This is a genomic window from Paenibacillus sp. FSL H8-0548 (assembly GCF_038630985.1).
Lineage (GTDB): Bacteria > Bacillota > Bacilli > Paenibacillales > Paenibacillaceae > Pristimantibacillus.
This window is the reverse complement of record NZ_CP152049.1, coordinates 2,024,646-2,082,316: the sequence shown is the minus strand read 5'-3', so window position 1 is coordinate 2,082,316 and position 57,671 is coordinate 2,024,646. Positions and strand designations below refer to the sequence as shown.

Here is a 57,671-nt window from a genome sequence, read left to right as displayed (position 1 = left end):
GCAAGTTTAAGAGGGCGATATTTAAAATAAAAAAAAGATGCTCAGCAATTATTTCGTTACTGAAGCATCCTCTCTATATGGCTATCAACGCTAAAGAATCTGCATCGTCTCGATATGCCGCTTTGTCGTTTCCGTGCCGTGCTCATACAGCTTTTTGTACACCAGCTGAATCAACTCGTCAGAGCCCACATTCATCTGGCTGTCGCTAGCCCCGCCAAACGGATGCTTGGAGAAATGGAACATCTCTGCTTCATCCATGCTCGACAGCTCGTCAAACAGCTCCCGCAGCTTAATATGCTCCTCCTCATTTAAGCTTACTTCCAGCTCATAGGCGGCCGCCTCGGGATCCTCTAATATTTGTCCAGCTTGAACGGATACATAATATGACTTGCGTTCCTCGCCTGCTTCCATTTCGCTCATTAAATGCATGCTCCTTTCCTGCGTGCTTAACTTTTTACAGCCTTCCTTATCATCCCCTATTGGACAGACATTTTATCCCTTTTTCCGCATATAACTGATATTATCGCTACTTTGAGACCAGCAAAAGAGAGGAATGAGATCGATGTGTGGAATTACCGGCTGGATCGATTGGAACCGTGATCTGACTAAGCATAGTGAAAGCTTAGAGATGATGACAGACACCCTTGCACCGCGCGGTCCCGACGCTTCCGGCACGTGGATATCAGCGCATTGCGCTTTAGGCCATCGGCGTTTATCCGTTATTGATCCGGAGAACGGGGCTCAACCGATGATTCGCCATTCTGGCGATGACAAATTTATCATCGTATATAACGGGGAATTGTATAATGCACCCCAGCTTCGCAAGGAATTAGAGAGCAGAGGTCGAGCCTTTACGACAAGCTGCGACACGGAAGTACTGCTAGTCGCTTTTATGGAGTGGGGAAAATCATGTGTTGAGCGATTTAATGGCATATTTGCTTTTGCAATATGGGATGTTGCAGAGCAAGAGCTGTTCCTCGCACGTGATCGATTAGGTGTAAAGCCGCTTTTCTTCAGCACGCAGGACGGTTTATTTATTTTTGGATCGGAGCAAAAAGCTATTCTCGCCCATCCCGCAGTAAAGCCTGAGGTAGGCGCGGAGGGACTTGCCGAGGTATTCATTCTTGGACCTGCTCGCACACCTGGCCATGGTGTTTACAAACAAATTTCCGAGCTGAAACCCGGTCGCTGTATAACCGTCAATCGTTCAGGCGTAAAAACAATTACGTATTGGGAGCTTAAGAGTACCCCCCATGAGCAAAATATCGAAGAAACCGCTGAGCATGTGCGGGATCTGCTGAAGGATACAGTCGAGCGGCAGCTCGTCTCCGACGTTCCCGTATGCACCTTGTTGTCTGGCGGTCTTGATTCCAGTGCCTTAACGACGCTTGCAGTCCAATACTACAACGATAATGGGCAAGGAAATGTTCATACGTATTCCGTGGATTACACGGATAATGACAAGCATTTCAAGGCACATGCCTTCCAGCCGAACAGTGATGCCCCATGGATTGAGAGAATGACCACCCATCTCGGCACCATTCATCATCCGATCCAATTCGATACACCTGAGCTCGCTGGCGCATTAGATGCTGCAACTCTCGCCAGAGATTTGCCTGGCATGGCTGATGTCGATGCCTCCTTGCTGCTTTTCTGCCATGAAATTAAGAAGAATGCCACCGTAGCGATATCCGGAGAGGCCGCTGATGAAATTTTTGGCGGCTATCCTTGGTTTCATCGTGAAGAGGCGCTGAATGCAAACACCTTCCCTTGGTCACTCGCATCCGCTATGCGTGCTGAGCTGCTTGCTCCCGATGTTGCGGCATGGATAAAACCTTTGGATTACATCGGTGACCGCTACGCCGAGGCCATTAGCGAGGTTCCTCATCTTGATGGCGAAAATGAGCAGCTTCGAAAGATGCGACAAATGTCATATTTGAACATTACCCGTTTCATGCCCACACTGCTGGATCGCAAGGACCGAATGAGTATGGCTGCAGGACTTGAGGTGCGCGTTCCTTTCTGTGACCATCGCTTAGTCGAGTATGTATGGAACATCCCTTGGGAAATCAAAACGTCAGGCGATCGTGAAAAAGGTATTTTGCGTAAAGCACTGCGCGGCGTACTCCCTGAAGACGTTTTGACTCGAAAAAAAAGCCCCTACCCCAAAACGCATAATCCGAACTATTTGGCCGCAGTCAAAGGACTGCTGTTAGATGTGCTGAACGACCCCAGCTCTCCCCTGCTTCCATTAATTAATGTGCAGAAGGTTCGGGAGCTTGCCGAGTCCGATTCTGCGAAGTCCAACATTCCTTGGTTTGGCCAGCTTATGTCGGGACCGCAGCTGTTTGCTTATTTGTATCAAGTCAATCTATGGCTTAAACAGTACAAGGTCGTTATCAGCTAATAAAAAAAATAGCACCCCCATCTACGGCAGCCAGCTCGCTTTGGCTGACCGCAGATGGGGGTGCTTATTAATTACGCCTGCTCGAGCAGAGGAAGCAGACGTTTCAATGCCTCGCCGCGATGACTGATCTGCTGCTTCTCTTCCTTCGTCATCTCCGCCATGCCGCGGTTAAGCTCTGGAAGCCAGAACAAAGGATCATAACCAAAGCCCCCAGTACCATGAGGTATATCCGTAATGACACCGTCTACCGTACCTTCTGCTTCTACAAACAAGCCTGTTGATGGATCATACAATGCCAACGCACAAACAAATTGGGCTTTGCTCAGTAGCTGCGAGCCATCTGGAAGCTCGCCTAGATCAGCAATCTCATGATTTCCTTGCATACGTCTAAGCTCACGTATCAGCTTTTCGTTATTATCACTGTCTGCTGCGTGCTCTCCCGCATAGCGCGCAGAATAAACACCAGGCTCATCGTTCAGCGCCGAGACACGCAAGCCCGAATCATCAGCTAGCACAGGGACGCCGAGCGCATCTCCTGTCGTCTTCGCTTTAATCCGCGCATTCGCTGCAAACGTATCGCCATCCTCGACGATATCTGGAATTTGCGGGTAGTCAAGCAGACTCGCTGTTGTTTTGCCAAGCTTCTGCAGCGCATGTGCAAATTCCTTAACTTTACCGGCATTTTTCGTAGCAACAACAATTACATCATGAGATAACACAGCATGCTTCGCCATAAAGTCTAGCCTCCAATACGGGCACCCATCGCTCCAAGCACTTCACGCTGCTTGCCGATCAGCTCCTGAATGCCCTCTTCTCCCAGAGCAAGCAATTGATTAAGCTCATCTCTTGAGAACGGAGCATCCTCGCCAGTTCCCTGTACCTCAACAAATTTGCCGCTGCTCGTCATCACAACGTTCATATCGACCTTAGCCTTGGAATCTTCCTCATAGTTCAAGTCAAGCAATGCTTTGTCTTGAATAACCCCTACGCTCACCGAAGCTAGAAAATCAGTAATCGGATATTTTGCGAATTGAACCTTATCCGTCAGTTTATTTACTGCGATGGAAAGCGCAATGAATGCCCCAGTAATAGAAGTCGTACGCGTACCGCCATCAGCCTGAATAACATCGCAATCCAAAGTAATTGTACGCTCACCTAGCGCCTGCAAATCAACGACAGAGCGCAAAGCCCGTCCAATCAGCCGCTGAATTTCCATCGTCCGTCCTGTCAGCTTGCCCTTTGCTGCCTCGCGAATATTCCGAGAATGCGTCGCACGGGGAAGCATGGCGTATTCAGCTGTAATCCAGCCCTTGCCTTGTCCCTTCATAAACGGCGGAACCCGCTCCTCGATGCTTGCTGTACAAATAACCTTCGTATCTCCGACCTCGATAAGAACCGAGCCCTCTGCGTATTTATTAACACCTGTCGTTATGGTTACCGGCCGAAGCTGGTTCGGTTGCCGACCGTCGTTCCTCATACTAATTTCCTCCTGAGTGCTGCGTTGTATTATTAGAAAACTACTTCATCTCATCCAACAATCTTTCCTATTTTAACAAAGTGGCCTACGAATTGCATCTGCTGAGCTCGAAAAAAAAGAAGCTGCTTCAAAGGATTCCCTTCGAAGCGGCTTCTTCATTCAAGCTTAAGCTGCAGCTTTATGATTTGATGGCATTAACATGATGCGGCCTGCCTACTGGCTGGCTGTAGGATTGGTCAGCCTCGTCAACAATATTTGCTATGCCGTTTACTTTAATTTGCACGGTCGTAGCATCTGTATTTTCAGTCACGGATAGTACGAGCGCCTGCATCATTTCTGTTGGAAGCTTCTGTCCTTCCTGAAACGCTTCATCCTCCAAATCAACGGTTACCACATCACCATCCTGAGCGATGTTTTTCACCAGTACATCTGGCAAAATGACGCTGGTTAGCTCTTTTTTGTTAAGCGGCCCAGAAATCAGCTGTTCAAGCGCTGCTTGTGCAGGTGACGCCGAGCGTGCAACAAGGCGAGTAACAGGAACATAATATTGCTCGTCGCTTAACGTTTGTGCTGAGAAATATAACGTTACTGGCGTCGATTGAGCGTAGTTCACTCCCTCAGCTGCTTCAATATTAATACCTACCTCACGGGTTAATATTTCATCTAACGGGAAGCCATCCTCAGGCATCTCTAGAAGCTTAGTGCCCTCGAACGAGATTTCAACCCCTTCGATACCTGGTATAGCTGTGAGCGTCCAAGTAATAGCTTCCACGATCGTTCTCTCATCCTGCACGTTATAGTTTGCAAAGGGCTCAGAAAAATCAACCTTAGCGAGCTTTTGCTCTTTATCATAGCTGTAGGATTTAATTTGAGTGCCCTGCGGAATGACTGCTCTAAAACCCTCAGGCAGCTGACTTGCATAGCTCCCGTTCTCTACCATTATTTCTAGAGCCTTCTGTGCAGCAATTTCATTAGCGCCAAGTGTTGTTTGAAGGGCGATCGGTGCCAAATATCCATTGCGGTCTTCAAGATAAACCGTCATTTGCGCTTCTTCTCCCGTTAAGACTGCCTGTCCGGTTTCTAAGTCTTGAACGCCATCCTTCACCTCTACCTGCGGCGGATCAATTGACTTGCTTGTCTCCTGTGAAAATAAGCCGCAACCTGCCGTAAGAATGGGCAGTACCAGCACACTGGAAAGCACAGCACCCCTAATCCATCTTTTTTGAATCATATTGACGTTTCCTCCCTAATCAAGTTTTGCCTGCCGGCTTTGTTCAACACCTTATTTGTAGTACTATGTATACGAGCCCTTCCCTTTTTTAGACCAGTTTTGTCCATAAAATCCTAAGGGGGAACAAAAACATGTCCAATCCTGAAATTTATAGCCTCAATAGCCGCAAAGTGGCTGATGCTACTAACGAATGGCTCATTAAACGCGGAGTATCCACCATTGAAATCGCGAAGCTCGTCCATTTTCTGCAAAAGGATTATTTCCCTGGCCTCACGCCCGAGGATTGCATTGTTCATGTTGAAGCGGTCTTGTCCAAGCGCGAGGTGCAAAATGCCGTATTGACTGGTATTCAACTCGATATTCTCGCTGAGGAAGGCAAGCTAATCGCCCCGCTGCAGGATATGATCAAGCATGACGAGAGTCTCTATGGCTGCGATGAAATCTTGGCGCTTTCAATTGTAAACGTATATGGAAGCATCGGCTTTACGAACTTTGGTTACGTCGATAAGCTGAAGCCTGGCATTTTGGTAAAGCTCAATGACAAAAGCGATGGAGAGGTTCACACCTTCCTTGACGATATTGTCGGTGCAATAGCAGCCTCTGCGGCAAGCCGCATGGCTCACCGTAAACAAGCAGAACGCGAAGGCGTCACGCAGCCTCCACTCGATTAAGCTAGCCATCGAAGCGAGGGACTGGTTCGCCTCTTTTTTAGCTTTGCTCCCTAGGCAAGCTTTTGCTTCGCAATATTTATTGTCCCCGCTTCCGAAGCGGGGACTTGCTTCGCAAAACCTAAGCCTATGCTTTCGAAGCGGGCTTTTGCTTCGCAAAATCTAAGCCTATGCTTCCGAAGCGAGCTTTTGCTTCGCAAAACCTAAGCCTATGCTTCCGAAGCGGGCTTTTGCTTCGCAAAATCTTTAGGAGGTTATTTCATGAAATACGATATTTTTTATAAAGGCGCCTTCGCGATGTTGAAGGTCCAGCTAAATCCGGGAGAGAGCGTTAAGGCGGAGATGGGTGCAATGGTCTCTATGTCTCCGAGTATTGATCTTAAAGGAACAACCGATGGCGGATTTATGCGCGGGCTAGGAAGAATGCTTAGCGGTGAAACATTCTTTTTCCAAGAGATGACGGCGGTACGAGGGCAAGGCGAGGTTCACCTAGCTCCTCCCTCGCTTGGTGATGTTGAGGCGATCGAGCTAGATGGCTCGTACAAGCTGCTCGTCCAGAAGGATGGTTTCTTGGCCGGCACCAGCGGCATTGAGGTCAATACCAAAATGCAAAACCTTGGCAGAGGGCTATTGTCGGGAGAAGGTTTTTTCATCGTAGAAATTAGCGGTAAAGGTACCGTATTTCTTTCCTCCTATGGTGCCATTCATGCGCTGAATTTAGGGCCTGGAGAAGAGGTTATCGTGGATAACGGCCACTTGGTCGCTTGGCCTGGCTACATGAATTATACGATTGAGAAAGCTTCCAAGGGCTGGCTCTCCAGCATAACGAGCGGTGAGGGGCTTGTCTGCCGCTTCCGCGGCGAGGGTGTCGTTCTAATCCAGTCTCGCAACCCCGCAAGCTTCGGTTCGTGGCTCAAAAAGTTCATTCCCGGCAACAGCTAAATCTCAAGTTCCATCACATGCAATAATAGGTTTTTCATCCTATTAGTCTACATAAGCTCGAAATTTACGTTTGAGCACAACGCCAGCAATTCATCCTTTAGGATCGCGGTTGCAAAGTCTCCGCTAGTCAAGGTGAAACGGCTGTCGCCGTTCTTATGCGGTGGCGCGTTTCATTCCGGAGAAATGTAGAGAAAGTATGGCGAAATGATATACTTCCCTATATTTTGAAGGAGAATCAGCCTAGACTGCACTTATTACAACAGAAACCTTATATGAGAGCTGATTTAGGTGGCTACATTGTAATATTGCAGTAGAATGTGCTCCAAACCAACGAATATCGCCCTATAATAGGCAATCTATTGTACAAACTACACTGTACGTGCCATAGTCAGGCGAGTAACGTCGATTACGTTATACAAACTGCAGTGTAGCCGCCTTCCTATAGAGCGATTTCATAATAAACCAATCCAGCGAGCACGTCCAACCTAAGAACCGCAGAAAGAAACTAAAACAGGGCAGCCTCTCATCGGTCTTCTTGCACCGACGAGAGACTGCCCTTATTTCATTAATTATTGTTGTTTAGAAATGTCTTGTTCGGCAAATAGTGCAACGAGCGGACAAAACGGATCGTTTTTGTCTTGGCGCGCATAACGATTGAATGCGTCTCCGCACGCTCATCAGGGAAATATTGTACTCCGCCTAGAAACTCGCCCGGTGTTACACCCGTCGCTGCAAAATATACATCTCCTGTTCCAATCATATCCTCCATCGTCAGCACACGGTACGGATCCTCGATCCCCATCTGCACACAGCGATTGTATTCATTGCCATCCGAAGGCATCAAACGCGCCTGCAGCTCGCCGCCTAAGCATTTTAAAGCCGCAGCTGCTATAACACCCTCTGGAGCACCTCCAGAGCCTACATACAGGTCAATGCCAGCCTCTGGAAAAGCAGGCGCCATCGCCCCAGCAACGTCACCATCCGACAAAAACTTTATCCGTACGCCTACTTTGCGCAGCACCTTTACGAGCGCTTCATGGCGCGTTCGATCCAATATCATAACAGTCAGATCTGATACTTTCTTATTCAAAGCTTCTGCTGCTTTTCGGAGCGTCACGTCCATAGGATCTGTAATGCTAAGCTGCTTGCCCACAAGGACAGGCCCAAAAGCCAGCTTCTCCATGTACATATCTGGCGCATGAAGCAGCTGGCCTTTGCCTGCTACGGCAAGCACCGACATTGCATTATTTAATCCTTTCGCGACAATCTCTGTACCTTCTAGAGGATCAACCGCAACATCAACCTCAGGACCATTCAAGCTGCCAACCTCTTCGCCAATATAGAGCATGGGAGCCTCATCCATTTCGCCTTCCCCAATAACGACTGTGCCCCTAATGGATACGGAATCAAACATCGAGCGCATTGCCGAGGTTGCCGCTCCATCAGCACTATTCTTATCCCCTCTGCCCATCCAAGGTGCAGACGCGAGTGCCGCGAGCTCCGTAACACGTACTAGCTCTAATGCTAATTCTCTCTCCATAATCTTATCTCCCTCTGGTCTCTTAGGACCGTACCCTTAATTAGTGTACCTGATGAGTTCATTTCTATACCTTAATATGTATCATATATTTATATATGTCGCAATATATATTTTAATTTCTTCATTAAATCATCATAAATATGACGTCATAATTATACTAATGAATGGTATTCGTCTAATAGAACGACAAAAGAGCGCCCCTAACAGGTTCTGGCCTGCAATAGGACGCTCTAATGTTTTTTTGAGAAAAGAGAATTGCTGACTGCTTTCGTTATTCGTAAATCTCAATTTCGAACAAAGAAGGCCCATAAGGCGCAAAGCCTTTATCCGTTAATAATACACGCACATATCTTGCCGTTGCACTGCTCGCAAGTGAAACAGCTTCCTCAAGCTTGCCTCCCACATTCAATATACGATCTAAAGAATGTACCGTCTGCCAATCCACGCTCGCAGCCGAAAGATCGCTGCCTTCTGCCGCCACTTGAACTTCAAGCGCTTTTCCATAGGCGGTCTCCCATGTGAAAATAAGCTCACTGATCGTATATTCGCGGTTCAAATCGATATAAAACCATTCTGGTAAAATAGGAGCGACTTGATTAGCTGCCCAATCCGCTTCCCATCTGGTATTCTTATCGCCATCAGTCAATAGATGAGCTGGAAATACGACGTTAAAGCTAGACGCAATGACCTGCTTGTTCAGAGCCAAATTCAATTTCGTCGGATTCGGTGTCGGGCCTGGGTCTGGATTCGGATCTGGATCTACGCCACCGTCTCCTCCGCTAACCCAAATGCCGTATACCTCAAATTCCCATAGCGAATAACCATAAATCGTACCTCTGCTGCTTCCCAGCATCCGAATATGCCTTGCTTCTTCTCCATTCAGTGTAATACTGTCAATTCCGCCATTGCCTGCGGCTTCTGTAAATACATCTGACCAGTCACTCTCGCTCGGCACTTCCGCTGAAGATACTTGAAGCTTGTAAGCTTTGCCAAAAGCTCCCTCCCAGCTCAGCGTGACACTCTCCAGCTTGTATATGCCTCCAAGATCAACCGAAATCCACTGTGGATCAGAGACCGCCGACTCCCATCTTGAATTTCCCACTCCATCTACAGCATTTGCAGCTGGCTGCAGGCCTGACGAAGCTGCTGCTGTTTTGCCGATTGCAATGTTAGCGGCGGCCGTCTTCACCGGCTGCTGTACCTCGCTGATTCCGTAACCAGCCGCTGCAATAGCGATCGCATACGTTTTGATTGCCGGAAATAACGAAGCCTCCAGCTTGATTTTACCAGCTTCTACCGTGTAGCTGGTTCTATCAACGACTACACCGTCTATAGCAAGCTTGGAAATGGCAGAACGCCACTCCACTGAGTCAGAGAAGGTTAGCTCAATCTGCTGCCCGACTTTATTTTCTGTCGTATCTGCGGTCAACACCGGCGGAGCAGCTACCTCACGAATCGAAACATGATCAATAAAGATGGTATGCGGGCCGTCTGGCGTTGCAACGAGATCATTAATGACGTTTCCTAGCAAAAATTTAAGAGACAGCTCCACATTGGCTGCTGGACGCAGGCTGCTGCTATATACCGCTGCTTGATCGTCTGTAATATTAAATTTTACCGTCTGATTATTGTTATAGCCCGTCAGCTCTGCCGCTATTGGACGGTCGACCGTTGACCATGCGTTAAAGCTCAGCTCGTAAGCTTTGCCTGCCTCTAGCTTGATCCCGTTCTGAGTAAACTGGGTCGACCAGCTGATCGGCACATTCCATTCTGGATGAATGCCGCCATGATAGTGAATGTCGATGCGAGCGGCTCCATTTTGGACTGCATATTCCGATTCTCCTCGGTCTCCGAACCAGAATATCCAGCTTGCTGAGCCGTTAGACATATGCCCATTGAGAACAAGGTTGCCATCTGCCGCGAACATAAGCTGATTGACAAGTGCATCCCCATATCCTGCTGCCTTGATTTTAATCGAGTAGGATTGATCACCCGCGAATACAGCTGGATGAATGACTATGCTGCCCTGCTGAAGCGAATATTGACTCTCGGCAAGCGGAACACCGTTCACTTCAATCACGCTAATCGCCGTCCGCCATAGTTCCTGATCGACGAATGCAAGCTCAACCGCTTCACCAACACGATTGGCAATCGTATCCGGCACTAAAGTTGGCGGTCGCTTAACGGGTGCGTCCTTCACTTCCAATACTACATTGTCGATAAAAATGTCATGCGGACCTGCTGCACTTTTCACTGTATTGCCAAGTAAAAACTTAAGCGCCACATTATCGTCAGACGTCATCCGGAACGTAAATTCAAAATGCTGCATCGCAGGCGTAAGCATCAACGGCCCTGAATAAAAACGCCTTGTATAAGTCGCATTCTCCAGCGCAGCTTCAATGTCGCGAGCAACGCTCGCGCTTGCGTCAAAGGAGATCACGTACGTCATCCCCTTCGTCAAGCTGAGGTTGGACTGGTTAAGCATCACATTCCACGCCTCGCCGCCTACATTTGTTACGGAAATTTGCGCAGCTCCATCGGTTTCATGAAATGCTGCCGCTCCGCCTTGAACAAATGGCTCCCAGCTGCTAAGTCCACTGGCGAAATCGCCATTTTTGAGCGGAAATAAATCAACACCGGTGAAATCAACATTCAGATTCGTCGTTCGAATGAGAGAGATGTTATCCAGCTGCACAGCCGAAGCATTCCCCCCGAGCAGAATTTCGAGCTGTCCTTCCTCATCCGTCACATTCTCCGGCATCGTAAATGTTATTTTATGCGAAGCGCCCGCTGGCGTTATAGAAAGCGTATGCGGTCCAGAATAGATCTTCGAACCATCCTTACTTATGAACTGAACATCAATCGTGCGTGCTTCCGCTGCACTCGCGTCAAGGGTAAGCTCATACGAATCACTTTGCAGAAGGTTGATGCCCTGCTGACTCAAACGAATGGAAGCAGCATCTACTCCCCCATCTTCAATGACTGCGTTTAGCTTGCGCGACTGCGGATCTACACTGATCTCAGCCTTGGCAGTGCTTGAGAAACCTGTCGTCCAATAAAGCAATCGGTCCATTGTGCCAAGATCGAATCCGCCATTATAAATATGATTGCCGTTATTCAGCGGAGTTTTGGCGCCGCCCGGCTCATTCAGCTCATCCACTTCCTCCAAGCGAACGTTGCCAATCCATACATCATTTACATTTTGGCCTACATTAAACTCAATTCTTGCAGCCGCGTTTGTTTCAGCAGTCATCAGGAATCGATATTCATAATGACCAAGCTGCTCCTTCAAGGAAGGCTCGAAATTGTCTGAATAAATGCCCCAGTTGCTATTGGCATCACCGCCAAATTTAACGCTCATGCCGCGTGGTGCGGATGCTTTTGCATCAAAGCTAATTTTATAGGATTGGCCTTTTACGAGCGTGACGTACTGAATAAGCTGCATTGAATAAGGCACGTTTCCGCCACTCGCAATATCCACCTTCGCGAATTGACCTCCATCACTTGGCACAACCGACACCGTACCTGCTCCGCCAAACTCTGCCCCATGCAGGAAATTCCAATAATTCATATCAAGCTCAGGATTCGCTAATGTAATATCCTTCACGCCTTGCGTATATGATGGGTCATAAATGAAATTCCCATCTATCGCTGCTTTCCCGTTTTGCGGAAATGTATCCTTCACAAGCGTAGGCTCTATTGGTTGCTTATAGGGTCTGCCAGTCAGCTCATAAGCACGGACATAGTCAACTTCCATTTCTGCTGGCATCAGAGACTCATCAGGCTTGCGCCCGCCATCGTAATTGCCGCCTACCGCTAGATTAAGAATAATGTAAAATTCCTTGTCGAACGGCGCTGGGAATGCATATTTATCCGGTTGATCAGCCCCCCAGCTGTTCCAATCATCGATGGTTTGAAATAAATTGCCGTCCACGTACCACCGAAGCTCACCTGGCTCCCATTCTAGCGAATAGGTGTGATAACCAGTAATATCCTCTCCCTCCGGAAAATGATACTGCGAGCCTGTCGCTTTGTTGTTAGGAGCGTTTTTGCCAAAATGAATCGTGCCGTCCGTTTCCCCCAGCACCCGTCCACGTGCCTCCATAATGTCAATTTCACCAGAGGAAGCCCAGCCGCCATATTCGCTATCCCTCGGCATCATCCAAAATGCTGGCCAAAGCCCATCACCAGCAGGGAGCTTTATGCGCGCCTCGAATTTACCGTAAGCCTTGCTGAAGGTTGGACTGGTCCATAAGCGCCCGGACGTATAGTTCTTGCCGCCAAAGCTCTCGTTTCTGGCTTCAATAATCAATTTCCCGTTCTCGACACTGATGTTTTCTTTCTTATAATACTGCTCCTCGTTATTTCCCCAGTTGGCTACGCCATATTCACTGCCGTTGCCTAGCTGATATGCCCATTTGTCTAGATTGACGCCGTTCGTATCCACATTTTCCCCGCCGCCATCAAATTCATCGGACCAAACGAGGCTCCACATGATTTCCGACTCGATGTCCTGAACGACAAGCGCATTCTCATAGCCGGTCGATTTAATCAAAATATCGTGGGACTTAGCGACTGTAAATTGCGCCTTATTAACCGTCAGCTTTCCTGCTAACCATGAATACGCATGCTCAGGAAGCTGTACCCCGTCTACGAACACCGCTTTTACCGCATTTCTCCATGCCGGATTATCAGTGAATGCAACATCAATATCTAAGCCAAGCGCATTGTCAGAAGCATCCGGAGATAGAACTGGAGGCAGAAGAAGCGTAATATTGTTCGTGCTGAGTGCTTTCTCTCCTGCCGCTTCTTTAGCCCCTTTGAGCTCCACGCGAACATTATCAATAAACACCTCATGCGTATCCGCCGGGGCATCTGCCTGATCGCCCATAAGCAGCTTAAAGCCAGCAACGTCATCCTTATCCATCGTAAATTCATAGGCATACGTATTCGTCACGTCATCGAGAAGCACCGTTTTGTTCAAATAGCGGAAATAAGCGCTGTTTTCAACGATTGCTTCGATCGTACGCGGCTTGCTTGCTCTTGCTGTGAACGATACGATATAGGTTTTCCCCTTCTGCAGCGCAAGCTCGCCCTGCTGCAAAATAATATCCCAAGCCTTCGCCCCTGTATTCGCTATCGTCGCTTTGGCCGCTCCATCATCCGCAGTTATAACCGCGCTAGAGGTGCCATCATATACGCCCTGTACATGAGTGCTCCACGCCAACATGCCAGCGTCAAAGTAACCGTTTTGCAATGGGAATGCTTTGGTTCGCGCATCCTTCAACTCAACGTGAATGTTATCGACATAAACGTCATGTGCTCCAATTACAGCTGCCCCATCAAGCTTTCCGAGCAGCAGCTTAAGTGAAGGCGTAATGTCTGCTTGAACAGTGAGCTCATACTTGAGCGTCTGCTTCGTGCTCGTGAGCGCCACCTTCTCCGATAAATACCGACGCTCGCTTGTATCAATAACCAATTCCATATCACGATTTTTAGACGAGCTGATGTCTAGCGATACGACATAGGTATGACCTTTAAAGAGGTCAAAATCCGTCTGCATCAGCATGACATCCCATGGATTATTGCCCTCGCTGGCAATGGCCAACTTCAGCTCTCCATCCTGAGGTGTAAAGACAGCACTTGAGCCCCAGCCGTCATAGCGCCCTTGGACATGCTCGCTCCAGCCAATCTTGCCATTGGAGAAGTCGCCATTTTTAACCGGGAACTGATTCGTCAACGCTAATTCTCCACTATTATTATTCGTTAACCGTACCATTTGGATATCGTCCAAATACACATCGGCCTGATGACCGCCTAGCATAAATATGAGCTGTCCTAGAACATCAGTCGGCTGCTCCATCGTAAACAGAAGCGTATGCTCCTTCATTTCCGTGGTGAGCGCAAACGTCGCCAAACTAGCATATGGCATTCCGTCAAGCTGATTTACACCGAGCTGAATCGTCCTATCCGATGCCGCTCTTGCTTTGAATGTAATTTTGTAATCATTGCCTTCAATGAGATTGATGCCTGACTGTGTCAGCTTTACAGCTTCAGGCTTAAGCGCTCCGCTGCCTATCGATACTTTAAGCTCGCGTGCCGCAGAATCAACTGCTCCTGATGCCTTGTCGCCATCTGAAGCTAGATTCCAGTAAGTCATACGGTCAATTCTTCCAAGATCGAAGGTACCATTGTACACATGGTTTCCATTTATAGGCTCCTTCGGACCATGATCCTGAAACGGATCAGGAGCATTCGTTTCTTCAACCCTCACATTCCCGAGCCAGACCCCATTCGTGCTCAGTCCAAGATTAAATTCCAACCTTGCAAGCGTATCTGTCTCCGCACCCATTTGGAATATCATTTCATAGCTTTGCAGGCTATTCGAAAGCCTTGCCTCCAAGCTATCGGAATACGTCGTCCAGCCGCGATTTTCTCCGCCGCCGAATTTCACTGTCATCGTACGGTTAGAACTAGATTTGGCATCAAATGACAGCTTATACCAGCGTCCCTTGCCGAGCGTCACGTTCTGAATGAGCTGCACAGCATGAGCCGCATTGCCGCCTGCTGTTATCTCCGCTTTCGCATAGTTCACGCCATTTATCGAGTCTACTGAAATAGCTCCGTTACCTTGAAACGTGCTAATATGAGCAAAATTCCAAAACTTCGGATCAAGCGCTTGATCCGGCTCAGCAACCGTCGTAAACGGCTCATTGTAGCTCATATCATGAACAAAATTTCCTGCAATTGGCTCTTTATATTGATCAGGATAAGGCTCTGAATCAAAGGCTGGCTCTACTGGCGTCTTATATGGTCTGCTTATTAGATCATAAACGCGAACATAATCAACTTCCATTTCCCAAGCTGCCTGGGAAGGGTCCGGTGTACGGCCGCCGTCATAGTTGCCGCCTACCGCCATATTTAAGATCATATAGAAAGGCTTATCAAACGGAGCAGGAAAAGCATATTTGGCTGGTTGATCTGCTCCCCAGCTATCCCAATTGTTAAGCTTCTGATACAATTCACCATCCACGTACCAGCGTAATTCCCCAGGCTCCCACTCCACGCCATAGGTATGGAAATCGGTAATGTCTGTCGTCTCGCCAAACCTATACTCACCACCGGTCGCTTTGTTGTTCGGCCAATTTCTACCGTAATGTATCGTTCCGCCAACCTCTTTTGGCAGCCGCCCGCGCGCTTCCATAATGTCGAGTTCACCAGATGCTGCCCATACACCATACTCACTATCTGTTGGCATCATCCAGAAAGCAGGCCAGATTCCCTCGCCTACAGGCAGTTTAATGCTTGCTTCGAATTTCCCGTAAGCTTTATTGAAGGTAGGCTGCGTATACAATCTTCCAGAGGTATAAGCTTTGCCTCCAAAATTCTCATCCTCAGCCGTGATCGTTAATTTCCCATCCTTGACTGAAATATTTTCGGCTCGATAATATTGCTCCTCGTTATTGCCCCAGCCGTCCAGTCCATACTGCGAGCCGGTACCTAGCTGATAAGCCCATTTATCGAGATTGACTCCGTTAAAATCAATATTTTCACCGCTGCCATCAAATTCATCATTCCACACCAGCTGCCACTCATCCTTGGGCGGCTCTGGCTCTGTTGATGGCTCTGTTGTTGGCGCTATCGTCGGATTCGGCGTAGCCTCTGGAGTTGGAGTCGTGCTTCCGCCTCCGCCCTGCCCTGGTGCAGAAGCTTGACCATTGATGACACCATTCAAAATAGAAGCTTCTTTGCCTTTGTCAAACGGGTTGCCATTTAGAATCGTGTTCGAACCTTTATTCTGAAGCTGCTTTACGGCTCCCTTAACGATAATGCTCGAATCTTTTGCAGTTTCCTCTACGATCAGCGACGGCGTACTCGCCTCTTCGCCGATTTCAACAATGGCTCCTCCCGTAGCGATAGCAATCTGCTGCGCGTCCGTTTTTCCTTCAAACACAACTCTAACCGGGCCATTATGTTTATTCACGATTACTCTATTCAGCTTCGAATTCATAAAATGAATGCTGTTAACACCGCCCCCATTAACATAGACGGTTCCTTTCACCTCCACATCCGTTAAAAAAACATCTCCCTCGCCAATCCCTTGCGTGAGAAATAAATCACCAGCAATAAGCGCTTTATTTATTTTAACGTCCGCCTTATTTATAACCGCATTGCCGACTGCGCTCAGATTAGGATAGCTTCCTGACGCATTTACGACCTCAACCGCTAATCGATCCAGCAGCGCAATCGCTTCTGCACGCGTAATCGGCTTCACTGGGCGTATCGTTTGATCTGGATAGCCTTGTATGTAGCCACCTGCCAATAGCTGCTCCAAAGGCTCCTTCGCATAGGCTTGTACTTTACCATGATCCGTAAAGTCAGCCAGCTTATGCTCAATCACTGCTTGAAGCTGAAATAACTGGGCCGTTATTTTCGCGGCCTCCTGCCTTGTAATCGGCGCATCCGGCTTAAAACTTCCATCTGGGTAACCCGTAATTATACCTGCTTCCTTAATTGCGGTAATATCGTTGCTGTACCAAGCGCCAGCAGCTACATCTGTAAAAGAATTTGTCCCTGCTGAATGAAAGCCAAATACCGCATTAACCAGCTTGGCAAATTCTGCGCGTGTCACTTGACGATCCGGCTGAATGCTGCCATCCGGATAACCTCCGAGCATGCCTTTGGAAATCCACTTCTGCAAAGATTCTGCTCCCCAATGCGCCGCAGGCGCTGCTGCATCTGCAGCGGAATTAGCGCTTACCGCTGGCAAGCCGCTCGTTAGCATCATGAAAACCAATACGATGGAAATGAACCTTTTTTGCATCCTTTTTCTACTTCCTTTCTTTATCGCTATTTCTTGAAAGCGTTTACTTGTGGCTGAATAAGAACAGCCTGCTCCTTACAGCTCAATGGTGAAACTGCATGATGACAGGCTGTTTGTTAGATTCATTATTTAACGCTGTTGTACCAATCGTTAACTTCCTTCGTAATTTGCTCTCCACCTGATTTTTTCCAGTTTTCGACCATCGTGTCGAAAGACTCAAGCGGCTGTTGACCATATACGATCTTATTGAACGTTTCGTTAAGAAGCTTGTTCAACAGCTCGTTTTTGCTTTGCATCGTTTCCGTCAAAGGACCCATATAATAGTTTTTCATGCGAATATCATTTTGGTCCATAACGACCTTCATTGCATCGGTGTTTTCTTTCAGACGTGTGTTGAACTCTTGCTTCTCGTATGGAGATACCGGCTCTGCTCCATTAGCCAGCTTAACATGCGTCTCTGCATACAAGGTTGGAATACGTGCACCTTCAAACGTAAGCGTATAATAAAGCGGTGGCGCTGTTTGATCCTTCAAGCCTGGGAATAGATCAGAATGATTCGCGATATCTGCTGTAATCGAACCATCAGGAAGCGTAGCGTAATCGTAGCCCTCTGCGAAGCCCTTCTCAAATTCGCTGCCCGGCTGCGGGTTCGCCATATTATCGAAGAACCAGTTATAGTAGTACAGGATTGCTTCTGGATTTTTCGCTTTTTTGTTAACAAACACATAACCGTTAGCTGGCGGGTTGCCGCCTGCGGAACCGATTTTACCGTCTGGGCCTGCCGGAATCGGATAAGCTTTATATTTTGAGCCAGGAACATTGTTCAACAGGTCTGGGAAGGGCCATGCTGGTAGCCAGTTAGGTCCAAACATAATGCCCGCTTCGCCTTTCGTGAACAGCTCGGAGCCTGTTGATTCATCCAGCAATGCAGAATCTTGAGAAATATAACCTTTATCGAGCCAACCCTTTAACTGGGATAGTGCCGTCTTCGCTGCCGGATTAATGGAGCCATGCTCCAATGTTCCTTCAGCAGTTAGATTCCATTGGCCAGGCATTGTACCGTTATCACCGAAAATGAAGCCAATGTCAGTCATCCAGTTAGCGAAACCGTTTTTAAAGCCTGTAGCCAAACCAATCGTATTCTTTTTGCTGTCACCGTCTGGATCGCCATTAACGAATGCATCCATAACCGTTTCCATCTCTGCAAGCGTCGTAGGTGCCTTGAGGCTTAGCTTCTCCAGCCAATCCTCACGAACCCACATAACGTGATCCGCGTTGTAAGCGTAATCGAGAATAGGCAATGCCATTTTCTCGCCGCCCCGGCTTATCGGCAGCCAGATCGTTGGATCAAGGTCCAGACCAGCTTTATAAGTATCGTTTGCGTATTTCTCAACGAGATCGCCTACCGGCATAAATTGTCCGGAATCAATCAGCATATTAACCGTTTCCATATCACCGCGGTAAGTGACCACATCCGGCATTTCTTCGCCTGACGACAGCATCAGACGCAGCTTCGTTTTGTAGGCATCATTGGTGTTCGTTACGACCCAGTTGTACTTGATGTCAATGCCAAGTCTTTCTTTGATCAGACGAGTATGCACATTGTCTTCAATCGTTTCGCCTTCTTTAAAGATCGAGCCGTTTTGGTTAAGACCCCATACGGTCGACAGCGTTATCGGAGTTGTGTACTTCCCGTCAACAAAACCTTCCTTGCTCTCCTCTTCAACCTTAGACGGTTCATTGCCTGGTTTGTTCGTTGCAGCAGTACCATTTGTTCCTTTATTCGCATTGTTGCCAGAACATGCCGCAATTGCGACCATAAATGTGAGCACCAATAAGACTGATAGCCATTTCTTCATTCCCTTACCCCCATAAGTTATATTTTGCTATTAATTACGGTATATTCCATTCCGCTTGTTACCAATATACAGCGCTTCAAACCGTACCGATAGACCATTATTTTGTTATTGATGCCTTTTTCTTGCGCTATTCCTTAACCGCTCCGAGTATGATGCCCTTAACAAAATATCGCTGTAAAAATGGATATACGAGCAATATTGGCAGTGTTCCGATAAAGATTTGCGCCGATTTCACGGTACGCTGAGAGATATGCTTCAGCTCATTGACATCGGGATTTATTTTATTAAAATCCTGTTGAACAATAATCGTTTGTAAAAATGTAGATAACGGATATTTTCTATAATCTGTAATATAAAGCAAGCCATCAAACCATGAATTCCAATGCGTGACCATCGTAAATAAAGAAATCGTTGCTAATGCAGGCATCGATATCGGCAAAAATATGCTCCACAGCGTTCGGAACTGGCCAGCTCCGTCAATCAACGATGCTTCTTCAAGCTCCTTAGGGACTGCTCGGAAGAAGTTCATCAGAAGCACCATGTTAAAAACATTGATTGCGCCTGGCAGCACGAGCGCCCAAATCGAGTTCATTAAATCCAAGTTTCGAATAAGCATGTACGAAGGTACAATACCACCGCTGAACAGCATCGTAAAGAGAAAATACCAAGTATAGATGGAACGGCTCTTAAACACTGGCTCATCCTTAGAGAGAGCGTAACCCGCCAATATCATCAGCGACATGCCCACAACGGTTCCAAGAGCTGTCCGTTTAAGCCCAACGAACAGCGCATTGTGAAAGTTATCATTGTTCAGCGTTTTGGCATAGGCATCGAAATTAAGACCAATTGGCCAAAGCTTGACTAAATTGGCATTCGCCGGTGCGCTGGCGCTTAAGCTGACTGCTAGAATGTGGACGAGCGGAATGATGCAGGTAATGCAAATGAGAGCTAGCAAAATGTAGTTAAATACCGAAAACGCTTTGTAGCCTGTTGTTTTGTGATACATGCTCTTTCTCCTTCCTCCCTCTTTAGAAAATTCTGTATCCGGCGTATTTGTAAGCCATCCGATAGGAGAACACAATCATAATTAAGCCGATGATCGATTTAAACATGCCGACGGCTGTACCAAAGCTGTATTGACCGTTCAATATTGCCGTTCGATATACGAATGTATCGATAATATCCCCCTTGTCGTAAACGAGCGCATTGTATAAATTAAAAATTTGATCAAAGCCGCCGTTCAAAATATTGCCAAGCGACAGCGTTCCAACTACGACAGCGATCGGAATCATCGATGGCACCGTAATATACAGCGTCTGTTTCCAGCGCGTTGCCCCATCTACTTCAGCGGCTTCATACAAGGATGGGTTTACACCTGACAATGCAGCCAAAAACACGATCGTATTAAAACCGAAGTTCTGCCAAACATCACTGACAATAACGGTAAATCGGAACCAATTGCCCTCCCCCAGCCAAAAAATGGAATCCATTCCTATGCTGTTCAGCAACTGATTCACAATACCTTTGCTGCCTAACATATCTGTAAGAATCGCGCCCAATATGACCCATGAAATAAAATGCGGCAAATAGACGAGCGTCTGGACGACACGCTTGAAAAATATTTTTCGAACCTCATTGAGCAATATCGCGAACGTGAACGGCACCACTAGGCCAAAAACGATCTTTAAGCCAGAAATAATCAAGGTGTTCCAAATCACCTGCTTGCTGTCCGGATACTCAAACATAAAGCGGAAATGCTCTAAACCGACAAGCTTGGAATGAAACATCCCGTTATAAGGCTTAAAATCCTGAAAAGCCATTATTAATCCACTCATAGGTACGTAAGCAAATATAAAGACGATGATTGCTGCAGGAAACAGCATGAGATGCAAAGGCCAAGTGCGGCTAAATACTTCCTTCGCCCGTTTCTCCTTTTTACGTGTGTGCTTTTTTTGCTGCTTCAGCGGTTCGTTTAGCGCACTTTCCACTGCTTTTTCCCCTTTCCGAACAAAATTTGATTTGTGTTTTATCAGCTCTCCTGTATGATTAATTTTATCAGCTGCTTCACCTGTTCTATAGACCACGATTTTTGGAACCATGCCACTTTGTAGACTTATCTATCATTATCTTGACAAAAAGAGAGGGCTCCAGCATGCGTTTACGCGAGAATACGTTTGCCAAAATGATTTCATTAATTATCCTATTGCTTATTCCAATCATCGTTTTGTATACGCTTTCTATTCGAACAAGCATCGAAGTCATAAAGGAAGAAATGAAGTCGCTGAAGCAGAAGGATATTACTTTTCTAGCTAGTGAAATCGATAAGAGTGTAACCACTCTCTCGACGCTTGGCTTCCTGCTGAGCGAGGATATCCATATTCAGCAGCTGCAAAATCTTCATTTCATCGAAAGCGCATATCAACGAAATGATGAGAAGCTTCGCATACTGGAGCGCCTTAGGCTGCTCAATGTCGCCCAGCGCTGGGATACGCAGTACAGCATTACAGCGCCTGCGAGCGAGCAGCTCGTATCAACGAATACTTATCTTTCTTACGATCTAGATTCGATCAAGCAGATACTGACGCCAACCTGGAAATTCGAAGAAATGACCATACAAAGCATGAAGCAAAACCGCTTCGTACGGCATATCGTCAAGCCCTCAACCAAAATAACCGATATCGATAAGGCCGGCATTATTGTTGAAATTTCATTTCCTGAAGAGCATCTTATTAAGGATTTGGATACGTTCAAATTAGCTGGAAAGGGGGACCCCTTCCTTATTCATGCAGAAGGGGGAATAATCGAAAATCGGAGCGCCGATAAAGGAATGACCGAAAGTATTAAAACATTAATGCTAAAGGGAAATATTGAAGAGGCATCCAACCAGATTGTCAGCTTGCATGGGAATGATTTTCTCGTAACCTCCGCCCATGTGAAAACGCTCGATTGGTATTTGATCGATTACGTGCCGCTTGCGAATATATTAAAGCCAATCGTCAAAAGCCAAAATTTATTTTACGGCTCAGTAGCCTTGCTGCTTGTCATGAGCTTACTCGCTGGCTACTTGCTCTATCGCAATGTTCAGCGGCCGATTGGCTTGCTTGTCCGGAATGTTAAGCGACTGAAGGAAGGCAATTATTCTACACGAATTACTGCAAATCCTAAAAATGAATTCAGCTATTTATTCCAGCACTTTAACGATATGGCTGCCAATACCGAGCAGCTTATTCAGAAGGTTTATGTCGAGGAGCTTAGGCGCCGCGAGGCGAATGTCAAGCAGCTGCAATCCCAAATCAATCCCCATTTCTTATACAATTGCTTTGCGCTCATTCGCAGCTTGGCAAGGCTGGATAAGAAGGAATCTGTTATGAAGCTGGCCATGCATCTATCCAGCTACTACCGTTATACGACAAGGGTTGAGAAGCTGACAGCTACCATAAAGGAAGAGCTTCAACTCGTAGAAAGCTATTTGGAAATCCAACAGTTCCATATTCAGCATCTATCCTATCGCATCCAAGTGCCTGATGCTATGCAAGGTATTGAAATTCCGAGATTGCTGCTTCAGCCTATCGTAGAAAATGCCGTACTGCATGGCATTGAGCGGTTCGATGGAGATGGTGTCATAACGATTTCCGGGGAAAGCAACGACCGCTATCATAGCATTATTGTAGAGGACAACGGAATTGGCATAAGCGAGGAGGAGCTTCGAAAGCTGGAGAAAAAAATTATGAATCCACCCGATGATTCGAGTGGCTGCGCATTGTGGAACATCCGGCAGCGGATGCTCTACCAATTCGGGCAGGAAGCCTCGATCAGCTTCCGTATTCGTCCCGAAGGCGGCGTTGCCGTACACCTGACTTGGCCGCAACAATTATTACCAGCCTAGCATAAAGATTGGAGCTGTTCATCATGTATCAACTTTTAATCGTTGACGATCAACCGGATCTTGTAGAGGATTTAGCCAGCAACCTGCCATGGGACACTGTAGGCATTGAAACCGTGTATCAAGCCAATTCGGGACAAGAAGCACTCGAAATAATGAATACGACGCCGATTGATATCGTGATTACGGATATTCATATGCCAGGACTGTCTGGGCTAGATTTAATGGAGCAAATACGCGCCTCCTGGAGCAATGTCAAATGTATTTTATTATCGGGCTACAATGATTTTGAATACGCCAAAAAAGCGCTGCAGCATCAAGCAAGCGATTATTTGCTTAAGCCTGCGGACGACGAGGAGCTGCTTCGAGCCGTCAAGAAGGCTACGATGCAATTGGAGGAGCACTGGCAGGAAATCAGCTCGCATCAAAGCGCGCTAAACTCCTTGAAGGATAACTTGCCTATTTTGCGAAACCATCTGCTGCTCTCGCTCCTTCAAGGCCAGACCTTCAGCGAAGAGAAGCTTAATGAAAAGCTCGATATGCTCGATATTCCGTTTAACAGCTCCTCCCCCTATTGCATGATGCTGCTGCGGATGGAGGATTATTTCTACGAGCAGAGCGAACGTGACAGCTCCCTGCTTGAATATGCGGTATCCAATATCGCTGAAGAAATATTTGCTGACGAATACAAGCTTTGGCAGACGAAGGACGAACACGGCTATTTTATTTTTCTCATTATGAGCAAAAACGGAAGCTCGCAGGAGCAAGCACCCTTTCTTCATCTCGTGGAACAAAAAGCGGCGCAGCTGCAGCATTATGTGAAGCTTTATTTAAAGGGCACAGTATCCCTTGTGCTCACTAAGCAAGATGAGTTTCCGCGTGAGGTGCAGGAGACCTATCATTTTTCACTTATGAGCTTCAGACAGCGTATTGGCAGCGAACGAGGCTTCCTATTAACGCTAACAGAGGAAGTAAAGCACGGCGAAGCGAACTCCCTTTCTCACTTATACAATCCACCGCTCCTTATTCATCTGCTGGAGGCAGGACAATGGGATGCTATCGAGGAGAAGCTGAAGCATGCCTTTGAGGAACTCGAGTTCAAATGGGGCGACTCGCATGAGCATATTTTGGAAACCTATTTCATGATCGTCAGCTCACTAAGCTATTCCATTCACAAGAACAAGCTTTGGATGACGGATATTATGGGCGGCGAGTTTAATCAATTGCTTAGCGGTCCTAACTTTCATACGATAAATCAGCTTCGCTCTTGGACAAGCGGTATTATCAATGCCTATAAAGATCATATGAGCAGTAGAGTCCAGCACTCCCGCTCCAGCACAGTACAGAAGGTGCAAGAGTATGTATCCGGCCATTTGGAGGACGCATCGCTGCAATCCATCGCCTCGCATGTTTTTCTAAATTCGTCCTATTTGTCAAAAATTTATAAGCTGGAAACGGGCGAGGGCATCAGCGATTATTTGTCACGGCTCAAAATGGAAACCGCGGCGCATATGCTGCGCACTACGCCAGAAAAAATTTATGAGATCGCTGCTAAAGTCGGTTATTTGAAAACAAGCTATTTCATTAAGGTTTTCAAGGATCGTTACGGCGTTACTCCTCAAGAATTCCGTGATCGCTAAGCCGGCAGCGCTGAATAAATAAAGATGCCAGCAACGTTTGCTGAGGAAATTCGGGCGTGTTTTTCCAAATAGACCAGATGAGCCAGCGTCTCCGACATCGCAAATCTTAATTGATGAGCATTGCCGCCGAGCCTGCTGCCAAATAGAGCCTCGCACATGCGATAAGCAGAGCGAGGCTCTTCTGCGAGCAGCGCTGCCATTTTGTCCAGCCTGCTTAGATGATGCTCTTCAAGCTCCGCAATACGGCCTGCAAAATTGGTGAATGGATCACGATGTCCAGGAAACGCAAGCTTGACCTCGAATTGCTTCAACTGCTCCAGACTGCTCAGAAAATCGCCCAGCGGATCGCCATCCTCCCCCGGAACGACGCTAACATTTGGCGTAATCCGAGGCAATACTTGATCTCCGCACAGCATCCATTGCAAGTCCTGTTGATAGAAGCAAACCTGCCCGCGAGCATGTCCAGGCGCATCAATAAGAAGCCAGCTCTGAGAACCGATCATCATGTGGCTGCCTGCTTCGAAATAGGTTACCTCTGGCTGTGGTGATACCATGCTCACAAATGATTTAAGATTTTCCGCAATCTCCTCCTGCTGCTCGATGGGCATGCCATGCTGTGCGTACAGCACTTGCAGCTGCTCTGAGAAATGACTATCTGCTCCCCAAAGCCTGCGTGCATAAGCATGTGCTTCCTTAGTTATATAGACAGGAGCCCCACTTCTCTCTTGCACATAACCAGCCAGCCCATAATGGTCGGGATGCTGATGTGTCAGCACGATTTTCACAATATCTGTCCACTTCAGCTCTAGATCCTGCAATACCTCAGACCATACGCTAATCGCATCATCTGTTCGCAGACCTGGATCAATGAGCGTATAACCGCGCTCTTCCGGAATAAGGTAGCTGTTCACCCATTTGAGCGAGAAGGGTACCGGTACGCGCACCTGAACCCATTCCTTCTGAAGAAGTACCCTCTTCATATTTAACTGTCGTGCGGCTTCCAGCACCTGAGACTCGTCCTTATCGTTACTCACGTTGATTTCACCCTCCCTATCATAATCATTCGCGGTGAAGTTGCTTCATCGTATGCCGAGCCGTTGTAATCCCCATACAGCCTAGTCAAATCAAGTCCGCTAGCAGCGAGATGATGTTCGAACCACTCCTGCTTGTACAGTCTCACTCTCTCCAAATATCTCCTCGGCTCCTCCATATTGCGTGGATCAGATATCGTTATTTCCTTCATCACCCAACCGTCTGCAATGGAGCGAAGCTCTTGAATGTGCAAGCCGCTATCCTCATCCAATCGTTCCGATCTCGGAACTAAGTTTTGAGCAACTTGAACGGGATTAAGAAAATCGATTAGAAAGGAGCCATCCGGGTTCAGCACTTTTCTAATTTGGCGCAGCACGTTGATATTGTCCTCTTCCAGCTGAAAATAACCAAAGGAAGTAAATAAATTAACCGTTGCAGCAAAGCGCCCTGCTTCAAACGGCAGCCTGCGCATATCTCCGTGAACCCAGTTCACCTGCGAGGTGTCATCATGGCGCTTTGCTTCTTCAAGCAATATAGGAGAGAGGTCAATACCTGTTACCGAATAACCAATTTTCTCCATAGCGAGCGCATGTCTCCCCATCCCGCAGCCGATATCCAGCACCTTGGCTCCCCTCGGCAGCCCAAGCCAAGCAAGCATTTTGCCAACCTCTTTACTCGCATCTTCCCAGTTCCGATGTCTATAAACTAGCATATAGTCGGAGCCAAAACTCTGCTCATACCATGGTTTCATTCTTTTGTTCCCCTCCATTATGTACCAGCTCTGTGAAGACCATATGTTTGCTTCATTGTACTTGAATAATAACTTACTGGCAAAGCCGCAGCGGACAGGCATAAAAATTGGTTTCAAGTACAAACTATGGAAGATTATTCAGCTAGTTCGTCCGTCCAATGATCATATTATTTAAAAAAGGAGGTATCGCTATGAATGAACGTTTGCGCATATTGTTTGCCGAATCTATCGATGTCGTATTTTCATCGTTGCAAAATAATGAAATGTCCATTGAAATTGCTTATATATCCACCATTTGCGAAATGAAAAAAATTAATGATTTCATCATCATCCCTTTTACGAGGGAGGAGTACTCATTTCAAAAGCAGCTGGACACAAACCCCGATTACCACAAGGTTGAGGATACTGCCCAGTGGCAAGATCTCCTTCTGCGCGGCAACGTTCTTATCCAAGTAAAGGAAACGATATATTCCTTCAAGGTCAGAGAAATTATGACCATTGAAAGCCCGCAAACACAGGTTGAGAGTGCCATTCAAGGTCCTCAGCTTGCCTTAAACGAGGATATCATCGTTTCTCTCAACCTCATTCGAAATATATATCCGTCTCCGGATTTAGCCGTGGAGGAGCATACCGTTGGCTCTTTGTCCAAAACACAAATCTATGTTTTATTTGATCAACGCCGGGTAGATTCGACAGTACTCGAAAACGTTCGCAGCAAATTAATTTCCATCAACGTTGAAATGCTTCAAGCCGCTGGCGAATTGGAGAAGCTGCTGATCGGCAAAAGAAAGCATTTATTTCCTACTGTTCTCATTTCTGAGCGGCCTGACCGCATCGGCAAGGCGATATCCAAAGGAAAGGTTGTCCTTCTCTTAAACGGAAATATGTTCGCACTTATTTTGCCGGCCACCTTCTATGATTTCATGCATGCAATGGAGGACGATTACAATGCGTATTGGATGACTAGTTTTCTCGTGCTTCTTAGATACATCTCTATTGTGCTGACGATTACACTTCCTGCCCTCTACATATCGGTCGTCTCGTATAATCCCGAGGTATTTCGTGTACAGCTTGCTTTCTCCATTGCAGGGAGTCGGTCTGCTGTTCCTTACCCCTCTTTTATCGAGGTATTTATTATGCTCTTCATGATCGAGATGCTGGTAGAAGCGAGTATACGACTGCCACGCTACATCGGTTCTACTGCTACAACCGTAGGCGGACTTATTCTAGGACAAGCAGCCCAGCAGGCAGGGCTCGTGAGCAGCATTATGATTATCGTGACGTCGGTCGTTGCGATTTCAAATTTTGTTATTCCTATAAATTCACTCTCATTTACAGTCCGCTTTTTGAAATATCCTCTTATAGGAATTTCTATTTTTTTCGGAATTACTGGCGTCGCCGTCGGCTTGTTTCTCTATGTTGTCTACCTATGCAACCTGCGCAGCTTCGGTAAGCCTTATATGCGCTTATTTGGTAAATTAAGACCACTGGAAGGAGATATCGGGCAGGTGAATGGCGAATGAACCGCTATGTATTTTATCCATTTATCATGGTCAGCTTTATCAATCTATTGCTGTTTGTACCATATATTTTAATTCAAGCTCGTTTTTCTGGCGCTGTAACCTCCATGATTGTAGGATCTGTTATCGGCACAATATTTGTCTACATGTATACCGGCGCACTTGCCCGCTTCCCTGGTAAAGGTCTGCCTGAAATACTTAAGCTGCATTGTCCTCAGTGGCTGGTATCTATTACAATGATTTGTTCGGCGATTATGTGGTGGTTTGGTACGACTATTATTGTTGTAACCTACGCGCTGCTCATCAATCGTTTCTTCAATCCAGACGCGAATCCAACGCTTATTCTGATCATGCTTATTCTCGCATGCGGTTATGCAGCGACACGCTCAACACTTTCTGTCATGTACGTCATTGAGATCGGAATTATCGTCAATGCGCCAATCATTATCTTCATCTTATTCAAGGCGGTCCGAAGTACACAATTGAACTGGGATTCCATTCATGTCGTAGCTAATTATGTAACTGAGATGCCCACCTTGACTGCCGTAGCAGCTGCAAGCTATATATTTACCGGTTATATCAATCTATCTTTGTTTAATCGGCTTCTGCCGCCTAATTTTCGTTTCAAGTTTCGCTGGGTATATCCGCTCTTCGGCATTTTGATATTACTTGTTTCGTTTTTTGTGCCAATCGGATTTCACGGAACAGTGGCTGTAAACGAGTATATCTACATCTGGAGCATAACTGCAGACTCGCTGATTATGCAATATGGCTTTATTGAGCGAGTATTATTTTTATTTTTAATCGTGTTTCTCAATTTAACGCTCATCTACACGATGAGTGGATGGCATCAGGCGATGGAATCTATTAAAAGCAGCTTCCGAAATTACAAGCCGGAAATCGACAGCCCCAGAACACCGATATCGAATTACGTAATTGTAGGTATTTTTATCGTGCTTACGTTCCTCTATCTCCAATTCGCCAATGAGAAAAACGGTATTATTATAACCACGTATTGGCTCGTCGTGCGAATGTTTGTAGAAGGTATCATTGTTGTAGCAGTATTCATCCTCAGTCGATGGAGGTCTAAGTCCACATGAATGCTTACATCCGAATTGCTCTGGCTAGTCTCATCATTGGCATGCTTGGCGGCTGCGGCTTTAAAGATATCGACAAGCGCTTCTTTGTCGTTGCGATTGGCATTGATGCATCAGAAAATGAAAAGAAGCCATACCGTATCACCCTTCAGCTCGCAATCCCCTCCCCGAGCATCGAGCCGGGAGCATCCAAAACGCAAATTGAAACCATCGATGCTCCAAGCATCGCCGAGGGCGTTCGCATGCTGAAAGCCTATGTAGATAAAGAGCTCGACTTTGGGCATTGCAAAATTTATATCGTCGGTGAGAAGGTCGTAAAAACGAATTATCAGGATACACTTCAATGGATGATGCGAAGAAGAGATATTCAAAATATCGCTAATATTGCTATTGGCAGACCGGATGCGGCAAGCATACTAAAAGTAATACCTATTTCTGAGCGTTATCCAGGAAATACGCTGTTTTTAAGCTTTGGTGCAGATGGGACAGAATCATCTTATACGTATGTAGAAACGTTATCAGACTTATCCAGAAGAGCTACAGAACAAGGATTGGACCCCTTAATGCCTATTATTATGAAAAATAAAGAGTCAAGCTTCATTATTAATCAAACCGCGCTGCTCGACAAAAAAAGAATCAAGCTCGTACTATCCCCTACTGAGGCGCAGATATATAACCAGCTAGCCAATGATTTCACCAAATCGTCCATGCACGGCATGTTTGAAGGCTCGGATCTTGTTGTGGCTATCACTAACATTCGTTCTAAGTTTCGCATAGGAAAACAAAATGGCAAGGATACGATTACGATGGATGTGAAAATGAAAGTCGTTTTCGAGGAAGCTCCCAGAGGGATATTTACCGATCAATGGACATCCGTTCAGCAAAATCTTAATCAGGAATATGCCAAGTCATGTGTCGCCCTGCTGCGGAAGATTCAGAAAGCGGGCGTTGACCCCATTGGCTTTGGTCTTCGGTATCGTGCAACTCATCCAAAACCCGACTCCTGGAAGGAGTGGGAGTCGATCTACCCGGAAATTGAATTCGTGGTACGACCGAATATTATTATCGAAGGCACAGGGCTTATCAAATAAACGGATTATTTCTTCCTGCAGAATAACAAATAAGGGTGTCCCTAGGGGCATTTAAGCACCCTGGTCACCCGATCACCATTACTTCTTCCTATTTCAGGAGCAGTCTGCTCGTGTGCCGCAGTTCATCAATCGAGGCTGCGCCGATACCAAACATCGCGGTTTGCAATTCGAATTCAATTCGCTCAAATTGCTGAAGCAGCTGCTCCTGCGATACCTGTTGACTGCTGTTTGCCGCTTGCGGCAGCAGAACTCGCCCAAAGCCTGCTAGGTTAGCACCAAGCCCAATAGCTTTAGCTGCATCAACACCTGTTCGCAAGCCGCCGCTTGCAATAATATTCGCTTGCGGCAAGCGCATCCGTATCTCCGCCACACTCTCAGCGGTCGGTATGCCCCAGTCTGCAAACGCTTCTGCTGCTTGCTTTCTCATCTCGTCGGTTGATCGAAATTTCTCAACCTGACTCCATGAGGTGCCTCCCGCGCCTGCTGCATCGATAAAGGCTACGCCCACACCGACAAGTGCTTCAGCCGTATCTGCGTCAATTCCCCAGCCTACCTCTTTGATCCCTATAGGAACGTTAGAGCGCTTGCATACCTGCTCTATCGCCGTCAACAAATTCCGGAAATCCGTGTCTCCTTCAGGCTGAAATACCTCCTGCATACTGTTAAGATGCAGCACGAGCGCATCCGCTTCCGCAATGTCCACCGCTCTGCGACAGGAGTCAACGCCAAAGCCATAATTAAGCTGAACCGCTCCAATATTCGCAATGACAGGAACGGAAGGGGCATCCTTGCGGATAGAAAAAGAAGCCGCTAGCTGTTCATTTTCAATCGCTGCACGCATAGAGCCAAGACCGATCGCCCAACCTCTTGCTTCCGCTACTACAGCCAAACGACGATTAATCGCACCTGCCTCATCCGTTCCACCCGTCATCGAGCTGACGAGCAATGGAGCACCAAGCTTCTTCCCGAACCATTCGGTATTCAGCTTGATCTCACCAAATGAAAGCTCCGGCAGCGCATTATGTTTAAACCGATACCGCTCCAAGCCCGTTTCAATGCCTACGCTGTTCACTTGCTCCTGCAAGCAAATGCGGATATGCTCGCCTTTGCGCTTCGCGGTAGCTGCTTGCTGATCTATTGTCATGCTTGTTCCTCCCAAGCAAGCGCAAACGTCCCGCGTCCTATATAGCGACGCAGCTCATTTTCACGCTTCTCTATCTTTTCAATTGCTATACTGCAAAACAAGCTCCTCAGCTTCAAGCCATCCATCCCAAATTCGGCAAGACGACTACGTACTAGCATAGCATAATTTTATGTTTCCCGCTCCCACATCCATGACATTGACACATACGGTGCGCTTACAGGCATAGATAAACAGCTTCCTCCTGCAGGAGCAGGACAACTGGATGTACGTATCGCCAGCGCTCCACCGCGAGACAGATCAAGGTATCCTTATCATTTTGATTTTTTCCATCATTTTTTTGATTATAATGATCAAATTTTCTTGTTAATTGATCGATATTCATTTAAAATATGAGTAACAACATCATCGAGGAGGTACACTTATGGAGATCATCATATTTGATACACAGCAAGAATTAGACATCTATGCAGCAGATTTGCTCATAAGCGTCGTAAATGAGAAACCAGATGCAGTTCTCGGTCTTGCAACAGGTTCGACACCGATCGGAATATATGACAAAATAGTAGAGAAATTCAACGAGAAGAAGGTTAGCTTCAAGGAAGCCACCACTTTTAATCTAGACGAATATGTTGGCATCGGTCCGGAAAATGATCAGAGCTACGCTTATTATATGAATAAGCATTTATTTTCTCATATCGATATCCCTGCCGCTCAAACCTATCTTCCTAACGGTATGGCAGCGAATATGGAAGAAGAATCTGCACGCTATGATGCTATGATTCAAGCCAAACCTATCGATATCCAGCTTCTTGGCCTTGGACATAACGGTCATATCGGCTTTAATGAGCCTGATGATAATCTAACTGGAGGCACCCATTCCGTTAAGCTCAAGGAGGAAACTAGGCTAGCCAATGCACGCTTCTTCGCTTCAATGGAGGAGGTTCCGGGTTATGCGATAACGATGGGTGTTGGCTCTATTTTGAAATCGAATACGATCATATTAGCCGTACGCGGGGCGGACAAAGCGGAAATTGTAAAAGAAGCATTAACTGGTCCGATTACAACAAGCGTTCCAGCTTCTTTGCTTCAAACACATGCACGCGTAATCGTTCTGCTCGATCGCGAGGCAGGAAGGTTGTTGGGTTAAATGGCGGAAGGCACGACTAGCTGGATCATTCATAATGTCAATATCGTACTTGAGGATGGCGTCGCTGCTGGCAGCGTCGTCGTTCAAAACGGTAAAATAGTAGAGGTTGCTGCGGATGGCAACAAGGACACTGCCCCCGTGTCTGCTGACGGTCTTCAGATTATTGATGGCGGTGGCGGCTGGCTGCTGCCTGGTTTTATTGACGTTCATGTGCATGGAGGCTTCGGCGCTGACTTTATGGATGCAAGCAGCGATAGCTTTGATACGATTACAAAGTTCCATGCTTCACAGGGCACGACCGGCATGCTGGCTACAACGATGACCGCTTCCAAGGAGGCGATCGAAGCTGTACTGCGTGCTGTCGATCATTATCGCAGCAGCGAGATGCCTTACACTGCTTTGTACGGTGTACATTTGGAAGGCCCTTTTATAAGCGAGAAGTGGCCAGGTGCACAAAATCCCGATCACATTATTGACCCGCAGCTCGAATGGATGAAGCAGTGGCAGGCCAAGTGGCCTTCCCTTATTAAACAGCTAACCCTTGCACCTGAGAAGATGGGTGCTCTCGAAACGATCGCTTGGCTTGCAGAGCAGGGCATTAATACGGCGTGCGGCCATACCGACGCCTTATATGCCGAGATCATTGCTGCGGCAGATGCAGGTCTGTCTCAGGCTGTACACACCTATAACGCCATGCGGGGACTGCATCACCGTGAGCCAGGTGCCCTGGGCGCCGTACTTACGGATTCACGCATAGCAGCGGAGCTCATTGCTGATGGCATACATGTGCATCCAGGAGCGATACGGCTGCTGCTCGCCGCCAAGCCCGCGGATAAGATTATTTTGATTACCGATGCCATGTCAGCGGCAGGCATGCCCGACGGCGAGTATAGCCTTGGCGGCTTAGCGGTCATTATGAAGGACAACGAAGCACGTTTGCTTGAAGGCAATGCTTTGGCAGGCAGCTGCTTGACGATGATTGGTGCCGTACGCTTCATGCTTGAGAATACAGACATGACCATTGCTGAGGTGAGCCGCCTTGCGAGCGGCAATGCCGCGAAGCAGCTTGACATTAACGACCGTACTGGCTCCATTATCTGCGGCAAGCAAGCCGATCTTGTATGGACAGATGCACAGCTGCGTATCCAGCAAACTTGGGTGCAGGGGCGTTCTGTTTATCACAATCAGAAGCAATAGCTGGACGATCCCTATGACATTTCAATAAAACAAACTTTACTTTCTACTTTCCATATTAAATATGACGAGGATGTCTAGCCAATAATTTGGCTAGGCATCCTCTTTTTGGTTCCAATTAGTGGCGGGATGCGATCATTCGGGCGCGATAAGAACACATAGGTGCTTATGGCAGCAAAACAGCTTACTTTCTTGAGCGATAAGCACCTATGTGTGCTTATGGGCTGGATTTAGTAGCGGGTTACGGTCATTCGGGCGCGATAAGAACACATAGGTGCTTATGGCAGCAAAACAGCTTACTTTCTTGAACGATAAGCACCTATGTGTGCTTATGGGCTGGATTTAGTAGCGGGTTACGGTCATTCGGGCGCGATAAGAACACATAGGTGCTTATGTCAGCAAAACAGCTTACTTTCTTGAACGATAAGCACCTATGTGTGCTTATTGGCTGGATTTAGTGGCGGGATGCGATCATTCGGGCGCGATAAGAACACATAGGTGCTTATGGGCTGGATTTAGTGGCGGGAATGCGATCATTCGGGCGCGATAAGACCACATAGGTGCTTATGAGATTGAATTAGTGGCGGGATACGATCATTCGGGCGCGATAAGAACACATAGGTGCTTATGGCAGCAAAACAGCTTACTTTCTTAGGCCATAAGCACCTATGTGTGCTTATGGGCTGGATTTGGTGGCGGGAATGCGATCATTCGGGCGCGATAAGACCACATAGGTGCTTATGGCAGCAAAACAGCTTACTTTCTTAGGCCATAAGCACCTATGTGTGCTTATGGGTTGGATTTAGTGGCGGGAATGCGATCATTCGGGCGCGTTAAGACCACATAGGTGCTTATGGCAGCAAAACAGCTTACTTTCTTAGGCCATAAGCACCTATGTGTGCTTATTGGCTGGATTTAGTGGCGGGATGCGATCATTCGGGCGCGATAAGAACACATAGGTGCTTATGGGCTGGATTTAGTGGCGGGATGCGATCATTCGGGCGCGATAAGAACACATAGGTGCTTATGGGCTGGATTAAGTCTAGAGGTCGGGTGGCTTTCGCTTACCTATAATTTGCTTAAGCAAGCAGCCATCGATAAACAAAGGAAAATGGCGGTACAGAAATAGATTCCTGCACCGCCATTTGATTAAAACTCTACTTTTCTCCACTAATAGCGAACATACCACTTTTGGGATAGCCTCATCTTTTGGATATAGCTAGCCCGTCACATGCACAGAAATACCATGCTGCTTCATTTCATAAGAAAGCTCCTCGGTGAGCGGAACGTCTGTAATAACGCCGCTCAGCTCCGTTAAAGCAGCAATGGAGAAGAGTGAGGTTTTTCCTGTTTTGGTATGATCGAATACGGCATATGCCGCTTGCGAACTTTTAATGAGTGCTTTGGCGATTTGTGCTTCTTGCTCCGAATAGGTCGTAATGCCGCCTGTCGCAGAAATACCGTCGACTCCGATAAACATTTTCCCAATATGAAGATGGGCAACCGTACCTTCACTTAAAGGCCCGCACAGCTCGAAGCTATTATGCCGCATGATACCGCCGGTAACAACAACTTGAATCTCGCTGCCTCCAAGCTCCATTGCAATATTCACCGCATTGGTTACAACGGTAATCCCTTTACGGGTTTTTAATAGTTTTGCGATTAAGAAGTTGGTCGTACCGCCCGAGAGCCCAATCACGTCGCCTTCAATAATTAACGACGCAGCCAGCTCGGCAATTCGTTCCTTCTCCAAGATCGACAAACCTTCCTTCTCCGCAAATGGCAATTCCCGAGCAGAGTTCATGCCATCATACAGCGCACCGCCAATTGTACGTATAACCGGATAGTCGGACTCCATCTGCTCTAAATCACGACGCGCTGTCGCTTCTGAACAGCCGAAGCGCTCGACCATTTCCGGAATCGTCACCCGTCCCTGCTGCTTTAGCAGTTGAAGAACAGCCTCACGGCGACGCTGGCCCTTGGAACCGACTACATCAGTCATTATCAGCGCTCCACCCACGCTTTGGCAGACAAGCGATGCTCAACAACGCTCCACTCAGGCAATGCTTCCCAGTCTCCGCGCATCTGTACAACAAGAGATCCGTTAATGCTTGCTAGACGTACAGCTTCCACCGGGGTTAACCCCTTCATAATTCCTGCCAAGAATCCAGCACAGAAGCCGTCCCCAGCCCCTACCGTATCTACAACCTGCTCAGCTGGGTAGAATGGTACGCTGTCTTCCTGTCCATCCTTCCATACGACAGTTGTATCGCCTACGCCTTTAATAATAGATATTGCTTTTAGCTCAGAGAGCTTGCTCTTGACCAGTTCATAGTCATCCGTATCATACAATAGCTTAAGCTCGTCCCAGCCCGGCAAGAAATAATCGGCATCCGCAGCAAGCGGCAGCAGCGTTTCACGAGCTTCCTCGATTGACCAGAGCTTAAGGCGGAGATTGGGGTCGAAGCTCACAAGTACGCCTGCCTCCTTCGCAATATCGACAGCACGGCGAAGCGTTCTGCGGCAATCCTCGCTAAGCGCTGCCGTGATACCGGTTACATGAAGCAGCTTAGCTCCACGAATATAATTCTCATCAAGCTGCTCAGGCAGCATTCGACTAGCAGCCGAATGCTTTCTGAAATAATGCACTGCCATTTTGCCCGCCACATGCTCACGGAACATCATACCGGTTGGCGCATCCGTGCTAAGCTGAGCGCGTGATACGTCAACGCCTTCGCCGCGCAGCGTTTTCAAAATATTTTGACCAAACGGATCATTGCCAAGCGCACCAAACCAGCCTACAGAGGAACCTAGACGTGCAAGTCCAATTGCGACATTGCTTTCCGCTCCGCCGAAGGTTTTTTCAAGCGTTGCAGCACGTTCGATCGACTTATGCTCCTGAGGCATAAATAGAGCCATGGATTCACCAAATGTTACAATTTGCGGCGATGATTCATGCACGTTAAACTCCCCCTACAGTGTTATTTTATTAATATATAAGTTGAACTAAACATTTACGTTTTGGGCGCTGCGCGAGTAGATCGTTCTGAAGGATCGCGGTTGCAGCCAGATTCTTTGATTTTCTAAGACTTTTAAAGGTAAGAATAAGGCTGCAAAGGCGAACACTTCGTTTCTCCAAAACGATCTTCTCGCTTCGCTAAATCTTCATTTTACTCAGTTCAAGTTATACAAATTAACGCTTAGACTTTAAACATCGGGAACTTCATGAAATAAATAATCGCAATATACAACACCAACACAATGATGCTCATCACGCGCGCTTTATTGATATGTGCGGTTGCACTCTTGCCATCTTGAATAGAAGCAACTACAAGCTTAAGGGGCTTGGAAATAATTCCGCCGAGTGCAGCAATAGCTAGGAAAAGCAGTACAATAATAATCATCCATGCAACGCTGTATTCACCCTGCGACATCAAATAACCGCCCGTTAACAGCTGCACCACTAGAAAATACTGTGCTAGCCGATTAGCTGACAGCAAACCATCAGCCAAACCGCCTTGTCCAACTCCAGCGAGCCTCGAAGCTCTGCCTACCATCATCGGAAGCACGATATAGAATCCCATACCAACTGCTCCGATCACGTGTAAAAATAACATGACATTAAACATTTGTATTCCTCCTGTTTTGGTATTCCACAGATCATGATTCGTCATTGCCACAATCGCATACTATAAATAGTTTATCAGAAACGAGGCTTTTTTCAAATAATTCCTCTCCCAATACGATGTATATTATTCTTTTCGAAACTTTTTTCCCCAATCGTTCCCGAAATTTTCACAGTTGGCTCTGTAAAAAGCATAATATCAACTATTACGCTGCTTTAGACTTTAAAGCCGTATTTACTCATTACACCATGTATTGAAAAATAGGTAACTTCCTCGGGCAGAGCATCTTTAATCGGCCGCAGCTTTTCAGTTCCATGCTCACCGATGGCCTGTACAATCAATTGCTCGAACTGCTCAGGTATGATCCGGCTAAAATCCACTTCTTCTCCTTCGTCGGCGCAGCGAATGATATGTCCTTCTACCGTCACTCTGCTTAGCCCGCGATCCTTAGCGATTTCATCCGGCTCTTGTCCCGCTTGAAACAGCTCAAGTGTCGTTAAGTGACTAGGCTGCTCATCGCTCTGTGATCTCGTAGTAGACGCTGCTGCCTTCCTAGGCGCATGCGATAAAGTTTCTTCTCCCAATGCCTGTCCTTCACCTGCATTAGCATGGATAATAGAGAGCAAGTCCTCACCATATTTATCTGCCTTCGCCGAACCGATCCCTTTCACACCTAACAGCTGGTCGATCGATTTGGGCTGTGCATTCGCAATTTCCCTAAGTGTCGCGTCAAAGAACAGCATGAATGGCGGTACGCCTTCCAAGGCTGCTTTTTCTTTGCGCCACTGCTTAAGTGCTTCAAATAACGGCGAAGCATTCGCACTATCCGCGGAAGCAGCTTGTCTTACGGTTACTCTTACTCTTTGAATGATCGACTCGCGGCCTTCCAGCACCGGCAATGCACTCGCTGTCAAAGAAACGACAGGGTACTGCCCTTCACTGAGCTTTAAATAGCCCTCTGCAACGAGCCAATACAGCCAATCCCCGATTTCCTTCTCCGGCAAATGCCGCATCAAGCCATACGTGGATAAACGATCCAGCCCAAATTCAAGAAGTCGTTTGTCACGCGAGCCCTTAAGTACTTTGGCTGCCATCATAACGCCAAATCGACCTTTCATTCGACCTACACACGACAGCGCCATTTTCGCTTCTTCGGTCCGATTAACAGGCTCGCTCTTATCCAAGCAGCTGCTGCATTTCCCGCATGCCTCTACGCCGGTTTCTCCGAAATAATCGACAATAAATTGCTGCAAGCAGCGCTGCGTCCGACTATAATTCATCATCGTATGAAGCTTCGATAGCTGAATGGACTTGCGATCACTATCTCCTGTCCCTTGCTCAATCAGAAAACGTTGAACCTGCATGTCGGCTGGCTCGAATAATAGGATACATTCGCTTTCCTCGCCATCACGGCCAGCACGGCCCGCCTCTTGATAATACGATTCAATGTCGCTTGTCATTTGCCAGTGCAGCACGTAACGAACGTTAGGTTTATCAATACCCATGCCAAAAGCATTTGTTGCAATCATCACGCGAATTTCATCAAACCGAAATCTCTCCTGCGTTTCCGCACGCTCTACATCTGAGAGTCCGCCGTGATATTTACCCGCTTGAATGCCTCTGCGTGTCAATTGTTCATATACATTCTCGACTTCTTTTCGCGTTGCGGCGTAAATGATGCCAGATTGCTCCTTGCGTGATGAGATAAAGTTCTCTAAAAACTTCTTTTTATCCACACCTGTTACGACAGACAGCGATAGATTGGGCCTCGCAAATCCGGTTACAAAAACACTCGGGTCACGGAGCTTCAGCATTTCTGCAATATCCGCGGCTACCTCTGTTGTTGCCGTAGCTGTAAATGCAGCTACAAGCGGCCGATCCCTCATCCGTGCGATCCACCCTGCCAGCTGTCTATAGCTTGGACGAAAGTCATGACCCCATTGCGATACGCAGTGGGCCTCATCAATCGCGATGAGCGGGATGGTAAGCTGCTCCGATAACGTTTGGAACATTGGCGCATCCAGACGTTCTGGAGCCACATACAGCAGCTTATACTCCCCCTGCATCGCGCTTCGCATCACTTCCCGATATTCTGCAGCTCCGAGCGAGCTGTTAAGAAAGGCTGCGGAAACCCCTACCCGCCGCAGTGCATCAACCTGATCCTTCATCAGTGATATAAGCGGCGATATAACTAGTGAAGTGCCAGGCATCAGCATTGAGGGAATTTGGTAGCAAATCGATTTTCCACCGCCGGTCGGCAAAATAGCCAACGTATCGCGTCCTTGCATAATGCCCGAGATAATATCCTCTTGTCCCTTCCGGAAAGAGTCATAGCCATATACCCGTTTCAAGGCTTGTTTCGCCTGTTCGATCAATCGATACCCCTCCCATTCTCAAGGCTTCTACGCTGTAAAATTAAACAGGGAGGACCCTGGCAGCATACTGTCAGGGTCCTCCCAAACGCATTTATTTGAGCTGCAAGCAGCTCGCTTATTAACCTGTTACAATTTGTATAACATTGCGAACGGACACCGCAGATTTATCAAGAGCAGCTTTTTCTTCAGCAGTCAAATCAAGCTCAAGCACTTTCTCGATACCGTCGCCGCCAATGATTGTTGGAACGCCCATGAACAGATTGTCATAGCCGTATTCCCCTTCAAGCAAAGCGATAACCGGCAAAATACGTTTTTTATCTTTAAGGATAGCTTCAGTCATTTGCACAAGGGAAGCTGCTGGCGCATAATACGCGCTGCCGTTGCCAAGCAGATTAACGATTTCGCCGCCGCCAACGCGAGCGCGTTGAACGATGGCATCAATACGCTCTGCAGAAATAAGCTTCTCGATTGGGATACCGCCAACGTTCGAGTAACGAACGAGTGGAACCATGTCATCGCCATGTCCGCCAAGCACAAAGCCGCGAACGTCTTCAACAGATACATTAAGCTCTTGCGCAATAAATGTGCAGTAGCGAGCCGTATCAAGAACACCGGATTGACCGATCACACGGTTTTTAGGGAAACCAAGCGTTTGGAATGCGGCATAAGTCATCGCATCCACTGGATTGCTCAGGATAATGACATAAGCGTTAGGGCTTGTAGCTTTGATGTTTTCACAAACGGATTTAACGATGCCAGCGTTAGTGCTGACAAGGTCATCACGGCTCATGCCTGGTTTACGGGCGATACCAGCTGTAATGATCACAACATCGGAATCTCTCGTATCGTCATAGTTTGCCGTACCGATAATTTTCGCATCAACGCCAAGCACTGGTGTTGCTTCAAGCATATCAAGCGCTTTACCTTTAGTTGGGTTTTCAAGCGGCGCAATATCAACAAGAACAATATCGCCTAGTTCTTTCTGAGCAAGCATCAGTGCAGTAGTCGCACCTGTGAAGCCTGCTCCTACTACTGTGATTTTGTTGCGTTTAATAGCCATCTTGTGCAAATCCTCCCGTAACACTTATTTTAAAGGGGAGACCCCTTGACCCCCCGGTTTTCAGCTCAAAGTCCTCCTAAGTGCGTTTTCGAACCCTCCTAAATCCTCCCTTCCAAGGGAGGACCCCAAGGCGCTGCGCCCTCTGGACACCTGCGAATTGGACTAACGTAGGAGATAAATCGACGTGCCTGTGCGACTACTGAGCTTGGATCGCTTTTCGTCCCTGCGGGACACGCTTTACGCTTGCTTATGCAGGAATTGTCCCGGGGCGGGACCCCATTCCCTTTCAAGAGCAGGAATTTGTCCCTGCGGGACGCTATTCCCCTTAAGAGAAGGAACCAAGTCCCTGCGGGACTTGATTCCTTCCTTGGATGGGGGTTAGTTTGCCCCCCTACTTTAAAATAAATAATGATTGGATTATTGGACTACATGTTTTTGATGATTTCGTCTGCAAATGCAGAACATTTAACTTCTGTTGCGCCGTCCATTAGACGAGCGAAGTCATAAGTAACGGTTTTGTTGTGGATCGCTGCTTCCATACCTTTATAGATAAGGTCAGCCGCTTCCTGCCAGCCTAGGTGCTCAAGAAGCATTACGCCGGAAAGGATTACGGAACCTGGGTTTACTACGTCAAGGTCAGCATATTTTGGTGCTGTGCCGTGAGTTGCTTCGAAGATTGCATGGCCAGTTAAGTAGTTGATGTTCGCTCCTGGAGCGATACCGATACCGCCAACTTGAGCAGCAAGAGCATCAGACAGGTAGTCGCCGTTAAGGTTCAATGTTGCGATAACATCGAAATCAGTAGGGCGAGTAAGTACTTGTTGCAATGCGATATCTGCAATAGCGTCTTTAACGATTAGCTTGCCAGCTGCTTCTGCATCTTTTTGTGCTTGGTTTGCAGCGTCAGCGCCTTCTGCTTCCTTAATGCGATCGTATTCACCCCATGTAAAGGTTTCGTTAGCGAATTCTTGCTCAGCCACTTCGTAGCCCCAGTTTTTGAACGCGCCTTCTGTGTATTTCATGATATTGCCTTTGTGTACAAGGGTAACTGATTTTTTGCTGTGCTTGATTGCATATTCAATCGCTGCGCGAACAAGACGCTGTGAACCTTCTTTGGATACTGGCTTGATGCCGATACCGGAAGTTTCAGGGAAACGGATTTTGTTGGCACCCATTTCGTTTTGCAAGAACTCAATTACTTTTTTCACTTCTGGAGTACCTTCTTGGTACTCAATTCCTGCATAGATATCCTCAGTGTTTTCACGGAAAATGACCATGTCAACAAGCTCAGGGCGTTTTACAGGAGAAGGTACGCCAGTGAAATAACGAACTGGACGCAAGCAAGTGTACAGATCAAGCTCTTGACGAAGAGCAACGTTCAAAGAACGGATACCGCCGCCGATTGGCGTAGTCAAAGGTCCTTTAATAGCTACAATGTACTCACGAATTGCTGTCAAAGTATCAGCAGGCAACCACTCGCCGTACTCGTTGAATGCTTTTTCGCCAGCAAATACTTCGTACCAAGCGATTTTTTTCTCGCCGTTATAAGCTTTTTCTACCGCTGCATCTAGTGCGCGTTTCGAAGCCTTCCAGATATCGCGGCCTGTACCGTCACCTTCGATGAAAGGGATAATTGGGTTGTTAGGCACCGAAAGTACGCCGTTATCAATTGTGATTTTGTCGCCTTCTGTTGGAAGCGCGAATTTTTCGAACTGAGCCATGAATGAAATCCTCCTTAGAATTGTATCTGCCGTGTAGGCAGATATGAGTTAGTATGATGTAGTGTTGGTATACGAGAACGAACTGCTTGTTCACTCCCTTACCATTGTAACTTATTTTAGCGATTAGCGCTGCTCGATCGGAATGTACTTCACATTAACCGGTCCAACATAATCCGCACGCGGGCGAATCAAACGGTTATTTTCATATTGCTCAAGAATATGTGCGCTCCAACCGGATAAACGGCTAATCGCAAAAATCGGTGTAAACAGGTCGCGTGGAATTTCAAGGTTCGTGTATACGGATGCAGAATAGAAGTCAACGTTAGGCTTCAACCCTTTTTGACCCGTAACCAGCTCTTCAATCTTGATCGACATCTCGTAAAGCTCCAAGTTGCCTGTTAGCTTGCCAAGCTCGCGGGACATTTTTTGCAAATGCTTCGCGCGTGGATCGCCGTTTTTGTAAACGCGGTGACCGAAGCCCATAATTTTGACCTTGTTCGCAAGCGCATTGCTAATATAGCTCTCTACATTAGCTGTAGATCCGATTTCTTCAAGCATAACCATAACCGCTTCATTCGCACCGCCGTGAAGCGGTCCTTTCAAAGCGCCAATCGCAGAAGTTACGCCCGAGTAAATGTCCGACAACGTTGCAACCGTAACGCGTGCTGCAAATGTCGAAGCATTAAGCTCGTGATCAGCATGAAGAACGAGTGCTTGGTCAAGTGCTTTAACAGCGACCTCAGCAGGCTCGTTTCCAGTTAGCATGTATAGGAAGTTATAAGCGATCGAAACGCCTTGCTTAGGGGCAATTGGCTCAAGACCTTGACGAATCCGTGCAAAAGCAGCAATAATCGTAGGCAGCTGAGCTTGCAATTTAATTGCTTTCAATTGATTCGATTCAGGAGACATATCGTTCGCAGAGCTATCGTACAAAGCAAGACTTGAAACCGCTGTACGAAGAGCAGCCATCGAGTTTGTATCTTTTGGATATAGCTTGATTTGATCAAGCACGCCTTGCGATACTGCCGCATATTGATCTAATTGCTTCTGCAGTCCGCTCAGCTCGGAACGATTAGGTAATTTACCGTACCACAGCAGATATGCGACCTCTTCAAAAGTAGCGTTTGCTGCAAGATCGTCAATATCAATACCACGGTATGTCAGTACGCCATCAATAATCGAGCTGATGGACGAAGCCGCGGCAACAATTCCTTCCAGACCTTTAGTTGCTGTCATCGTTCTCTCTCCTTTAACTTGCGTATTATTAACATTAATAGGGATTCAATATTTGTACCATCCTTCTTATCATAAATGATTTGGACCGTGAAGTGAACAAATACGGACATAAAAATGCTTTATCGGCATTATTTTTATTTTTATCGCTTTTAATTTCACCACATCGTATCGTATGCTCCAGCTGCATTTTTCCCAATTAGCTCTGAATTTAGCCGCATTACAAACTATTTTTACAGAATCGAATATAATGGTAAAATGTCAACAGGAGAATTCAAAGAGCAAAATTTGCCGTATTGGAGGCGCTATATGACAGAACAACGCATCGGGATCATTGACATAGGCTCCAACTCCGTACGATTAGTAGTGTACGAGCGGACAGCAAATGGTGCTCATCGTGTGGCCGATAGCAGTAAACGGCCTGCTAGACTAAGCGAGCGTATCGACGAGAACGGCTGTCTCCCTGGGACAGCAATCGACGAATTAATTGACACGCTTATTCATTTTACCATGATTTGCACACATAATCATACAAGCCATATTAGAGCAGTCACTACGGCCGCTGTTCGCAACGCTAACAATCGTTCAGAAATTCTTGAACGCATCAAAGCCGAAACTGGGCTTATCATTGAATTGCTCTCCGGGGAAGATGAAGCATCCTATGGCTTCCTTGGCATGATAAACTCACTTGACGTTCAGGACGGGCTCCTTATTGACATCGGCGGCGGAAGCACCGAGCTATCCTTATTTCGCAATCGAGTTATCGTCCGTTCGATATCCTTTCCGTTTGGCTGCGTCAGCCTCAACAAGCGCTTTGGCGCAAAGGGGTTGCTGCTGGATGATGATTTGAAGCTGCTTGAGAGCTTTGTTGCAGAAGCCATACGAAATGAGCCATGGATTGGGGAAACGCCAGGACTGCCGCTCGTAGGTATAGGAGGAACTGTCCGTGCGCTGGGCAAAATGCACCAAGCAGCGTATCATTATTCATTTCCGCAAACGCATAACTATCCGATAATCGGCGAGCAGGTCGACGAGCTGTTCCACCAAATCCGCAAGCTGCCGCTGGACAAAAGACGCAAGCTGCCGGGCTTGTCCAAAGATCGCGCCGACGTTATCGTTCCCGGCGTAGCGATACTTCGGGTTTTGTTCCGCGCATCCAAGGCTTCTTATTATCGCATTTGCGGAGCTGGGCTGCGTGATGGATTGTTTCATGCTACAAGGTTTCCTACACATCCAAAACTTGACGATGTGTTGAAATATAGTCGTACAAATTTAATTGCACTGCATCCGTCTGCGCCTAAGCAGCATGTGCTGCAGGTGAATCGAATAGCACTTGAGCTCTACGATGTGCTGAACTATATTCATCACATGCAGCCCCGAACGAGGATACTTTTCAATACGGCCTCGCAGCTGTTTCGGATCGGCGCATCGATCGATTATTACGAATACGCGAGACACTCGTTCTATCTTGTTATCAACTCGCAGCTGAACGGACTCACGCACAGAGAAATCATTATGACGGCGGCCATCGCTTCCTACAAAAGCAAAGGCCGGACTCGCCAGCATATATCCGAATATAAGGAGCTGCTGAACGAATCCGACCTTGATACTATTTATAGGCTGGGTGCTTTGCTGCAGCTAGCTGCAGCATTAGACCGAACTGAAACACAAGCAATTGCACAGCTGAATGTCCAAGTAGATAGCAGCCAGCTGATTCTAAAACCTATTCAGCCCCGCGGAACGCTCGCTGTCGAGCGGCGCGAAGTAGAAGAGCTCAGCTCTGAGTTCAAGAAGCTGTGGGGAGTAGCGCCAATATTGAATTATGCTGCTACGCAAGTCCCTTCCACGACGAAATAACCTTTGCCTCGAACTGACTGCGGAACGGCTGCTTATCAGCACTTGAAATGTGTTCATAAGTACCGTTCGGCTGCAGCTCGCGCGCCTTGACATTATCATTAATATTAAGCTGGAGCATATTGATCAATACTTGTCTTAGAGACGGATCGAACACTGGACACATCAGCTCTATTCGCCTTGTCAGGTTGCGTGTCATCCAGTCCGCGCTCGAGAGATATACATCCTCTTCCCCGCCGTTATAGAAATACATAATCCTCGCATGCTCTAGGAATCGGTCTACAATACTTATCACCTGGATATTTTCACTGCGCTCTGGCACACCTGGACGCAGGCAGCAAACTCCGCGAACGATCAGCACAATCTTCACGCCCGCTTGCGAGGCCTCATAGAGCTTGTCGATGATCTCTTGGTTCGATAAGGAGTTCATCTTCGCAATAATGCGCGCAGGCTTGCCCGCTATCGCATTCAAGCGTTCCCGATCAATAAGGCGGTACAGCTTCTCCTTCAAATCCGACGGGGCTACGCCAAAAGCCTTCCACTCATACGGACTGGAATATCCTGTAACTTCATTGAATAAAGCGGAGGCATCTCCGCCAATAATAGCATGTGAGGTAAACAGTCCAATATCCGTATATAATGTAGCTGTGCTGTCATTGTAGTTGCCAGTCCCGACATGAACATACCGCCGAAGCGTGCCCTGCTCCCGCCTGACAACCAGCAAGATTTTTGCATGCGTCTTTAGGCCGACTAAGCCATAGACCACGTGACAGCCTGCTTTCTCAAGCTGACGCGCCCAAGCAATATTGCGCTCCTCGTCAAACCTCGCCTTCACCTCTACAACGACCGTAACCTGCTTCCCCGCTTCGCCTGCCTTTGCAAGTGCCTGCACGAGCGCTGATTGCCCGCTGACGCGGTATAGCGTCATCTTGATCGCCAGCACATCGGGATCATAGGCAGCCTGCATGACAAAATCATTCACCGCATCAAAAGATTCATAAGGATGATACATGAGCACATCCCGCTGGCGTATAACCTCAAACATGTCATCGGTTTCATCAAATTCTCGCGGATAAACAGGCTCAAGCTTTTCATGACGCAAATTATCGTTGCCTGGCACGGCGGCTGCGAATTTCATTAGAAAGCTAAGGTCAAGCGGACCATCCATTTCGAATAAATTGTCTTCTATTTCAAGCTCCTCTGTGAGCATTTCAAGTGCATAGGGGTGCATCCCCTTTGCAACCTCTAGCCTGACGGGAATTCCCCAGCGGCGCCTGCGAAGCTCCTTCTCGATCTCCTCGAGCAGATCCTCAGCATCCTCCTCATTCAGCGTAATATCAGCATCCCTAGTTAAACGGAATGGATTAACGGAGAATGGGATATAGCCGTTAAACAGCGTGTCAATAAACTTTTCAATCAATTCCTCTAGAAGCACAAACTCTGTTTTCTTGCTGTTTATTCTCCCTGGAACTGGAACGACTCTTGATAAAATAGACGGAACCTGCACGATCGCAAACAACGGCTCCTCCTCTGACGAGCCGCCATCCTGTCTAAGCAGCACAGCCAAATATAGCTCCTTCGTATGTACGAGCGGAAACGGTCTGCTTTGATCGACAGCCATTGGCGTTAGCACAGGAAATACAATTTCATGAAAATAGTCCGAAACCGCCTTTGTCTGAGCTATGTTAAGCTCATCAATTGAACGAATAAATATCCCTTCGCGGCTTAAGCTGCGAAATACATCTTTGTATGTACGATATTGATCATTTACCATCTGTGTTGCACGCTTAATGAGCCTTTTCCAAAGTCCCGATGGCGTATATCCAGTGAAATCGGTTTTTGACAAACCGGCTCTCATTTGCATTTGTATGCCCGCTACACGTACGCTCATAAATTCATCCAAATTACTTGAGACGATCGCCAAAAATTTAGCTCTCTCTAGTAATGGATTGCTTAAATCCTGAGCCTCCTGGAGGACCCTACGGTTGAATTCAATCCAACTTAAATCACGATTTACATAGTTGGACAAAAGCTTGCTCATTTCTCACGCCTCCTGAGTAGTTATACATAGTAATCCCTCTCTCTAAGCTTACGCACCTGTTTAAATATCAAGAATGGTTCGTTCGCGAAGGAGCTGAGGATACACACGCAGCTCCAATAGGCAGTATGAGCACATAGCTCATCGCCTTAGCGAGAGATATAGGATGTCTGTCTAATTATGAAGCATGACTATTATTCCCATGTTAACCTTTTGTAAAAGGAACGTAAATATTAGAACCTGCCGATTCTAAAATTACCGTTTTTAATACGCTTCTCAATCCAGTTCAGCATGACTTGACGGTAAAAGCTACGTGTTATCGGGATAAGCAATGTAATGCCTATAATGTCGGATAAAAATCCAGGCATAAGCAATAATATACCGCCAGCGAGCACACATAATCCATCCAATAGCGACTGACCGGGAATTTGACCGGCTTGCATTTGGCGCTGCGCTTCTCCCCAAACCTTACGTCCTTCCGCACGGGCCAAATAAGCGCCAGCAAGCCCCATAATGATCAGGATAAAGAAGGTGTTCCACCCGCCAATCCAGCTGCCGACCTGAAACATACCCCAAATCTCGATTATAGGTACAACAATAAAAACAGCCAAAAGCCATTTGTGCATGATTTGTCCTCCTTAAAGTTTGCGTAGCAAACTTACTTCGTAAGCATGAGCTCATATAGCTCCGGCATTGCTTTATTTAATCGTACTGCCTGCCACTGCGTATTCACCCACACATGCTTAGTTCCGCCCTCCACCAGCAGCTCACCTGGCATCAGCTCGCTTGCAGCAAGCTCTGATGCATGAAAATCCTGGGCAGCAACCCTTCTAATCTGTGACTCAAATGATACGCGAACTGGCGAGCACTCCGCTATTCGCGTACAGACAACAAGCGTATCGTCATAACGAGCAGGAAGCACATAACGGCACTGCAAGTCGACAACTGGCAAAAGCAGACCTTTATCTTCAAGGCTTTTATAATCATAGCCAGCATTTCTAATCCATTCAGTTCGTCCAATTTCAAACCAAGTTACATAATTCCCGTGAAAAACAACGCCCATTTGATCCGTCTCCTGATATCGAACACGAATCGGATGCATGAACCATTGAGAAACTGACAGCATGAAATTTCCCCCTTGCAGCAGATAACCACTAACTGCCACCCTATGACAGATGAACAAAAAGCGACGGTGAGAGCACCATCGCTTTAGCTATTATATAAGTTGAATTAGAAATTTACGTTTTGGGCGCTGCGCGAGTAGATCATTCTTACGATCGCGGTTGCAGCCAGATTCTTTGATTTTGTTAGACATGTAATCGGTAAGAATTTGACTGCAAAGGCGAACACTTCGTTTCTCCAGAACGATCTTCTCGCTTCGCTTTAACTTCATTTTTCAAGTTCAACTTATATACATTATATTTATTTGAATATAGGTTAATTACAGAACTTTTGATTGTCCGTGATAGATAACGCCGGTTTCACCATAAATCGTTACTTCCATGCCATCCTGAAGGAAATCAGTTGCGTTCGCAATGCCAAGAATAACTGGGATTCCAAGGTTAAGACCAACAACAGCTGCATGGCTAGTAATACCGCCTTGCTCCGTAATAACCGCTCCAGCTTTCTCGAATGCAGGCATATATTCTTTGTCTGTCGAGATCGTAACTAGAATAGAGCCTTCAGTTGTTTTTGCAATAGCTTCTTGCGGCGTGCGAGCAACAACGATTTTACCGATTGCCGTTTGGCTTCCGATACCTTGACCCTGTGCCAAAAGCTCGCCAATATGGTGAATTTTGATCAGGTTCGTTGTTCCAGCGCGGCCAATAGGAACGCCTGCAGTAATTACAACCGTGTCGCCAAGACTTAGGAAGCCTGTACTCATGCCGCCTTTAACTGCATTTTCGAACATTTCGTCCGTGGTGGACGCCTCAGGACCAAGTACCGCGAACACACCCCAAATGAGTGAAAGACGACGCAATACCTTCTCATCTGTTGTTACAGCAATAATTGGAGATTTAGGCTTGTACTTCGCTACCATACGGGCAGTAAAGCCGCTTTGTGTTGAAGTAATGATCGCTTTCGCACCAAGATCAAGAGCCGAGTTAGCAACAGCTTGGCTGATTGCTTCCGTAACTGATGTTTGCTGTGCGTTTGCTTGTTTTGTGAAAATTTCACGGTATTCCAAAGCTGCTTCTGCGCGCTCAGCAATACGAGCCATCGTTTGTACAGATTCAGTTGGGTAACGTCCAGCTGCAGTTTCGCCCGAAAGCATGATTGCATCTGTACCGTCAAAAATCGCATTGGCAACGTCACTCGCTTCAGCACGAGTTGGACGCGGGTTGCGCTGCATGGAATCCAGCATTTGAGTTGCTGTAATTACCGGCTTACCTACGCGATTACCTTTTTTAATCATATTTTTTTGAACGAGCGGCACTTCTTCAGCGGGAATTTCAACGCCAAGGTCGCCACGCGCAACCATTAGACCGTCAGAAACTTCTAGAATTTCATCTAGATTGTCTACGCCCTCTTGGTTTTCGATTTTAGAAATAATTTGGATATGACCTGCATTGTGACGCTCAAGAAGCTCACGAATTTCAAGTACATCACTTGCTTTACGTACGAAAGAAGCAGCGATAAAATCTACGCCTTGCTCGATGCCGAATACGATATCATTAGCATCCTTCTCCGTAATACCAGGCAATGAAATTTTTACGCCAGGTACGTTAACACCTTTTTTGCTTTTAATCGGACCGCTGTTTACGATACGGCAAATAATTTCTGTGCCTTGTACTTCTTCAACCGTCAATCCGATCAAACCATCATCAATCAGAATAGTTGAGCCAACGCTCACATCATTCGGAAGGTTGTTGTAAGTAATAGGAACACGATTGCGATCACCTAGAATATCCTCTGTAGTAAGCGCAATGATGTCGCCTTGATTTAACTCAATAGGCTCTTCCTTCAGCTTGCCAAGACGAATTTCAGGTCCTTTCGTATCAAGCAAAACAGCTACTGATGTACCTAGCTCTGCATTGGCAATACGAATATTTTTGATTCGGTTGCCATGCTCTTCAAAATCTCCGTGGGAGAAGTTAAGACGGGCAACGTTCATGCCTGCATGGATTAGTTTCTTTGTGTTTTCCAACGATTCGCTGGATGGACCGATCGTACAAACGATTTTTGTTTTACGCATGTTAGGTTTCCTCCGTATATTGCCTGAGATTCTATTCTATACTGACATGACACCCCACTGCTTGTACAGTGAAATAATCAATTTTACACATAATTTACTTAACGTTAGGTATCGCTTCGGTCTCTAGCTGGTGCGCCCGCTCCAGTTTGTCCGCCGCTTCGCCATTATTCACATCGTTAGCAGGCGCAATTGTAGCTACAACTGGCTGCTCGACGATTTTAAAATGGCCTATCTTGCGGAATTTATGATAACGATCTTCAATAAGCTGCTCCGCACTCATTTTCATAAGCTCCTGCAAATGCTGCCATAGCTTATCCTTAATTTGCTCCGCTTGGAAAGCCAAATCTTTATGAGCACCACCCTGAGGCTCTACTATTATATCCTCAATAACGCCAAATTCAAGCAAATCCTTGGCTGTTATTCTCATAGCTTCTGCAGCCTCATCTGCCCTGGATGCATCCTTCCACAATATCGATGCTGCTCCATTTGGAGAAATAACGCTATAAATAGCATTCTCCAGCATTAATACACGGTTGCCTACGCCAAGTGCTAAAGCACCACCGCTTCCGCCTTCGCCAATTACGATACATAGGATAGGCACGCCGAAGCCGGCCATTTCTCGCAGATTGCGTGCAATCGCTTCCGATTGTCCACGCTCCTCAGCAGTTTTGCCCGGATAAGCACCCTTCGTATCAATAAATGTAATGATGGGACGCTTGAACTTATTTGCTTGCTCCATAAGTCTCAGCGCCTTCCGGAAGCCCTCAGGATGAGGGCTTCCGAAGAAACGGGCAATATTCTCACGTGTATCTTTGCCGCGCTGATGACCGATTACAGTAACAGGAACACCATTTAGCTTAGCAAGTCCGCCAACGATAGCAAGATCATCTGCAAACAAACGATCTCCATGCAGCTCCATAAAATCCGCAAATATCTCTTGAATATAGTCAAGCGATGTTGGACGCTGATGATGGCGTGCCATATGCATTTTTTGTGCTGGACTCAGCTCGCTGTACAGCTCTTCCTCGAGCTGCTTGCACTTCTGCTCCAGACGCAAAATTTCTTCAGTGAAGTCGATACCCTTCTCCACGCTTAAGGTTTTCAGCTCTGTAACCTTCTGCCGCATATCGTTAAGCGGTTTTTCAAAAGGCAGCTCACCCGCCATAAGATGTTTCCTCCTTCACGCAATGCATGTCAAGCAGCTTCGCTAACGTAGGCTTCATATCTTTGCGGTGTACGACCTTATCCAACTGGCCGTGCTGCAAATTAAACTCGGACGTCTGGAAATCATCCGGCAGCTTCTGACGAATGGTTTGTTCAATAACAATCCGTCCAGCAAAGCCGATCAGCGCTCCAGGCTCGGCCAAATTATAATCGCCTAAGCTCGCAAAGCTTGCCGATACACCGCCTGTAGTAGGATCGGTGAAAATCGAAATAAACAAACCACCTGCGCTTTGAAATTTGGAAAGCGCAGCGCTTGTCTTAGCCATTTGCATCAAGCTCAAAATGCTCTCCTGCATACGAGCGCCGCCCGATGTAGAGAAAATAAGAAGCGGCAGTTGCTTCGCATGAGCCGCTTCTATCGCTCTTGTTATTTTCTCACCAACGACCGATCCCATACTGCCCGAGAAAAAATCAAAGCTCATAACCGCTACGACGACAGGAAAACCGCCAATTTCGCCTTCACCTGTAATAACAGCATCGCGAAGATTAGACTTACTCTTCTGCTGCTCCAGCTTGCTGGCATAACCGGGGAAGTTTAACGGATCAACGGATTCCATATCTGCATCATATTCGATCAAATGCCCCTCATCGAGCGTCAATGCAATACGCTCCCATGCATTAAGCCGATGATGATGGCCGCAAGAGGAGCATACCTTTAAATTCTTTTCCAACTCTTTGCTGTACTGAATCGTGCCGCATTTGGAGCACTTATTCATCAAGCCCTCAGGAACTTCACGCTTGCGCGGCTCCGAAGGTAATGTCGCATATTTCTTCTTTGTAAATAAATCTTTTATTTGCACGTGTGACACCTCTCAAGGCGCAATAGTATAGAGCAGTCCATCATAGTGGCCGCATAATGGAGTTGAATACTTCTTGAACTTCCTCCAACTCGCCAGAGGGAACTAATATCTCGTATTGCTGTTTTGACAAATTGACGGAGCGGATTTTCACCAAAAACCCTTCTTCCGTTAGCCGCTTCTTGATGTTATCAGCGATTTTTGCTGTTGGTGCAATATAAATGACCGTCCACATCATGGTACCTCCTGAAAACTTTGCTACCGCAAAGTTAACTTTCTAAGCATAGCTATCCCGGTAACAGGCCATATGATCTCATAATGATACCATAGTCAGGGCGAATTCGGCAAATAATATTGGATTGCTTTCGGGTCCTGATGAGCAATTCTAGCCGACGCAGCAGCAGCTAAACCAGCGACTAAGTCATCAAGAAACACATGAATTCGCTCGCCCTTCACATTCAATTGACGGATAATGCCGGGTTTTACTTTATCTAAATATCCGAAGCTGGTCAATCCGATCATGCCATATACATTCGTAATGCCAAGTGCCAGCGTCTCATCGACACCATAAAGCGACTCGTCATTTTCCATAATGGATTGCAACGGCTCCGGCAGCAATTTTTGCTCTGCTAATTCATCAAGAGCAATGCCGGTATACATGACATACTGGACCTCTCGTTTGGCAAGTACAGCTCTGACGCTTTCCTCGCATTCTTCCATAGTCAAATCACCGTTATAGGGACGCTGCAGTGAATAGACAATTTCCGTTACATCGTTGATCGAAACCCCGCGCTTCAAGAGCCATTTCTCGATACCTGTCATAGCACTCATCCCTCTCGTAACTGCTTGTACGTATATCTTGGAATCAATAGCGTGCGCAAATGACAGTGTCCTAATATCGAAGCTTGTGCCTGCAAGCCCCCTTGCCATCGTCACTTGTATCTCTAAACATATGCACAAACAAGCCCTGATGTGCATAAGAAATACAATTGTTTCCTCGACTATACGAGAGAGGTACGCTGAATTACTTGATAACGATCGTGCCTTCGCCCAAAAGCTCCTCAATTGCTGCTATCAGCTGCGGCGAGGGCTTCACACGGTAGCTGCTGCTAAGCGCGATCGACTTTTTCCCCCGCATGTAGAACAGCACGGTATCGTTCTGACCGCTATGTCCCGCCAGCAATCGTTTCAGCTTCTCCAGTACGGCAGGCTCCTCGTTCTCTGCAATGATCTTGATATATGCGCGCTGCGGCTTACTCTCGGCTGCTGCTATGCGCTCCGGCCGCTTCTCTCCCGAGTGATTGCCCTTGCCGAGATTGCCGCTGCCCTGCACAGGTTCCTTGGCGGCTGCAGCGCTTGTGGCAGAGCTTCCGCCCGACGATCGAGCTGCTCGTGCTTGCGCCTGCTTCTGAAGCCGGATTACCTGCTCCGCCAGATTGGATTCATCACGTTCAATCGGAATACAATCCTCAACGATGAGCTTGAAATCATCATCCTGCTGCTGAACCGTTGCTTGTATGACCACTAAACCACCTTTTTCGAGCTTGCTGCCTATTCGCTTCCACGTGGTTGGAAATACGACAGCCTCAACACGCATAATGCGGTCCTCGAGCTCAAGGAAGCCCATCGCATGACCTTTTTTATTCGTAAAGGGCTTAAGCGATACAATCATAACGCCAATAATAGCAATTGCGCCATCCTTCGCATCACTAAGCTCAACCAGCCGATCCAGCGATAGCGGAGCAAGCAGCTCCTCGGTGCTATCCAGTGGATGTCCTGACAAATAAAGGCCAAGCAGCTCTCGTTCGAAATCAAGTTTTTGATCGCTCGTGTAGGGTCTTATATCCGGCAGCTCCACGTCCCAGTTTTGAACTTCATCCAGGCCAAACATCTCAAGCTGCAGCTCCTCGCGCTCTTTGCGCCACTTCACAGCAGCATCGACTGTGTCCTCAAGCGCGCCAAGCAGTTGAGCTCGATGCCCAGGCAATGAATCTAAAGCACCCGCTTGAATAAGCGATTCCAGCACTCGCTTGTTCACTACCCGCAAATCCACACGCTGGCACAGATCAAGCATGCTTTCAAAGGGACGATCCCCGCGTTCTTTCATCAGCGCTTCAATGGCTTGTGTACCAACATTTTTGATCGCTGCCAGCCCGAATCGGACCGCATTCTCCACGGGCGTAAAGGACACGCTGCTTTCGTTCACATCCGGCGGCAGAACAGCTATTCTCATCCGGCGGCATTCGTCTACGTACTCGGCTGTTTTGCGCTGGTTGCCAGTCACTGAAGCTAGCATGGAAGCCATGAAAGGAACAGGATAGTTTGCTTTGAGCCATGCGGTTTGGAAGGCAAGCACGCCATAGGCTGCTGCATGCGCCCGCGGGAAGCCGTAATCGGCAAACCGAACAATCATATCATAGACATGATTGGCATCAACCTCAGAATACCCCTGTGCAATGCTTCCCTTCACAAAATGAGCCCGCTCCTCGTCGAGCACCTCGCGCTTTTTCTTTGAGACAGCTCGGCGCAATAAATCCGCTTCACCTAGCGAGAAGCCAGCCATTAAAGAAGCAATTTGCATAATTTGCTCCTGATAAACAATGATGCCGTAAGTGTCTGACAAAATAGGCTCAAGCGACGGATGAGGGTACTCAACCGTTACAAGTCCATGCTTGCCTTGAATATATTTCGGAATAAACTCCATCGGTCCTGGACGATATAACGCAAGGACTGATACGATATCTTCGAACTCCGTAGGCTTCAATTCCTTCAAGACTCGCCGCACACCGGAGGACTCCAGCTGGAAGATGCCTGTCGTTTCGCCTCGGCTAAGCATTTCGTAAGTTGCAGGATCAGCGTCGCTAATCTTATGGAAGTCAATCGTCTTTCCATACTGCTCCTTCACAGAGTCCAGTGCTCTCTCTAATATCGATAGCGTACGCAAGCCTAGAAAGTCCATTTTGAGAAGCCCAATTGCTTCTAAATGCTCCATAGAATATTGGGTAAGCGGAATATTCTCGCTGCCGGCTTGAATCGGCGTGTAATGGGTAAGCGGCTCTTGCGAGATCACTACCCCAGCAGCATGCGTAGATGCATGTCTAGGCATGCCTTCCACCTTGATGGCCATTCGAAGCATAGCTGCTGTCTTCGGCTGACGCTCGCTTGCTTCGCGCAGCTCGCTGCTCATCCGAAGCGCTTCTTCAAGCGTAATGCCCAGTTGATTGGGGATAAGCTTCGCAGTACGATCCACCTCTGCAAACGGAACGCTCATCGCCCGTCCCACATCACGAACGGCAGCCTTAGCTGCCATCGTGCCAAACGTAATAATTTGGGCGACATGTTCATCGCCATACTTGGCTGCGACGTAAGCGATTACCTCGTCACGCCGTTCATCATTGAAATCGATATCAATATCCGGCATGGAAATCCGTTCAGGATTTAGAAATCGCTCGAACAACAGCTTGTATTTGAGCGGGTCAACATCTGTAATACGAAGCGTATAGGCGACCAAGCTGCCAGCAGATGAGCCCCTTCCTGGTCCTGTTCGTATGCCGCGTTCATGCGCAAACCGGACAAAATCCCAAACAATCAAAAAATAATCGCTGAAGCCCATGCTTTCAATGACCGTGAGCTCATATTCGAGTCGCTCCTCTGCCTTCTGCTTAACCGCTTCATCAGCCGCCCAATCAGGGAGTCCGGCATATCTGGCGATCAAGCCGTCTCGGCACAATGTCTTTAAATAGTCGGAGGAGCTCATCGCAGACGGTACCGGTCGGAACACAGGGAGAGCAGCGCGGCCCAGCGTTAGCTCGAGCTCACATTTTTGTGCAATTTCAATCGTATTTGCCAAGGCTTCCGGCACATGGCGATACAACAATGCCATTTCTTCAGCGCTTTTCATATACAATTGATCGGTTTGCATGCGCAGTCTATCCGTATCCTCAGTCGTCTTGCCTGTACCAATACATATCAATACATCCTGTACAGCAGCATCCTCTGCTTGCAGATAATGAACGTCATTGGTCGCTGCAAGCTTAATGCCAGTCTCAGTTGCAAGCTTTATCATTTCGATATTGACCTTTTTCTGCTCCAACATCCCATGATCCTGCAGCTCCAAATAAAAATCATCACCAAAAATATCTTTATAGCGCAAGGCGCTGCGCCTTGCTTCATCCGACCGGTCATTCAGCAAATGCTGGGATACCTCGCCGCCTAAGCAAGCGCTCAAACAAATGATCCCTTCCGAATACTCCCTCAACACCTCTAAATCAACGCGCGGCTTGTAGTGAAAGCCTTCCAGATGGGCTATCGAGCTTAGCTTCATGAGATTTCGGTAGCCGGTCTCGTTTTTGGCGAGCACAATCAAATGATAAATCGGGTTGTCCTTGCGAGAGCCTTTCTCAAAGCGTGATCCGCTCGTCATATAGAGCTCGCAGCCGATAATCGGTTTAATTCCCTGAGCCCGGCATGACCGATAAAAAGGGATTGCACCGTATAGAGCGCCATGATCGGTAAGCGCAAGCGCCTTCATCCCAAGCTCCGCCGCCCTCGCCGTAAGGTCACGGATTCTAGCTGCGCCATCGAGTAAGCTGTATTCGCTGTGAACGTGCAAATGCACGAATGATTGTATGTTTTGGCCGCTCATTGCATCCGTTCCTTTCCGCTTCGTCCAAATAAGTTAACTCTATTTTATCATAATAGCAGTGGACACGCCCATAGAATGGTAGCAGAGCACTAATGCAAAGCTTTGCCAGCACCACCTATGCACCGAACGATATTAAAGGAGGATATCCATGAGCTATTTTTTGTCCAAAGCGGGACTTGATTTCTTTATTGCATTTGGTGTCGTTATCGGAGGCTCCACACTTGCGGGGATTGGCTCCGTCTTCATGCTGCTGCCGCCTGCTACTACGATGCTCGATACGGCTGTACGGTTGAAAATTTGGGCTATCGTAGCAGCTATCGGCGGCTCTATTGATCCTGTTCGCGTCATTGAGAGCAACATAATGGAGGGTCATTTATCACCGGCCGCGCAGCAGATTTGCTTTATTATTATTGCGTTTCTAGGTGCTCACATTGGTACGGAACTCGTCCGTCTCA

At 47.2% G+C, this 57,671-nt stretch carries 41 protein-coding genes (1 of these 41 only partly in view); 12 read left to right on the top strand and 29 right to left on the bottom strand.

What is annotated here, in order from left to right; translation table 11 throughout:
• Nucleotides 1-90: 90 nt before the first annotated feature.
• Complete coding sequence (locus tag MHI37_RS08760; protein ID WP_256710669.1) at nt 91-420, bottom strand: hypothetical protein; 330 nt, start codon at nt 418-420, stop codon at nt 91-93.
• Between the two features lie 142 nt (nt 421-562).
• Between MHI37_RS08760 and asnB the strand changes: the two genes are divergently transcribed.
• On the top strand, nt 563-2,407 hold the full coding sequence (asnB, locus tag MHI37_RS08755) for an asparagine synthase (glutamine-hydrolyzing) (protein ID WP_076339101.1): 1,845 nt from the start codon (nt 563-565) through the stop codon (nt 2,405-2,407).
• Nucleotides 2,408-2,478: 71 nt separating this feature from the next.
• Here asnB and rdgB read toward each other — a convergent pair whose 3' ends face one another.
• The 3 genes from rdgB to MHI37_RS08740 all read right to left on the bottom strand — a co-directional run bounded on the left by rdgB (nt 2,479) and on the right by MHI37_RS08740 (nt 5,115).
• Nucleotides 2,479-3,141 carry an RdgB/HAM1 family non-canonical purine NTP pyrophosphatase gene (rdgB, locus tag MHI37_RS08750; protein ID WP_076339102.1) on the bottom strand — a complete coding sequence of 221 codons (663 nt, stop codon included), beginning with the start codon at nt 3,139-3,141 and terminating at the stop codon, nt 2,479-2,481.
• Nucleotides 3,142-3,146: 5 nt separating this feature from the next.
• Entirely contained in the window at nt 3,147-3,884 is a 738-nt protein-coding gene (gene rph, locus MHI37_RS08745) for a ribonuclease PH (protein WP_076339103.1), read from the bottom strand.
• Nucleotides 3,885-4,062: 178 nt separating this feature from the next.
• Nucleotides 4,063-5,115 (bottom strand): GerMN domain-containing protein, encoded by a 1,053-nt coding sequence (locus tag MHI37_RS08740; RefSeq protein ID WP_076339104.1) that lies wholly within the window; start codon nt 5,113-5,115, stop codon nt 4,063-4,065.
• 131 nt (nt 5,116-5,246) lie between these two features.
• On the opposite strand from MHI37_RS08740, the gene MHI37_RS08735 reads away from it, so the two are divergent.
• Together MHI37_RS08735 and MHI37_RS08730 are read left to right on the top strand one after the other, a co-directional pair.
• Nucleotides 5,247-5,786, top strand: a complete 540-nt coding sequence (locus MHI37_RS08735; protein WP_076339105.1) for a phosphatidylglycerophosphatase A — start codon at nt 5,247-5,249, stop codon at nt 5,784-5,786.
• A gap of 258 nt (nt 5,787-6,044) precedes the next feature.
• Nucleotides 6,045-6,725, top strand: coding sequence for a TIGR00266 family protein (locus tag MHI37_RS08730; RefSeq protein ID WP_076339106.1), 681 nt, complete (start codon nt 6,045-6,047; stop codon nt 6,723-6,725).
• A 565-nt stretch (nt 6,726-7,290) separates the two neighbouring features.
• Here MHI37_RS08730 and glpX read toward each other — a convergent pair.
• The 5 genes from glpX to MHI37_RS08705 form a co-directional block, all read right to left on the bottom strand.
• On the bottom strand, nt 7,291-8,265 hold the full coding sequence (gene glpX, locus MHI37_RS08725) for a class II fructose-bisphosphatase (RefSeq protein ID WP_076339107.1): 975 nt from the start codon (nt 8,263-8,265) through the stop codon (nt 7,291-7,293).
• 271 nt (nt 8,266-8,536) lie between these two features.
• Entirely contained in the window at nt 8,537-17,089 is an 8,553-nt protein-coding gene (locus MHI37_RS08720) for a carbohydrate binding domain-containing protein (protein ID WP_076339108.1), read from the bottom strand.
• A 125-nt stretch (nt 17,090-17,214) separates the two neighbouring features.
• A complete protein-coding gene (locus MHI37_RS08715; protein ID WP_076339109.1) occupies nt 17,215-18,948 on the bottom strand; it encodes an extracellular solute-binding protein in 1,734 nt (577 codons plus the stop codon).
• A 127-nt stretch (nt 18,949-19,075) separates the two neighbouring features.
• Nucleotides 19,076-19,954, bottom strand: a complete 879-nt coding sequence (locus MHI37_RS08710) for a carbohydrate ABC transporter permease (protein ID WP_076339110.1) — start codon at nt 19,952-19,954, stop codon at nt 19,076-19,078.
• Nucleotides 19,955-19,976: 22 nt separating this feature from the next.
• Nucleotides 19,977-20,831, bottom strand: coding sequence for an ABC transporter permease subunit (locus MHI37_RS08705; RefSeq protein ID WP_076339121.1), 855 nt, complete (start codon nt 20,829-20,831; stop codon nt 19,977-19,979).
• A 269-nt stretch (nt 20,832-21,100) separates the two neighbouring features.
• Here MHI37_RS08705 and MHI37_RS08700 point away from each other — a divergent pair, with 269 nt between their 5' ends.
• Together MHI37_RS08700 and MHI37_RS08695 are read left to right on the top strand one after the other, a co-directional pair.
• A complete protein-coding gene (locus MHI37_RS08700; RefSeq protein ID WP_076339111.1) occupies nt 21,101-22,834 on the top strand; it encodes a histidine kinase in 1,734 nt (577 codons plus the stop codon).
• A 23-nt stretch (nt 22,835-22,857) separates the two neighbouring features.
• Nucleotides 22,858-24,471 carry a response regulator gene (locus tag MHI37_RS08695; RefSeq protein ID WP_076339112.1) on the top strand — a complete coding sequence of 538 codons (1,614 nt, stop codon included), beginning with the start codon at nt 22,858-22,860 and terminating at the stop codon, nt 24,469-24,471.
• Here the strand turns inward: MHI37_RS08695 and MHI37_RS08690 are convergent.
• Nucleotides 24,468-25,505: an MBL fold metallo-hydrolase gene (locus MHI37_RS08690; RefSeq protein ID WP_256710670.1), complete on the bottom strand. Its 1,038-nt coding sequence runs from the start codon at nt 25,503-25,505 to the stop codon at nt 24,468-24,470. The genes MHI37_RS08695 and MHI37_RS08690 overlap by 4 nt on opposite strands.
• Nucleotides 25,502-26,254, bottom strand: a complete 753-nt coding sequence (locus MHI37_RS08685) for a class I SAM-dependent methyltransferase (protein ID WP_076339113.1) — start codon at nt 26,252-26,254, stop codon at nt 25,502-25,504. The genes MHI37_RS08690 and MHI37_RS08685 overlap by 4 nt, the downstream gene beginning before the upstream one ends.
• A 191-nt stretch (nt 26,255-26,445) precedes the next feature.
• On the opposite strand from MHI37_RS08685, the gene MHI37_RS08680 reads away from it, so the two are divergent.
• The 3 genes from MHI37_RS08680 to MHI37_RS08670 are packed head-to-tail and all read left to right on the top strand — an operon-like array spanning nt 26,446 to nt 29,962.
• Nucleotides 26,446-27,777, top strand: a complete 1,332-nt coding sequence (locus MHI37_RS08680) for a spore germination protein (protein ID WP_083676489.1) — start codon at nt 26,446-26,448, stop codon at nt 27,775-27,777.
• Nucleotides 27,774-28,874, top strand: a complete 1,101-nt coding sequence (locus tag MHI37_RS08675; RefSeq protein WP_076339115.1) for a hypothetical protein — start codon at nt 27,774-27,776, stop codon at nt 28,872-28,874. The genes MHI37_RS08680 and MHI37_RS08675 overlap by 4 nt, the downstream gene beginning before the upstream one ends.
• A complete protein-coding gene (locus MHI37_RS08670) occupies nt 28,871-29,962 on the top strand; it encodes a Ger(x)C family spore germination protein (RefSeq protein ID WP_076339116.1) in 1,092 nt (363 codons plus the stop codon). The genes MHI37_RS08675 and MHI37_RS08670 overlap by 4 nt, the downstream gene beginning before the upstream one ends.
• An 88-nt stretch (nt 29,963-30,050) precedes the next feature.
• Here MHI37_RS08670 and fni read toward each other — a convergent pair whose 3' ends face one another.
• Nucleotides 30,051-31,106, bottom strand: coding sequence for a type 2 isopentenyl-diphosphate Delta-isomerase (fni, locus tag MHI37_RS08665; RefSeq protein ID WP_076339117.1), 1,056 nt, complete (start codon nt 31,104-31,106; stop codon nt 30,051-30,053).
• Entirely contained in the window at nt 31,103-31,264 is a 162-nt protein-coding gene (locus MHI37_RS08660; RefSeq protein ID WP_179090302.1) for a hypothetical protein, read from the bottom strand. The genes fni and MHI37_RS08660 overlap by 4 nt, the downstream gene beginning before the upstream one ends.
• Nucleotides 31,265-31,527: 263 nt before the next feature.
• Here MHI37_RS08660 and nagB point away from each other — a divergent pair, with 263 nt between their 5' ends.
• A complete protein-coding gene (gene nagB, locus MHI37_RS08655) occupies nt 31,528-32,253 on the top strand; it encodes a glucosamine-6-phosphate deaminase (protein WP_076339118.1) in 726 nt (241 codons plus the stop codon).
• Complete coding sequence (gene nagA / locus MHI37_RS08650; RefSeq protein WP_076339119.1) at nt 32,254-33,450, top strand: N-acetylglucosamine-6-phosphate deacetylase; 1,197 nt, start codon at nt 32,254-32,256, stop codon at nt 33,448-33,450.
• Nucleotides 33,451-34,666: 1,216 nt separating this feature from the next.
• On the opposite strand, the gene MHI37_RS08645 is transcribed toward nagA, so the two are convergent.
• From MHI37_RS08645 to citZ, 7 genes are all read right to left on the bottom strand, one after another.
• Nucleotides 34,667-35,449: a DeoR/GlpR family DNA-binding transcription regulator gene (locus MHI37_RS08645; protein WP_076336132.1), complete on the bottom strand. Its 783-nt coding sequence runs from the start codon at nt 35,447-35,449 to the stop codon at nt 34,667-34,669.
• Nucleotides 35,450-35,451: 2 nt separating this feature from the next.
• On the bottom strand, nt 35,452-36,408 hold the full coding sequence (locus MHI37_RS08640) for a sugar kinase (RefSeq protein ID WP_076336133.1): 957 nt from the start codon (nt 36,406-36,408) through the stop codon (nt 35,452-35,454).
• A gap of 239 nt (nt 36,409-36,647) precedes the next feature.
• Nucleotides 36,648-37,076, bottom strand: coding sequence for a hypothetical protein (locus MHI37_RS08635; RefSeq protein ID WP_076336134.1), 429 nt, complete (start codon nt 37,074-37,076; stop codon nt 36,648-36,650).
• Between the two features lie 212 nt (nt 37,077-37,288).
• Complete coding sequence (gene recQ / locus MHI37_RS08630; protein WP_076336135.1) at nt 37,289-39,448, bottom strand: DNA helicase RecQ; 2,160 nt, start codon at nt 39,446-39,448, stop codon at nt 37,289-37,291.
• A 118-nt stretch (nt 39,449-39,566) separates the two neighbouring features.
• Nucleotides 39,567-40,508, bottom strand: coding sequence for a malate dehydrogenase (gene mdh, locus MHI37_RS08625; RefSeq protein ID WP_076336136.1), 942 nt, complete (start codon nt 40,506-40,508; stop codon nt 39,567-39,569).
• 425 nt (nt 40,509-40,933) lie between these two features.
• Entirely contained in the window at nt 40,934-42,229 is a 1,296-nt protein-coding gene (icd, locus tag MHI37_RS08620) for an NADP-dependent isocitrate dehydrogenase (RefSeq protein WP_076336137.1), read from the bottom strand.
• A gap of 123 nt (nt 42,230-42,352) precedes the next feature.
• Entirely contained in the window at nt 42,353-43,465 is a 1,113-nt protein-coding gene (citZ, locus tag MHI37_RS08615) for a citrate synthase (RefSeq protein ID WP_076336138.1), read from the bottom strand.
• Nucleotides 43,466-43,771: 306 nt separating this feature from the next.
• Between citZ and MHI37_RS08610 the strand changes: the two genes are divergently transcribed.
• Nucleotides 43,772-45,319 carry a Ppx/GppA family phosphatase gene (locus MHI37_RS08610; protein WP_076336139.1) on the top strand — a complete coding sequence of 516 codons (1,548 nt, stop codon included), beginning with the start codon at nt 43,772-43,774 and terminating at the stop codon, nt 45,317-45,319.
• Here MHI37_RS08610 and ppk1 read toward each other — a convergent pair.
• The 9 genes from ppk1 to MHI37_RS08565 form a co-directional block, all read right to left on the bottom strand.
• Nucleotides 45,291-47,357: a polyphosphate kinase 1 gene (gene ppk1, locus MHI37_RS08605; protein WP_076336140.1), complete on the bottom strand. Its 2,067-nt coding sequence runs from the start codon at nt 47,355-47,357 to the stop codon at nt 45,291-45,293. The genes MHI37_RS08610 and ppk1 overlap by 29 nt on opposite strands.
• 230 nt (nt 47,358-47,587) lie before the next feature.
• A complete protein-coding gene (locus tag MHI37_RS08600; protein WP_076336141.1) occupies nt 47,588-47,980 on the bottom strand; it encodes an FxsA family protein in 393 nt (130 codons plus the stop codon).
• A 32-nt stretch (nt 47,981-48,012) separates the two neighbouring features.
• A complete protein-coding gene (locus tag MHI37_RS08595) occupies nt 48,013-48,480 on the bottom strand; it encodes a thioesterase family protein (protein ID WP_076336142.1) in 468 nt (155 codons plus the stop codon).
• A 315-nt stretch (nt 48,481-48,795) separates the two neighbouring features.
• Nucleotides 48,796-50,550: a pyruvate kinase gene (gene pyk / locus MHI37_RS08590; RefSeq protein WP_076336143.1), complete on the bottom strand. Its 1,755-nt coding sequence runs from the start codon at nt 50,548-50,550 to the stop codon at nt 48,796-48,798.
• 94 nt (nt 50,551-50,644) lie between these two features.
• Entirely contained in the window at nt 50,645-51,715 is a 1,071-nt protein-coding gene (locus MHI37_RS08585; protein WP_076336144.1) for an acetyl-CoA carboxylase carboxyltransferase subunit alpha, read from the bottom strand.
• On the bottom strand, nt 51,705-52,574 hold the full coding sequence (gene accD, locus MHI37_RS08580) for an acetyl-CoA carboxylase, carboxyltransferase subunit beta (protein ID WP_076336145.1): 870 nt from the start codon (nt 52,572-52,574) through the stop codon (nt 51,705-51,707). The genes MHI37_RS08585 and accD overlap by 11 nt, the downstream gene beginning before the upstream one ends.
• 40 nt (nt 52,575-52,614) lie before the next feature.
• Nucleotides 52,615-52,806 carry a hypothetical protein gene (locus tag MHI37_RS08575; protein WP_053374720.1) on the bottom strand — a complete coding sequence of 64 codons (192 nt, stop codon included), beginning with the start codon at nt 52,804-52,806 and terminating at the stop codon, nt 52,615-52,617.
• 95 nt (nt 52,807-52,901) lie between these two features.
• Nucleotides 52,902-53,393 (bottom strand): phosphatidylglycerophosphatase A, encoded by a 492-nt coding sequence (locus MHI37_RS08570; protein ID WP_076336252.1) that lies wholly within the window; start codon nt 53,391-53,393, stop codon nt 52,902-52,904.
• Between the two features lie 202 nt (nt 53,394-53,595).
• On the bottom strand, nt 53,596-57,201 hold the full coding sequence (locus MHI37_RS08565) for a DNA polymerase III subunit alpha (protein ID WP_076336253.1): 3,606 nt from the start codon (nt 57,199-57,201) through the stop codon (nt 53,596-53,598).
• Between the two features lie 163 nt (nt 57,202-57,364).
• On the opposite strand from MHI37_RS08565, the gene MHI37_RS08560 reads away from it, so the two are divergent.
• A protein-coding gene (locus MHI37_RS08560) for a YtrH family sporulation protein (RefSeq protein ID WP_076336146.1) crosses the window boundary here: on the top strand, nt 57,365-57,671 show its 5' portion. The gene runs 20 nt beyond the window's last position; only the first 307 of its 327 coding nucleotides appear in the window; it begins with the start codon at nt 57,365-57,367; its stop codon lies beyond the right edge, outside the window.

Coding starts and splice junctions, on each gene's coding strand:
- MHI37_RS08740 (WP_076339104.1), bottom strand. CDS start 5,115: ATGATTCAAAAAAGATGGATTAGGGGTGCTGTGCTTTCCAGTGTGCTG.
- MHI37_RS08685 (WP_076339113.1), bottom strand. CDS start 26,254: ATGAAACCATGGTATGAGCAGAGTTTTGGCTCCGACTATATGCTAGTT.
- glpX (WP_076339107.1), bottom strand. CDS start 8,265: ATGGAGAGAGAATTAGCATTAGAGCTAGTACGTGTTACGGAGCTCGCG.
- MHI37_RS08705 (WP_076339121.1), bottom strand. CDS start 20,831: ATGCTGTTTCCTGCAGCAATCATCGTCTTTATATTTGCTTACGTACCT.
- icd (WP_076336137.1), bottom strand. CDS start 42,229: ATGGCTCAGTTCGAAAAATTCGCGCTTCCAACAGAAGGCGACAAAATC.
- ppk1 (WP_076336140.1), bottom strand. CDS start 47,357: ATGAGCAAGCTTTTGTCCAACTATGTAAATCGTGATTTAAGTTGGATT.
- MHI37_RS08695 (WP_076339112.1), top strand. CDS start 22,858: ATGTATCAACTTTTAATCGTTGACGATCAACCGGATCTTGTAGAGGAT.
- MHI37_RS08660 (WP_179090302.1), bottom strand. CDS start 31,264: ATGCTAGTACGTAGTCGTCTTGCCGAATTTGGGATGGATGGCTTGAAG.
- MHI37_RS08585 (WP_076336144.1), bottom strand. CDS start 51,715: ATGGCGGGTGAGCTGCCTTTTGAAAAACCGCTTAACGATATGCGGCAG.
- MHI37_RS08760 (WP_256710669.1), bottom strand. CDS start 420: ATGAGCGAAATGGAAGCAGGCGAGGAACGCAAGTCATATTATGTATCC.
- MHI37_RS08575 (WP_053374720.1), bottom strand. CDS start 52,806: ATGTGGACGGTCATTTATATTGCACCAACAGCAAAAATCGCTGATAAC.
- MHI37_RS08600 (WP_076336141.1), bottom strand. CDS start 47,980: ATGCACAAATGGCTTTTGGCTGTTTTTATTGTTGTACCTATAATCGAG.
- MHI37_RS08715 (WP_076339109.1), bottom strand. CDS start 18,948: ATGAAGAAATGGCTATCAGTCTTATTGGTGCTCACATTTATGGTCGCA.
- nagA (WP_076339119.1), top strand. CDS start 32,254: ATGGCGGAAGGCACGACTAGCTGGATCATTCATAATGTCAATATCGTA.
- citZ (WP_076336138.1), bottom strand. CDS start 43,465: ATGACAGCAACTAAAGGTCTGGAAGGAATTGTTGCCGCGGCTTCGTCC.
- MHI37_RS08730 (WP_076339106.1), top strand. CDS start 6,045: ATGAAATACGATATTTTTTATAAAGGCGCCTTCGCGATGTTGAAGGTC.
- MHI37_RS08610 (WP_076336139.1), top strand. CDS start 43,772: ATGACAGAACAACGCATCGGGATCATTGACATAGGCTCCAACTCCGTA.
- MHI37_RS08735 (WP_076339105.1), top strand. CDS start 5,247: ATGTCCAATCCTGAAATTTATAGCCTCAATAGCCGCAAAGTGGCTGAT.
- pyk (WP_076336143.1), bottom strand. CDS start 50,550: ATGCGTAAAACAAAAATCGTTTGTACGATCGGTCCATCCAGCGAATCG.
- MHI37_RS08680 (WP_083676489.1), top strand. CDS start 26,446: ATGAATGAACGTTTGCGCATATTGTTTGCCGAATCTATCGATGTCGTA.
- MHI37_RS08675 (WP_076339115.1), top strand. CDS start 27,774: ATGAACCGCTATGTATTTTATCCATTTATCATGGTCAGCTTTATCAAT.
- asnB (WP_076339101.1), top strand. CDS start 563: ATGTGTGGAATTACCGGCTGGATCGATTGGAACCGTGATCTGACTAAG.
- MHI37_RS08670 (WP_076339116.1), top strand. CDS start 28,871: ATGAATGCTTACATCCGAATTGCTCTGGCTAGTCTCATCATTGGCATG.
- MHI37_RS08570 (WP_076336252.1), bottom strand. CDS start 53,393: ATGACAGGTATCGAGAAATGGCTCTTGAAGCGCGGGGTTTCGATCAAC.
- MHI37_RS08720 (WP_076339108.1), bottom strand. CDS start 17,089: ATGCAAAAAAGGTTCATTTCCATCGTATTGGTTTTCATGATGCTAACG.
- MHI37_RS08700 (WP_076339111.1), top strand. CDS start 21,101: ATGCGTTTACGCGAGAATACGTTTGCCAAAATGATTTCATTAATTATC.
- MHI37_RS08635 (WP_076336134.1), bottom strand. CDS start 37,076: ATGTTTAATGTCATGTTATTTTTACACGTGATCGGAGCAGTTGGTATG.
- MHI37_RS08595 (WP_076336142.1), bottom strand. CDS start 48,480: ATGCTGTCAGTTTCTCAATGGTTCATGCATCCGATTCGTGTTCGATAT.
- fni (WP_076339117.1), bottom strand. CDS start 31,106: ATGACAATAGATCAGCAAGCAGCTACCGCGAAGCGCAAAGGCGAGCAT.
- MHI37_RS08645 (WP_076336132.1), bottom strand. CDS start 35,449: ATGACTGATGTAGTCGGTTCCAAGGGCCAGCGTCGCCGTGAGGCTGTT.
- rph (WP_076339103.1), bottom strand. CDS start 3,884: ATGAGGAACGACGGTCGGCAACCGAACCAGCTTCGGCCGGTAACCATA.
- MHI37_RS08710 (WP_076339110.1), bottom strand. CDS start 19,954: ATGTATCACAAAACAACAGGCTACAAAGCGTTTTCGGTATTTAACTAC.
- mdh (WP_076336136.1), bottom strand. CDS start 40,508: ATGGCTATTAAACGCAACAAAATCACAGTAGTAGGAGCAGGCTTCACA.
- rdgB (WP_076339102.1), bottom strand. CDS start 3,141: ATGGCGAAGCATGCTGTGTTATCTCATGATGTAATTGTTGTTGCTACG.
- nagB (WP_076339118.1), top strand. CDS start 31,528: ATGGAGATCATCATATTTGATACACAGCAAGAATTAGACATCTATGCA.